Origin of the sequence: Synechococcus sp. Tobar12-5m-g, assembly GCF_024345415.1 — a bacterium.
Taxonomy (GTDB): domain Bacteria; phylum Cyanobacteriota; class Cyanobacteriia; order PCC-6307; family Cyanobiaceae; genus Regnicoccus.
In genome coordinates this window covers 1-55,423 of record NZ_JAGQBB010000008.1, presented here as the reverse complement: position 1 = coordinate 55,423, position 55,423 = coordinate 1, and the positions used below count along the sequence as shown (strand labels likewise).

General features: G+C 64.6%; 57 protein-coding genes, 1 tRNA gene and 1 pseudogene (1 of these 59 cut by a window edge). 26 read left to right on the top strand and 33 right to left on the bottom strand.

The features are described 5' to 3' along the window. Positions 1-678, bottom strand: partial view of a tetratricopeptide repeat-containing protein gene (locus KBY66_RS06795; RefSeq protein WP_255088518.1) — the 5' portion only. The gene continues 1,320 nt to the left of window position 1, outside the view; 678 of the gene's 1,998 nt are visible here — the first part of the coding sequence; the start codon lies at positions 676-678; its stop codon lies off the left edge, out of view. 268 nt (positions 679-946) lie between these two features. On the opposite strand from KBY66_RS06795, the gene KBY66_RS06790 reads away from it, so the two are divergent. The 5 genes and pseudogenes from KBY66_RS06790 to KBY66_RS15855 all read left to right on the top strand — a co-directional run bounded on the left by KBY66_RS06790 (position 947) and on the right by KBY66_RS15855 (position 9,732). Next, positions 947-1,267 (top strand): hypothetical protein, encoded by a 321-nt coding sequence (locus KBY66_RS06790; RefSeq protein WP_255088517.1) that lies wholly within the window; start codon positions 947-949, stop codon positions 1,265-1,267. Positions 1,268-1,303: 36 nt separating this feature from the next. Then, entirely contained in the window at positions 1,304-2,518 is a 1,215-nt protein-coding gene (locus KBY66_RS06785; protein ID WP_255088516.1) for a tRNA-dependent cyclodipeptide synthase, read from the top strand. Continuing rightward, positions 2,499-4,091, top strand: a complete 1,593-nt coding sequence (locus KBY66_RS06780) for a toll/interleukin-1 receptor domain-containing protein (protein ID WP_255088515.1) — start codon at positions 2,499-2,501, stop codon at positions 4,089-4,091. The genes KBY66_RS06785 and KBY66_RS06780 overlap by 20 nt, the downstream gene beginning before the upstream one ends. A 53-nt stretch (positions 4,092-4,144) precedes the next feature. Continuing rightward, entirely contained in the window at positions 4,145-7,390 is a 3,246-nt protein-coding gene (locus KBY66_RS06775; RefSeq protein WP_255088514.1) for a hypothetical protein, read from the top strand. A gap of 783 nt (positions 7,391-8,173) precedes the next feature. Next, positions 8,174-9,732, top strand: a pseudogene (locus KBY66_RS15855) (IS5 family transposase). A 192-nt stretch (positions 9,733-9,924) separates the two neighbouring features. Here the strand turns inward: KBY66_RS15855 and KBY66_RS06760 are convergent. Both KBY66_RS06760 and fabI read right to left on the bottom strand, forming a co-directional pair. Then, positions 9,925-10,143 (bottom strand): hypothetical protein, encoded by a 219-nt coding sequence (locus KBY66_RS06760; protein ID WP_255088511.1) that lies wholly within the window; start codon positions 10,141-10,143, stop codon positions 9,925-9,927. A gap of 498 nt (positions 10,144-10,641) precedes the next feature. Then, a complete protein-coding gene (gene fabI, locus KBY66_RS06755; RefSeq protein ID WP_255088510.1) occupies positions 10,642-11,424 on the bottom strand; it encodes an enoyl-ACP reductase FabI in 783 nt (260 codons plus the stop codon). A gap of 45 nt (positions 11,425-11,469) precedes the next feature. On the opposite strand from fabI, the gene KBY66_RS15720 reads away from it, so the two are divergent. Beyond that, positions 11,470-12,153 (top strand): 4'-phosphopantetheinyl transferase family protein, encoded by a 684-nt coding sequence (locus KBY66_RS15720; protein ID WP_255088509.1) that lies wholly within the window; start codon positions 11,470-11,472, stop codon positions 12,151-12,153. 27 nt (positions 12,154-12,180) lie between these two features. On the opposite strand, the gene KBY66_RS06745 is transcribed toward KBY66_RS15720, so the two are convergent. Continuing rightward, positions 12,181-12,723, bottom strand: coding sequence for a hypothetical protein (locus KBY66_RS06745; protein ID WP_255088508.1), 543 nt, complete (start codon positions 12,721-12,723; stop codon positions 12,181-12,183). A gap of 81 nt (positions 12,724-12,804) precedes the next feature. Here KBY66_RS06745 and KBY66_RS06740 point away from each other — a divergent pair, with 81 nt between their 5' ends. Beyond that, positions 12,805-14,031, top strand: coding sequence for a DegT/DnrJ/EryC1/StrS family aminotransferase (locus tag KBY66_RS06740; protein WP_255088507.1), 1,227 nt, complete (start codon positions 12,805-12,807; stop codon positions 14,029-14,031). A gap of 6 nt (positions 14,032-14,037) precedes the next feature. Here the strand turns inward: KBY66_RS06740 and KBY66_RS06735 are convergent, their stop codons facing one another. The 3 genes from KBY66_RS06735 to folK are packed head-to-tail and all read right to left on the bottom strand — an operon-like array spanning position 14,038 to position 16,724. Beyond that, positions 14,038-15,477 (bottom strand): FAD-binding domain-containing protein, encoded by a 1,440-nt coding sequence (locus tag KBY66_RS06735; protein ID WP_255088506.1) that lies wholly within the window; start codon positions 15,475-15,477, stop codon positions 14,038-14,040. A 31-nt stretch (positions 15,478-15,508) separates the two neighbouring features. Further along, complete coding sequence (locus KBY66_RS06730; RefSeq protein WP_255088505.1) at positions 15,509-16,069, bottom strand: NUDIX hydrolase; 561 nt, start codon at positions 16,067-16,069, stop codon at positions 15,509-15,511. After that, on the bottom strand, positions 16,047-16,724 hold the full coding sequence (gene folK, locus KBY66_RS06725; RefSeq protein WP_255088504.1) for a 2-amino-4-hydroxy-6-hydroxymethyldihydropteridine diphosphokinase: 678 nt from the start codon (positions 16,722-16,724) through the stop codon (positions 16,047-16,049). The genes KBY66_RS06730 and folK overlap by 23 nt, the downstream gene beginning before the upstream one ends. Positions 16,725-16,744: 20 nt before the next feature. Between folK and bchD the strand changes: the two genes are divergently transcribed. Then, positions 16,745-18,817 (top strand): magnesium chelatase ATPase subunit D, encoded by a 2,073-nt coding sequence (gene bchD, locus KBY66_RS06720; RefSeq protein WP_399224990.1) that lies wholly within the window; start codon positions 16,745-16,747, stop codon positions 18,815-18,817. A gap of 18 nt (positions 18,818-18,835) precedes the next feature. Here bchD and KBY66_RS06715 read toward each other — a convergent pair whose 3' ends face one another. Beyond that, positions 18,836-19,720 carry an MlaD family protein gene (locus KBY66_RS06715; protein WP_315855488.1) on the bottom strand — a complete coding sequence of 295 codons (885 nt, stop codon included), beginning with the start codon at positions 19,718-19,720 and terminating at the stop codon, positions 18,836-18,838. 45 nt (positions 19,721-19,765) lie between these two features. Then, complete coding sequence (locus tag KBY66_RS06710; RefSeq protein ID WP_255088584.1) at positions 19,766-20,509, bottom strand: ABC transporter ATP-binding protein; 744 nt, start codon at positions 20,507-20,509, stop codon at positions 19,766-19,768. Positions 20,510-20,733: 224 nt separating this feature from the next. Here KBY66_RS06710 and yvcK point away from each other — a divergent pair, with 224 nt between their 5' ends. Next, the gene (gene yvcK, locus KBY66_RS06705) at positions 20,734-22,068 is read left to right on the top strand and encodes a uridine diphosphate-N-acetylglucosamine-binding protein YvcK (protein WP_255088501.1); all 1,335 of its coding nucleotides are present in this window, start codon (positions 20,734-20,736) and stop codon (positions 22,066-22,068) included. 37 nt (positions 22,069-22,105) lie between these two features. Here the strand turns inward: yvcK and KBY66_RS06700 are convergent, their stop codons facing one another. From KBY66_RS06700 to KBY66_RS06690, 3 genes are read right to left on the bottom strand one after another with little or no spacing between them, the layout of a single operon-like run. Beyond that, entirely contained in the window at positions 22,106-22,663 is a 558-nt protein-coding gene (locus KBY66_RS06700; RefSeq protein WP_255088500.1) for an NAD(P)H-quinone oxidoreductase subunit J, read from the bottom strand. Then, entirely contained in the window at positions 22,656-23,450 is a 795-nt protein-coding gene (locus KBY66_RS06695) for an NADH dehydrogenase subunit K (RefSeq protein ID WP_255088499.1), read from the bottom strand. The genes KBY66_RS06700 and KBY66_RS06695 overlap by 8 nt, the downstream gene beginning before the upstream one ends. 13 nt (positions 23,451-23,463) lie before the next feature. Further along, complete coding sequence (locus KBY66_RS06690; RefSeq protein ID WP_255088498.1) at positions 23,464-23,826, bottom strand: NAD(P)H-quinone oxidoreductase subunit 3; 363 nt, start codon at positions 23,824-23,826, stop codon at positions 23,464-23,466. A gap of 187 nt (positions 23,827-24,013) precedes the next feature. Between KBY66_RS06690 and KBY66_RS06685 the strand changes: the two genes are divergently transcribed. From KBY66_RS06685 to KBY66_RS06660, 6 genes are all read left to right on the top strand, one after another. Then, positions 24,014-24,367, top strand: a complete 354-nt coding sequence (locus tag KBY66_RS06685) for a rubredoxin (RefSeq protein WP_255088497.1) — start codon at positions 24,014-24,016, stop codon at positions 24,365-24,367. Between the two features lie 5 nt (positions 24,368-24,372). Further along, positions 24,373-25,368 carry a photosynthesis system II assembly factor Ycf48 gene (locus KBY66_RS06680; protein ID WP_255088495.1) on the top strand — a complete coding sequence of 332 codons (996 nt, stop codon included), beginning with the start codon at positions 24,373-24,375 and terminating at the stop codon, positions 25,366-25,368. An 88-nt stretch (positions 25,369-25,456) separates the two neighbouring features. After that, positions 25,457-25,705, top strand: a complete 249-nt coding sequence (gene psbE / locus KBY66_RS06675) for a cytochrome b559 subunit alpha (RefSeq protein ID WP_255088494.1) — start codon at positions 25,457-25,459, stop codon at positions 25,703-25,705. A 5-nt stretch (positions 25,706-25,710) separates the two neighbouring features. Next, positions 25,711-25,848 carry a cytochrome b559 subunit beta gene (psbF, locus tag KBY66_RS06670; protein ID WP_255088491.1) on the top strand — a complete coding sequence of 46 codons (138 nt, stop codon included), beginning with the start codon at positions 25,711-25,713 and terminating at the stop codon, positions 25,846-25,848. A 10-nt stretch (positions 25,849-25,858) separates the two neighbouring features. Beyond that, positions 25,859-25,978 carry a photosystem II reaction center protein L gene (locus tag KBY66_RS06665; RefSeq protein ID WP_071800396.1) on the top strand — a complete coding sequence of 40 codons (120 nt, stop codon included), beginning with the start codon at positions 25,859-25,861 and terminating at the stop codon, positions 25,976-25,978. A gap of 15 nt (positions 25,979-25,993) precedes the next feature. Continuing rightward, positions 25,994-26,194 (top strand): photosystem II reaction center protein J, encoded by a 201-nt coding sequence (locus KBY66_RS06660; protein WP_255088490.1) that lies wholly within the window; start codon positions 25,994-25,996, stop codon positions 26,192-26,194. Here the strand turns inward: KBY66_RS06660 and KBY66_RS06655 are convergent. The 10 genes from KBY66_RS06655 to gcvT form a co-directional block, all read right to left on the bottom strand. Further along, positions 26,170-27,192 carry an NAD-dependent epimerase gene (locus KBY66_RS06655; RefSeq protein ID WP_255088489.1) on the bottom strand — a complete coding sequence of 341 codons (1,023 nt, stop codon included), beginning with the start codon at positions 27,190-27,192 and terminating at the stop codon, positions 26,170-26,172. The genes KBY66_RS06660 and KBY66_RS06655 overlap by 25 nt on opposite strands. Next, entirely contained in the window at positions 27,192-28,628 is a 1,437-nt protein-coding gene (locus KBY66_RS06650) for a nucleotide sugar dehydrogenase (RefSeq protein ID WP_255088488.1), read from the bottom strand. The genes KBY66_RS06655 and KBY66_RS06650 overlap by 1 nt, the downstream gene beginning before the upstream one ends. Next, positions 28,628-29,929 carry a histidine--tRNA ligase gene (gene hisS / locus KBY66_RS06645; RefSeq protein ID WP_255088486.1) on the bottom strand — a complete coding sequence of 434 codons (1,302 nt, stop codon included), beginning with the start codon at positions 29,927-29,929 and terminating at the stop codon, positions 28,628-28,630. Before hisS ends, KBY66_RS06650 begins: the two co-directional genes overlap by 1 nt. A 44-nt stretch (positions 29,930-29,973) precedes the next feature. Further along, a complete protein-coding gene (locus KBY66_RS06640; RefSeq protein WP_255088485.1) occupies positions 29,974-30,918 on the bottom strand; it encodes a UDP-glucuronic acid decarboxylase family protein in 945 nt (314 codons plus the stop codon). 60 nt (positions 30,919-30,978) lie between these two features. Then, complete coding sequence (locus tag KBY66_RS06635; protein ID WP_255088484.1) at positions 30,979-31,641, bottom strand: 7-carboxy-7-deazaguanine synthase QueE; 663 nt, start codon at positions 31,639-31,641, stop codon at positions 30,979-30,981. Continuing rightward, entirely contained in the window at positions 31,642-33,315 is a 1,674-nt protein-coding gene (locus KBY66_RS06630; protein ID WP_255088483.1) for a CTP synthase, read from the bottom strand. A 306-nt stretch (positions 33,316-33,621) separates the two neighbouring features. Then, a complete protein-coding gene (locus KBY66_RS06625; protein WP_255088481.1) occupies positions 33,622-34,110 on the bottom strand; it encodes a Dps family protein in 489 nt (162 codons plus the stop codon). Positions 34,111-34,203: 93 nt separating this feature from the next. Then, a complete protein-coding gene (locus KBY66_RS06620; RefSeq protein WP_255088480.1) occupies positions 34,204-35,481 on the bottom strand; it encodes a mannosyltransferase family protein in 1,278 nt (425 codons plus the stop codon). 6 nt (positions 35,482-35,487) lie between these two features. After that, positions 35,488-37,305, bottom strand: a complete 1,818-nt coding sequence (aspS, locus tag KBY66_RS06615; protein ID WP_255088479.1) for an aspartate--tRNA ligase — start codon at positions 37,303-37,305, stop codon at positions 35,488-35,490. A 56-nt stretch (positions 37,306-37,361) separates the two neighbouring features. After that, positions 37,362-38,519: a glycine cleavage system aminomethyltransferase GcvT gene (gcvT, locus tag KBY66_RS06610; protein ID WP_255088478.1), complete on the bottom strand. Its 1,158-nt coding sequence runs from the start codon at positions 38,517-38,519 to the stop codon at positions 37,362-37,364. A gap of 178 nt (positions 38,520-38,697) precedes the next feature. Between gcvT and KBY66_RS06605 the strand changes: the two genes are divergently transcribed. Both KBY66_RS06605 and KBY66_RS06600 read left to right on the top strand, forming a co-directional pair. Next, complete coding sequence (locus KBY66_RS06605; protein WP_255088477.1) at positions 38,698-38,949, top strand: hypothetical protein; 252 nt, start codon at positions 38,698-38,700, stop codon at positions 38,947-38,949. A 192-nt stretch (positions 38,950-39,141) separates the two neighbouring features. Next, positions 39,142-39,501: a Crp/Fnr family transcriptional regulator gene (locus KBY66_RS06600; RefSeq protein WP_255088476.1), complete on the top strand. Its 360-nt coding sequence runs from the start codon at positions 39,142-39,144 to the stop codon at positions 39,499-39,501. Here the strand turns inward: KBY66_RS06600 and speB are convergent. Continuing rightward, entirely contained in the window at positions 39,495-40,430 is a 936-nt protein-coding gene (gene speB / locus KBY66_RS06595; protein WP_255088475.1) for an agmatinase, read from the bottom strand. The two genes, KBY66_RS06600 and speB, sit on opposite strands and share 7 nt — an antisense overlap. Before the next feature lie 4 nt (positions 40,431-40,434). Further along, on the bottom strand, positions 40,435-41,328 hold the full coding sequence (speE, locus tag KBY66_RS06590) for a polyamine aminopropyltransferase (protein WP_255088583.1): 894 nt from the start codon (positions 41,326-41,328) through the stop codon (positions 40,435-40,437). An 81-nt stretch (positions 41,329-41,409) separates the two neighbouring features. Between speE and arfB the strand changes: the two genes are divergently transcribed. Next, positions 41,410-41,844 (top strand): alternative ribosome rescue aminoacyl-tRNA hydrolase ArfB, encoded by a 435-nt coding sequence (gene arfB, locus KBY66_RS06585; protein ID WP_255088474.1) that lies wholly within the window; start codon positions 41,410-41,412, stop codon positions 41,842-41,844. Here the strand turns inward: arfB and mazG are convergent. Both mazG and KBY66_RS06575 read right to left on the bottom strand, forming a co-directional pair. Next, on the bottom strand, positions 41,823-42,710 hold the full coding sequence (gene mazG, locus KBY66_RS06580) for a nucleoside triphosphate pyrophosphohydrolase (protein ID WP_255088473.1): 888 nt from the start codon (positions 42,708-42,710) through the stop codon (positions 41,823-41,825). The two genes, arfB and mazG, sit on opposite strands and share 22 nt — an antisense overlap. A 42-nt stretch (positions 42,711-42,752) precedes the next feature. After that, positions 42,753-43,280: a DUF2227 family putative metal-binding protein gene (locus KBY66_RS06575; RefSeq protein ID WP_255088472.1), complete on the bottom strand. Its 528-nt coding sequence runs from the start codon at positions 43,278-43,280 to the stop codon at positions 42,753-42,755. 60 nt (positions 43,281-43,340) lie between these two features. Between KBY66_RS06575 and KBY66_RS06570 the strand changes: the two genes are divergently transcribed. From KBY66_RS06570 to KBY66_RS06555, 4 genes are all read left to right on the top strand, one after another. Further along, positions 43,341-43,412, top strand: a tRNA-Val gene (locus KBY66_RS06570). 821 nt (positions 43,413-44,233) lie between these two features. Further along, on the top strand, positions 44,234-44,446 hold the full coding sequence (locus KBY66_RS06565) for a hypothetical protein (protein ID WP_255088471.1): 213 nt from the start codon (positions 44,234-44,236) through the stop codon (positions 44,444-44,446). After that, entirely contained in the window at positions 44,428-44,583 is a 156-nt protein-coding gene (locus KBY66_RS06560; RefSeq protein ID WP_255088470.1) for a hypothetical protein, read from the top strand. The genes KBY66_RS06565 and KBY66_RS06560 overlap by 19 nt, the downstream gene beginning before the upstream one ends. Further along, a complete protein-coding gene (locus KBY66_RS06555; protein WP_255088469.1) occupies positions 44,564-44,749 on the top strand; it encodes a hypothetical protein in 186 nt (61 codons plus the stop codon). Before KBY66_RS06560 ends, KBY66_RS06555 begins: the two co-directional genes overlap by 20 nt. Here the strand turns inward: KBY66_RS06555 and KBY66_RS06550 are convergent. From KBY66_RS06550 to KBY66_RS06540, 3 genes are read right to left on the bottom strand one after another with little or no spacing between them, the layout of a single operon-like run. Then, positions 44,746-45,696: an RluA family pseudouridine synthase gene (locus KBY66_RS06550; protein WP_255088468.1), complete on the bottom strand. Its 951-nt coding sequence runs from the start codon at positions 45,694-45,696 to the stop codon at positions 44,746-44,748. The genes KBY66_RS06555 and KBY66_RS06550 overlap by 4 nt on opposite strands. Further along, positions 45,693-46,664 (bottom strand): ribosome biogenesis GTPase YlqF, encoded by a 972-nt coding sequence (ylqF, locus tag KBY66_RS06545; RefSeq protein WP_255088466.1) that lies wholly within the window; start codon positions 46,662-46,664, stop codon positions 45,693-45,695. Before ylqF ends, KBY66_RS06550 begins: the two co-directional genes overlap by 4 nt. Then, on the bottom strand, positions 46,664-47,047 hold the full coding sequence (locus tag KBY66_RS06540; protein ID WP_255088465.1) for a universal stress protein: 384 nt from the start codon (positions 47,045-47,047) through the stop codon (positions 46,664-46,666). Before KBY66_RS06540 ends, ylqF begins: the two co-directional genes overlap by 1 nt. A gap of 102 nt (positions 47,048-47,149) precedes the next feature. Here KBY66_RS06540 and KBY66_RS06535 point away from each other — a divergent pair, with 102 nt between their 5' ends. After that, positions 47,150-48,355, top strand: coding sequence for a phosphoglycerate kinase (locus KBY66_RS06535; RefSeq protein WP_255088464.1), 1,206 nt, complete (start codon positions 47,150-47,152; stop codon positions 48,353-48,355). Between the two features lie 13 nt (positions 48,356-48,368). Here KBY66_RS06535 and KBY66_RS06530 read toward each other — a convergent pair whose 3' ends face one another. Next, positions 48,369-48,797: a hypothetical protein gene (locus KBY66_RS06530; protein ID WP_255088463.1), complete on the bottom strand. Its 429-nt coding sequence runs from the start codon at positions 48,795-48,797 to the stop codon at positions 48,369-48,371. A gap of 91 nt (positions 48,798-48,888) precedes the next feature. After that, the gene (locus KBY66_RS06525) at positions 48,889-49,638 is read right to left on the bottom strand and encodes a hypothetical protein (protein ID WP_255088462.1); all 750 of its coding nucleotides are present in this window, start codon (positions 49,636-49,638) and stop codon (positions 48,889-48,891) included. A 71-nt stretch (positions 49,639-49,709) separates the two neighbouring features. Between KBY66_RS06525 and KBY66_RS06520 the strand changes: the two genes are divergently transcribed. Then, positions 49,710-50,783 (top strand): UDP-N-acetylglucosamine--N-acetylmuramyl-(pentapeptide) pyrophosphoryl-undecaprenol N-acetylglucosamine transferase, encoded by a 1,074-nt coding sequence (locus KBY66_RS06520; protein ID WP_255088461.1) that lies wholly within the window; start codon positions 49,710-49,712, stop codon positions 50,781-50,783. 54 nt (positions 50,784-50,837) lie between these two features. On the opposite strand, the gene KBY66_RS06515 is transcribed toward KBY66_RS06520, so the two are convergent. After that, a complete protein-coding gene (locus KBY66_RS06515) occupies positions 50,838-51,965 on the bottom strand; it encodes a pyridoxal phosphate-dependent aminotransferase (protein ID WP_255088460.1) in 1,128 nt (375 codons plus the stop codon). Between the two features lie 27 nt (positions 51,966-51,992). On the opposite strand from KBY66_RS06515, the gene KBY66_RS06510 reads away from it, so the two are divergent. Next, positions 51,993-52,136, top strand: coding sequence for a hypothetical protein (locus tag KBY66_RS06510; protein WP_255088459.1), 144 nt, complete (start codon positions 51,993-51,995; stop codon positions 52,134-52,136). Between the two features lie 29 nt (positions 52,137-52,165). Beyond that, positions 52,166-52,993: a pentapeptide repeat-containing protein gene (locus tag KBY66_RS06505; protein WP_315855489.1), complete on the top strand. Its 828-nt coding sequence runs from the start codon at positions 52,166-52,168 to the stop codon at positions 52,991-52,993. Positions 52,994-53,014: 21 nt separating this feature from the next. Here KBY66_RS06505 and KBY66_RS06500 read toward each other — a convergent pair whose 3' ends face one another. Beyond that, positions 53,015-55,210, bottom strand: a complete 2,196-nt coding sequence (locus KBY66_RS06500) for a type II secretion system protein GspD (RefSeq protein WP_255088457.1) — start codon at positions 55,208-55,210, stop codon at positions 53,015-53,017. Positions 55,211-55,423 lie beyond the last annotated feature (213 nt).

Below are 55,423 nucleotides of genomic sequence, written 5' to 3'. Positions count from 1 at the left end.
AGCGGTGCCGGCAGCAATCCAGGCTTCAGCACGGAACGCGGCCACGGGGCCCTCGTCGGCGAGCACGAGCATGTCGCCGATGTCGTTGGCACGGCGGGCGCGCTCGATCCGCTCCAGCCAGGCGTCATGTTGCTCCCAGAATTCGCATACGCCCCCAACGCGCAAGCTTCTCCAGTCGGGCTCCTGAAGATTGGGCAACAGGGCATACACGGGGCTGATGCGTCGGCCCTGCCAGCTCTCCATGGTGGCCCGCACCATGTCCGCCAGGTTCTCGATATCGCTGGGCAGGGTGGTGGGATCGGGAACACCATCAAGCAGGCCGTAGCGCAGTTTTCGGTCGGGTTGGAGATCAAAGGCGGTGGGGACCCTGCCGCCGCAGATCAGCACCACGCCCCGGGCGCTCAGAGCGTGGCGGACCCCGAGCTCATACCAGACATTGGGATTGTCAATGGTGAGGTCGGCCACCACCAGATCGGCGAGCAGCAGTTCCTGGAACATGTCGCTGTGGATGTTGCCGGCACGCTGCTCCTCGTCGGCACGGAAAGGCTCCAGGCCAGCCTTCTTCAGGGCCGGATGAATGAAGTTGGAGTAGATGCGATTGAAATCAATCGGCACCCCATCGCCTCCAGGCTTGCGGCCGAAGGGCATCACCACAAACGCATGGGGCAGGACTGGCATGGGGAGTTGCGCATTCAGGCACTGAAGCAACCTTAGCCAACATCAAAGATCGGGCTGATTTGTTTGAAGGATTTCACAACGCTGGATCGATCTGAACGCTTTGTGGGCTGATGGAGCGGCTAACGGCCAACAAATCTCTTGACGCTCAGGCATGCCTTGCCTACTGTTGGATCAAAATGGTGATCGCGTGTGAGACCGTTATCTTCAGTTCGACGACGTCGCTCCCAAGCCGAAGATCTTCATTCTGAGCTTCTGGGGCCTTGGCGAAATGCCTGAATCTCTGGAGCGATTCTGGGAAGACCTGCTGCTCTTTGTGGAGGAGGGCAAGGTGATTCCAGTGATCGGCCCAGAGCTGGTGACTGTTGAAGAGGATGGAACTTCGATTCCTTTGTATCACTGGCTTGCTCGAAGCCTGGCGGAACGAATCGACTTGCCCTTTTCCGATCTTCCTGATCCGTTTGACCTCAACGATGTTGTTGCTCAGAGTATCCACCTCGGTCGTTCAGTTCGGGCTCAGGCTCACTCTCTCAGGAAGCCCTATCCAGTCCTTACGCAGGCATTGACAATCTACCTTTATGTGCTTAAATAGCAGTTAGCTTCTAATTGCCCTGAAATTGAGAAACTAATGTTAGCTCTTAAAGACTTTCTTGACGGCAATCAGGTCAAATATACAATAACAAGTTATTCAAATTCTTGCAGCATGGAAGAAATACAAGACCAGCAAGCCATGCTTGGGATGGAATTTGTTGATTCTTGCTTACTGGAAATTGATGGTCATCAAATTGTAATAGCTGTTATCTCCCATTGCAAGCAAATTGACTTGGTTGATTTGCAAAATAGGCTTAAGGCTAGTAAAATCACAGTGTTAACCGCTGATGATATTAAATTAATACTGCCGAATCATTCATTGGGTATCATCGCACCCATAGGCAGGCTTTATGGTCTCAATGTACTTTTTGCGCCTGAATTAAAACAGTTTGGAGAGATAAGCTTCCTGGGTGATTCCCCAAGGAATGTATTTTCTATGGCCTACGTTGATATGGTGTCATTAAGTGATATGAAAGAGGACATTGAAATCCCCACAAAACCAAAATACCATGTCTTTGTAAATGAAGTTGCTCCTGAGATTGCGAGAGGGAAGCTTGCGTCATATGATAGTTGTTATTTGGGAGTAAGCCTAGACAATCCCAGCTTCTCAACGGCAAAACTAATCGCCATGACTGACTGGATAGCTAAGCGTTTTCGCAGCTGTAGGGTATTGCTGGGCGATAGTCTATACCGCCTGAGTTTACTAATAGACAATCACGGCTTGACAGAAAGACAAGCATTTGTCCAAGCGCTCCATGCGGGTGGAAAATACATTAATGCTGAATTACCCGTATTTGATCGCTACTTGAATTCTTGTCCATTTGAATTTGTTTATTGCTCAGATATCCAGCAGACAGACAGTTACAGAGAATATTATGATATAATTGAGGATTTAATGAAGAATGATACCAGACTTGTCAACGCAGTTAATACTTTCTCTTTCCAATTCGTGCAACGCCACCTCGCTGTAGATGCAACCAGTATCTCGGGAAATGACTTTCTCCAGATTTGCCAACAATATTTGATTGAGGAATTGGCAATCTTTTCTTGCCTCTTTGATTCCAACTTGTATCCGATTCTCTATCCTGGCTCCCTATCTATATTTGAGGAGATTGCCAATGGAGAACATCCAAATCTCCCAGATTCTCTAAGAGATATGATATACATCTCTTTGCGATTTAAGAGACGCAAAGGATTTCACGATTTAACTACAATCAAAAAGGAAGAGTCCCATGCCAGCATCACAAACTAAGGCTAGTTCTAAACAACTAAACAGCCACTACAAAGTGGTTATTGATGCAATCAAACAGGGAATAATCATTCCTTTCTTGAGTTCTGATGTTAACCTCTGTGGCCGCCCCAAAAAACAAAATGGAGAACCGGTAGACTGGCAGGATGGCAACTACCCTCCCAGTAGTTATGAACTGGCAATTCATTTGGCCAAGGAAAATGACTGGGGCTATGTCAATACTTGCCCTCTTTGCAACACGACTGATAATCATTTACCACCAGAGTGTCCGTTAATCAACAAGGATACAATTACTAAATTAGCATTAGCCAATGTAGCCCAATACCTATCTCTGTGCGATTCAGATACCCTTGAAGCTATGCTCAGAGAAATCTTAGAATCAAAGTATTCACCCAATCCAGTTCACCAATTCTTGGCTAGATTGCCCAGCCTTCTTAAAGACAATGATTATGCGCCTCCCTATCCCTTAATTGTCACAACTTGTTTAGATAGTGTCTTAGAGCAGGCTTTTCAGCAGGCAAACCAGGATTTTGATGTCGTGGCATTTATTGGAAATGAAATGGGGGGACGGTTTCTGCATACCCCCTTTAACGAAAAACCCATTCTAATTGAAGACCCTCAAGATTATGAAATCTCCCTCAAGCAGCGCCCAGTTATTCTCAAGCTTTATGGAGGAGTTGAGAAAGCTGATAGTGGACAATTTACTATTGCTGAAGACGACTTTATTGATTACTTAACTCAGAGAAGTATCAAAGAATTACTTCCTCCAAGTCTTTTGGTAGCGCTTCAAGAAAAAAATCGACGGCTTTGGTTTCTCGAATACAGCCCCAGCCATTGGAATCTGCGACTTATTCTCTCTCGTATTTGGCGAGAACAACTTTATAAAACTGACAAAAGATGGTGGGCAATTCAAGAGCATCCAGAACGTTTGGATGAAAAGTTCTGGGATAAATACGGTGTCAATAACCTTGCAATTGATTCTTTAGAAGCCTACATTATTGAACTAGAAAAACAGTTAAAATCTCAACTTACTACCGTGAAAAAACCAGTCACCAACATCTCTAAAGTGAATGTTCCTGCTCCTGAAATACCTCAGCGAAGTAGAATATTTATTAGCTATAGCCATAAAGATAGCAAATGGCTAGAGAAGTTCAAAGACATGTACGGTAGAAGTACAATCGATGAAGGTGACTTATGGTGGGATGACACCTATATCAAAACAGGAATGAAATGGGGAGAAGAAATCAAAAGAGCGCTTGCCTCAACTAAAGTTGCTGTCTTGCTAGTCAGTTCAAATTTCTTAAACTCAGAGTTTATTACCAAGAACGAACTGCCACCTCTACTAGAAGCTGCTGAAGAAGAAGGATTGACCATATTCTGGTTTTGTCTGACAAGTTGTAGGTATACACGAACTGATCTTGGTAAAATAATTGCTAACTACCAAGCAGCTTACGATGTAAATAAACCATTAGATAAGCTTGATCCTCAGCAAACACTTGATTCTTCTGAGTTAAATGACGCATTAGTGGAGATTTGCAACAAACTGGACGCTTTAATAAATCCAGAAGATAATTAAGTGCGTCTAGAATGTGTTGACTCGATGAATGATAGCAAACGAGGTAGAGACTAATGTCAAGTCCAACCTGTCCCTACAAAGGATTAGCCGCTTTTGACGAAGCAGATGCCGATATTTTCTTTGGCAGAGATAAAGAGAAAAAGCAACTTATTGATTACCTAAAAAGTTGCCGACTGACCGTCCTCTATGGTAAGCATAGCGTAGGACAAACCTCATTGTTGCAAGCGGGGGTGGTTCATGAACTCCACCGGCTAGCACAGCAAAATATTGAGAATTTCAGTTTTCCTCAGTTGGCTGTTATCATCTTTAAGGATTGGCAAGAACCTAATCCTCTGATGAGCTTAGTCAAGCAAGTAAGGAATGAAATTGAAGAGTTAATTCCTGGGCATTCATTGCCGCCAAGATCAATAGAACCTGATAGCTTTGAGGACATTTTAGTAGATTATAGCAAAGCCCTCGACCGCGGCGACGATCAGGGTATGATATATATCATTCTTGATGAATTTGAAGAATACTTTCTCTACCATCCTCAACCAGAGATGGCAGAGAACAGCTTTGAAGCAGAGTTTCCTAATGCGGTCAACCATCTGGGACTGAACGTCAACTTTCTCATTGCCGTTGATGAAGACTTTCTTTCAAAACTCGATCGCTTCAAGGGAGCAATCCCTGATATAATTCGCAACCGACTGCCACTATTACCTCTTGACGAAGATGCTATCTACGAAGCAATTGTCAACCCTATATTTAAGAAATATAATTCCGAGAATCCAAATGAGAAAGTTGGAATTGCACCAGACTTAATAGACGAGATAATCAAAGACTTAGTAGAAGTTAACTTTGATACTGCCTGCTTGCAGTTAGTCATGCAGTGCCTTTGGGCAAAAGAGAGAAATAATAAATCCGATCTCCTGCGTCTTGTGACATTCCAAGACCTAGGTAGGCGCGAGAAGATTATAAAATACTATTTCAATGAGCAAATAAAACAGCTGGCTGAGTCTGCCAAACCGAATGCCGTCAAAGTTCTAGCAAAAATCGTTGGCTACCTCATTACTCCCGGGGGCACAAAAATTGCCTACCCCGTTGAAGATTTGGCAAAACAAGCAGGTATGGGAGAAGCTGAACTGCGAACTATCTTAAAGGCACTACAACGTCAAAACCTTCTAAACCCTGTCAGTTGTCCGACAAATCCCAGCCAAATCTGCTACGAAATCTCCCACAGCATCCTTGCTGAAGCAATTTTAGAGTGGCACAACCATTATTGGATGCAATACAATCGAGCCAAGTATAAGGCACAATTAACTCTCGATACGGTAGTTCCTAAAGCTCTGGAACAGTTTGCCGAATCCTCCCAACTCAATGCTTTGCGGACAATCGCAAATGCGGGTGAAACTCTACAAAATGCAATTAAAGAAGACTTGCTTCCGCGAGGCTATTCTTCAGATTCCTTGAGGTCAGTACTGGAACATATCTTAGACAACATTCAAGAAATCCTAGAGCTGTCAGGTCATAAAGGAGCCGCTTGCAGCGTTATTTTTGCTCCTGATGGCAAGAGACTAGCCAGCAGTTCAGAAGACGGCACCGTTCGGTTGTGGAACCGGCAGGGAACACTGTTGAAAATCTTTAAAGAGCCTCGCAATTGGATCTGGGGCATTGATTTTAGCCCTGACGGCCGCTATCTCGTTTCTGCCTGCGATGACGGGACGGCTCGCCTCTGGGACTTGCACTCGCAAGGCAATCCCCTAGTGTTAATTCCCTATCCCGCGCCCATCCGCGATGTCGCCTTCAGTCCTGACGGAAAATTGGTGGCTATTGCTGGCACGGATGGTAAAGTTCGCCTCTGCGACTTAGAAGGCAATGAACGCCTCCAGTTTTTAGCCGCCCAGGGTCCTATCTGGTGCATCAGTTTCAGTCCCCATGGCAATTATTTCGCCACTGGCTCAAACAGCGGCAGCATCAGCCTCTGGGATTTAGCAGGAATGAAACTGCGGGACTGGGAGGCTCACGATGCAGCCATCTGGAGCGTGAATTTTAACAAGGAAGGGACGATGCTTGCCTCTGGTAGTTCCGATAACAGCGTCAAACTCTGGAACCCAGAAACCGGTAAAAAATATAAAACCCTAAGAGGTCATAAAGGCTGGGTGTTTAGTGTCCGCTTCCACCCCCAAAACTTATACCTAGCCAGTGCTTCGGAAGACTGTACCGTGCGCATTTGGGATTTTGACGGTAGCGAGCTGGCTAAACTGGTTCATGCCGCGCCGGTTCAGGGGATTGGCTTCAGCCCCGAAGGTGAGTTGTTGGCTTCTGCCTGCGGCGATCGCAAGATTCACCTCTGGAACTTACAGCGGCTGCCCCAGGTCAAGAGACAGGAAGGGTCTTTGTTGAGTTCCAGCTTCAGTCATGATGGTCAATACCTGGCAACTGCTTCCTCAGGTGGTACTGTCTGTCTCTGGGATGTCCAGCGTTGGGATGTGGACAACAGGCCGCTCAAGCAGATTAATGTCCACGCAAGCTGGGTCAAGCAAGTCAGTTTCAGCCCGACAGCATTCCATTTCGCTACCGCCTCTGCCGATGGCACTGCTTCTCTGTGGGATGTGGAGGGCAATCGCCTCCAATCATTTAAGGGACATCAAAATTCTGTCTGGAGTATCAACTTCAGTCCCGACGGGCAATTGCTGGTTACTGGTTCGGCGGACAAGACAATTCGTCTCTGGAACCTGCAGGGGCAGCAGCAGTGCGAGTGGCTTGGGGCTAAGGGTCCGATTTGGAGTGTGAGCTTCAGTCCTGACGATAAATTCCTTGCCAGTGGCGCAGACGACGGCAGCGTCTGCTTGTGGGATCTTCAGGGAAAGAAGGTATGTGGGTTTTCCGGAGGAAAAAGCCCGATCTTGAGTGTCAATTTTAGCCCTGATTGCAAGTATCTCGTGGGCAGTTCTTCGGCTGGTAAACTCTATGTCTGGAACTGGAAAACCCGCAAGTTATTCACGGATTTTACCCACGATCCTGCCATTCCTATTTGGAGTGCCTGTTTCAGTCCCTGCAGCCGTTATTTAGTTAGCGGTTCCCTGGATCGGAATGCTTATTTATGGGATTTAGAGTGTAAATCTACTGCTCATGCTGCTGTGCCGACTAGACTATTTAGGGGGCACAAAGGGCCTGTCAGGGCTGTCAGTTTCAGTCCAGACGGACTTTTCGTAGTAACTGCTTCCTCAGACGGGACAGTGAGGAAGTGGTCAGCCACACTGCAGGAGTTCGATATGTTGCTAAATAGGGCGCGGGAATGGCTCAGCTTTACACCCTGATGACTTGGCGATCACTTGTCAATCAGAATCATTCTAGTGTTATAAGAATGTCTTCAACTGCGGCGTACACCGCTGCACCTTCATGTGTTTCCATCGATTCGACAGGCACCTCGCCAAAGGTTCTGACAGCGGCAATTCCTATTGCCGCTGGGTATGGCAATGGTTGCTGATGAAGCGCGCGGTGACGGTGGATAAAGATTGCTTTTCGGCCTGTAAACCAGCTTACCGACTTGCCCCCCCCCCGCTTTCAGGAAAGTTACACCCCACTCAATTTCTGACCAACTGTTCATAAAGCCACGCAATGTCAGCAGGGCTGCCCATGCCAAGAGGAATGAGGTTCAGCGAGAGGATGTCAATCTAATGCTGCCCGGCAGTTCGAGGCCCCCTGCTGCGCAAGCCCTTATGGACAAGCTACCCTGATCAGCGGGAATGAAGAGAGGGGACGAGGAACGGGACCTAGTGTTGGCGTACCTAGGGCATCCTGTGGTTAGCCAGACCGACTGCAGCGCAGTGGATCTAAGCATCTTTCTCCGGTAAGATGCACTTAGAGACTCCTATAAGCTCCTACACCACATCGCCCCGCAACTGACATCTGAGGAGGGCTTACGCAGGCCATGACATCGTCTATGCGGTGACTGGCCAATCGTTCCATCTTTCGTCGGTAATTGGGGACTCCTGAAAATGCCAGATCGACTGCGGCGCAACTTGTTTCAGTGATCGAGACCCGATTAACTGGCCTCGAACAGGGCAATTGACGATTGCTACAACTGCTGAACGCTGCAGATGTACCGAAAACACCATAACGGGCAGCTCTCAATCGTCGAGTTCCATGTGCCTTTTGGCGGCACGTTGGACCCGGAGAACCGCTGGGTTCTTTTCGCCTCGCTGATGCCATCTGACGAGATAGAAGAAGCATATGCCCCTCAGTTCAACCCCACGACTGGGGTGCCTGCACGCCTGGCGTTTGGCGCGCTGTTCATCAAGCAGCGGCTTGGCTTGACCGATGAGGAGACCGTCGAGCAGATCCGAGAAAATGCTTACATGCAGTTTTTCCTTGGCTTTGCCGGCTATTCCAGCAAGGTGCCGTTTGATCCATCAATGATGGTTCATTTCCGCAACCGATTCTCGGAGGAGGATCTCAAGCGGATAAGCGAACTGATTGCCGAACCCCGTAAGGCCATGGTAATCGAGGCTGTGTCGTCACTCCCAGATGACGACGACTCTGATGCTCCAGGCGCTGATGCTGGAACCCAGCTATCACTCGACGATTTCGTGAAGCCTGCAGATTGGCCAGAGGGCAAGAACTGGGGAACACTCACCATCGATGCCTCTTGCACGCCAGCGGACATCACCTATCCGACTGATCTGAAGTTGCTGAACGAGGCAAGGGAGTCGACTGAACGAATCATTGATGATCTGTGCGATCGGCAATCAGACTTTCGAAACACAAGCCCCAATATGATCGTGGCAGGGCACGTGCTGTTTTCCTAAATGTCGCCAAACAGAAGAAGCCACGCCGTCGATAAATAAAAGCCGCAATACGACGCCAACTCGACTACCTGCAGCGTAATCTTGATGCTATCGATGCCTTGATCGCTTCTGGGGCAAGCCTTTCGGGCCTGAAGACGCATTGGTGGCACAAACTTCTCGTGATCAGCGAGCTGCACCGCCTACAAAGCATCCTGCTGTACGCCACGACGCGCAGCATCCCCGACCGCATCGTCAACTTGATTCAGCGGCAGGTTCGTCCCATTGTTCGCGGCAAGGCAAGAGCTGCTGTTGAGTTTGGCGCCAAAGTTAGTGTCTCTGTGCGAAATGGCTTTGCCTTTCTGCACAGGATCAGCTGGGATCCATACAATGAGGCCGAGGACCTGATTCCACAAGCCAAGAGATATAAGCAGGAACTCGGCTGTTACCCCGAGCGAATCTGCGCTGATCGCATCTACATCAACACCAAGAATAGAAACTTCTGCACGAGGAATAACATACGGCTATCTGGTAAGCGATTAGGGAGGCCACCAAAGGATCCAGAGATCAATGCTGCCCACAAGCAGCAGCTCAGCGCAGACCAGAGGAGGCGAAATGAGGTGGAAGGTTGCTTTGGAACAGGGAAGCGAAAGTATTCTCTTGAATTGATTATGGCTCGGCTGGACAAAGGCGCAGAGACCTCGATTGCCATGGCATTTCTGGTGATGTGCGCAGAGAAGAGCATGAGGCTTCTCCGCCTCTTTTTTGTCACTATCTTTGCTTGGTTTCACACCTTGCAACGGCCAGGCTTGCTCTGGGTGGCGCTTAGGACCATCTGCCTGCTTGAGACAGCCGATTCGCTGGTCACTGCATAACCTAGTTTTCGAGCTGCCTACCCCCCTGGTCATTGGCTGAACTCGAGCCGGCGTGCAATTTGTTGTTCAGGAGTCTCTAATTGGGATGCGATAGATTACTTTGCTATAGGTTTTAAGCACGCTTGATTTTCTGTCTCCGATCCCGTGCAGTCTTGGAGCAGAGCTGTCTACATCTCTCGGTCGTGTCCGATTTCATTCATGTTCGTCCAGTGGCTCGATGCGGCCACCGTCGAAGTCGCGGATCGCTTCAGCCGCCAGAATTTCCAGCACGCTTTGGGATCCTGCGACTCGATCTCTCCAGCATTCCTCCGCCGAGGCGATTTCCTCCCAAAGTATCGAAGCGAGCACGTCCTGTTCCTCCCGTGGCAGCTTGAAAGCCGTGGCTATCGCAGCGGAGAGGGCTTGCGTCATTGATCGGTCCTTGGGCAGGATGCCCAGGTAAATCCCACTGGAATGACTTCATTTGCTTTGGCCTCCATCCAGCATGTTCACCATCGGAGCCAGCTGGGCGGAAGGGGGGCGGGACATGGTGGGGCCATCCAGAAGCCCAGGCCAAACTTAAAGTTGGAATGAGAAGTCTCCCGAATAGCCTCGATCCCAGCTCGCATGCGCTCTTCCGCGGGCTGATTCGCCACACACCCGTCCCCGCGTAGTTCTGCTCAAAGGAGGAGACAATCGGAGTTTCCAGCTCAGGCTGGATGGCGACCCTCAGCAGACGAGCGGCGTGGACGTCATCCAAGCTCTCCACGGCGAGCCAGTCGAAAGCTGCAGTTTGCGTTCCAGAAGAAAAGATCTTTTGAGCCACTGTGTCTGGAGACCTGTTCTGAGACCATCCCCATTCCGCGACCCCTGCCGGCCGCCGCAAAACCAAACTCGGCAGGCCTGCCCCAGCCTGCTACCCATCCGCCGTCACATCCCGGCGATGCAGTACCCCGCGTCCACGTAGATCACCTGGCCGGTGATGCCGGAAGCGAGGGGGCTGGCCAGGAACGCCGCTGTGCTGCCCACCTCCTCCTGGGTGACGGTCCGCTGCAGCGGCGCCTTCGCCTCCACGTTGTGGATCATCTCGAGGATGCCGCCGATGGCGGAGCTGGCCAGGGTGCGGATCGGACCGGCGCTGATCGCATTGACCCGCACCTGATTGTGGGGGCCCAGCTCGGCGGCCAGATAACGCACCGAGGCCTCCAGGGCCGCCTTGGCCACCCCCATCACGTTGTAGTTGGGGATGGCCCGCTCGGCCCCCAGGTAGGTGAGGGTGATCACGCTGGCCCCGGGATTGAACAGGGGCTTGGCATGGCGGCACAGCGGCGCCAGGGAGTAGGCGCTCACCTCCAGGGCCCGGCCGAAACCTTCGGGGCTGATGGCGGAATAGTCGCCGATCAGCTCCTCCTTGCCGGCGAAGGCCAGGCAGTGCACCAGCACATCAAGGCTGCCCCACTGCTGGGCGATGGCGGCGAACACCGCCTCAATCTGGGCCGGGTCCTGAACGTTCAGCGGCTGGAACAGGGTGGGGTTCAGCGGCGCGGTGAGCTCGCGCACTTTGGCCTCGAAGCGGCCCCGCTCATCCGGCAGATAGGTGATGCCTAACTCGCAACCGGCGGCGGCGAGCTGCTGGGCGATGCCCCAGGCGATCGAGCGGTTGTTGGCAATGCCGGTGACGAGGGCCTTCTTGCCGCGCAGATCGAGGAGCATGGGCCGGGATCAGGAGAATGGGATTCTCCCGCAGCGTCCGCCAGCGTGCCCCTTCAGCCCCGGTCCTGGCCGCCGGAGGGTCCCTGGAGCGCCCTGGATCCCTCGCCGGAAGCCCCTCCCGCCCTCTGGTTGATCGACCGCCGCCAGGACGGGTTGAGCGGCCGGCGTCCAACCCTGCTGGGCCTGCTCTCCGCCGAGGAGCAGGCCCGGTTGGAGCGGCTGCGGCGGGCCGATGACCGCGATCGCTTCCTGCTCGGTCGCGGTGTGCTGCGGCTGTTGCTGGGGACATTGTGTGGCGAGGATCCGGCCGGGCTGGAGCTGGCGACGGGTCCCTACGGCAAGCCCCGTCTGGCCGATCGCGACGGGGCTCGGTTACCAATCAAGCCCCCCGAGTTCAACATCGCCCACTCGGGCGATCTGGTGCTGCTGGGATTCCACGCCAGCCGGCCCGTGGGGGTGGATGTGGAGTGGCACCGTCCTGGCCTGGCCTGGGCGCCGATCGCCCGGCGGTGCCTGGCGCCCGACCTCTGCGAGTCCATCGAGGCCCAGCCTGCCGCTGCCAGGCTGCCGGTCTTCCTGCGGCACTGGTGCCGGCTCGAAGCGCAGCTGAAGGCGCGGGGAACTGGCTTTGGCGCTTCGCTTGAGCCAAACCCGTCCTCCTCAGCGGAGGTCGTGCTGCACGATCTGGAGTTGCCCCAGGGCTACAGCGGCGCCGCTGCCCTGGTCTGAACTGAAGCCATCTGGACAGCGCCCGCCTCAGCGGGGCGGTTCCTCCTGGGGGGGGATCGGCGCCAGGGCGTCTTCCTGCTGCCGCACCTTTTTCGGATCGCTGAGCAGGTCCTTTTCCTCCAGCAACGGCAACCGCTCTGCCTTCACCTCGTCTTCTCGGCGGGGGGGTTCGCGCCATTCCCAGCGGCTGCGGGGAGCCCGCACCCCACACAGGGCCTCCAGTTCCCGTCGCAGGGCGTCCCGCACGTCACGTCGGTCCATCGCGGCGAAGAATTCCGGCCGTGTCGCCAGGCCGGAGCTGAAGGGGACGGAGCCATTGCCGTTGAACAGGCGGGTCGCATCGGGCAGCCAGCGGGGCCGGCAGACGCCCCGCTTGCGGGTGTCGGTCTCCAGCCAGATGTGAAGGCCGTAGCCATCGGGCTGATTCACCACCGCCAGTCCGTCATGGGGTTGGTGGCGCTGCAGCGGGAAGATGCGCCAGCTGGCCCGCTGGTGGGCGGGGGTGCAAGCGCTCAACAGCAGAAGGGCCGCCAACGCGGAGATCGGGAACCCACGCAGGAGCCGCGGCAAGGACGGAGGTCGGAATCGATGCCGATCCTGCCGGAGACAGCCTGCTGCGCAAGCCCAGCGGAGGGGTTTATGGTGCCCCCCATGCAGGTGCCCCCCTTCGATCTCACCGAGCAGCTTCATCAACTCGGTGAAGAGCTTGAGGATGCCGTTCTGCAGGTGTTGCGCAGCGGGCAATACATCGGGGGCGCCACGATTGCCCGCTTCGAGCAACAGTTCGCCGCCGCCATGGGCTCCCCCCACGCGATCGGTTGCAACAGTGGCACCGATTCCCTGGTGCTGGCCCTGCGGGGGCTGGGCATCGGCCCCGGCGACGAGGTGATCACCTCCGCGTTCAGCTTCTTCGCCACCGCCGAAGCGATCAGCGCCGTCGGGGCCACCCCGGTGTTCGTCGATGTCGAGGAGAGCTCCTATCTGATCGATCTGGATCGGATCGAGGCCGCCATCACCCCCGCCACCCGGGCCCTGCTGCCCGTCCACCTGTTCGGCCGGCCCGTCGACATGGAGCGGCTTGGCGTCATCGCCAGCGCCCACCACCTCCGGGTGATCGAAGACTGTGCCCAGGCCACTGGCGCCAGCTGGGCAGGGCGGCCGCTGGGCAGCTGGGGGGATGCGGGCTGCTTCAGTTTCTTTCCCACCAAGAACCTGGGCGGCGCCGGCGACGGCGGCGCCGTCACCTGCCGGGATCCGGAGCTGGCGCAACGCATCCGCGAGCTTGCCGTCCATGGCATGCCGCGCCGCTACCTCCACACCTCCCTGGGCTACAACAGCCGGCTCGATGCGATCCAGGCCGCCGTTCTCAGCGTCAAGCTGCCCCATCTGCAGGGGTGGATCGAGCGCCGTCGCCAGCTGGCCGGCATCTACCGCCGGGGCCTGGAGGGCACCCCAGGACTGCAGTTGCCCGATGCGGGTCCCGAGGGAACCAGCTGGAACCAGTTCGTGGTGCGGGTGCCCCGCTGCCCTCAGGGCCAGGCCCGATGCGGCCGCTCCTGCTCCCCCTCGCCTGAGAGCGCCGAGCACGGTCTGCCGGAGAGCTCCTGCCGTGACTGGTTGAAGCAGGAGCTGGCTGCCGCCGGCGTGAACACGATCATCTACTACCCGATTCCGATTCACCGCCAGCCGGCCTACAACCATCTGGGCCATGGCCCAGGCAGCCTGCCCATCACCGAGCGGCTCACCTCAGAAGTGCTCAGCCTGCCGATCTTCCCTGAACTGACCGGCGCCCAACAGGGTCGGGTCCTGGAGATGGTGCGCCGGATCTGCGCCGTGGCACTCGCAGCACCGGCACGCCCCGCTTCCGTCGCCGCCTGAAGCCGGTCAGCGCAGCGTGGCGTGCAGGGCCTTGAAATGGGCCTGCTGCTCCTTGTGGCTGACGATCGGCTCGGGGTAGCCCCGTCGCTCCAGGGGCGCGATCGCGCCGCTGATCAGATCCGCTGTGGCCACGTGGGCGAGCTCCGGCAACCAGCGACGGATGTACACGGCCTCGGGGTCGAAGCGGGCCGCCTGGGTGTAAGGGTTGAAGATGCGCAGCGGTTTCGGATCCATGCCGCTGCTGGCGCTCCATTGCCAGCCCCCGTTGTTGGCGGCCAGATCGCCGTCCACCAGCCGCTCCATGAAAGCGCGCTCGCCCCAGCGCCAATCACAGATCAGATCCTTGACCAGAAAGGAGGCCACGATCATGCGGCAGCGGTTGTGCATCCAGCCCGATTCATTCAGCTGGCGCATGGCGGCATCCACGATCGGCACACCCGTGAGCCCGTCAGACCAGGCCGAGAAACGGCGTTCATCGTTCTCCCAGGGGAAGTGGCGCCACTGGAGGCGGTAGGGACCCTCGGCCAGCTCCGGAAACTGGAACAGGGCCTGCTGGTAGAACTCGCGCCAGGCCAGCTCCTGCTCCCACACCGTGATCGCCTGCTCCTGCTCGTGGCTGCCGGCGGCCGCTCGCATCGTCTGGGCGGTGGCCCAGGCCTGGCGGGGGCTGAGCGTGCCGAAGCGGAGCGCGGCGCTGAGTACCGAGGTGCCCGCTTCGCCGGGCCGGTTGCGGCCTGGCTCGTAACCCAGCAGGGCACTGTGGGCGAAGGCCGCCAACTGCGCCGCGGCCGCCGCCTCCCCGGGGCGGCAGGGGCAGATCGCGGCGCCGCGGAACGCCTTCCCCCGCTCCGCCAGTCGCTCCAGCGTGGCCTCAGGACCGTCATGGCCCAGGGGGGTGGGCTCGAGGTCGAGCAGGCCGGTGGGAGCGGACAGGGGGGTCAGGTCGGCGGCCGGCAGGGAGCCCAGCCGCTTGCGCCAGCTGCGCCAGAACGGCCCGTACACCCGGTAGGGATCGCCGCCGCCTGTCCGCAGGGTCCCGGGGGGCACCAGCAGGTGGTCCCAATCCACAAGCACCCTGGCTCCGCCGGCCTGCAGGGCGGCGGCCACCTGTCGGTCCCGGTCCCGCTCGGCGGGCTCCACCCCCCGGTTCCAGGCCACCACCTCGGCGCCGGTCGCCTGCGCCAAGCTGGGCAGCAGCGCCACCGGATCCCCTTCCAGCAGCAGCAGGTGGCTGCCGGCGGCTCGCCAGCGCTGCTCCAACTCCCGCAGGCTCTCGGCGAGGAACCAGAGCTGGGCGGGCGAAGGAGTCCCCGCCGAGGGATCTGGAGGCTCCACCACGAACACCCCGGTCACGGCGGGGGTGGCGCGGCAGGCGGCGGCCAGGCCGAGGTTGTCGGCCAGCCGCAGATCACGACGGTGCCAGAACAGCCAGCGGGGAACACTCATGGCGGCGTTGACGTCAATCTGGTTCGGGGCTTCAGAGCCCCAGCAGCTGGCGGGCCCTGAACCAGGCCGTGACGCTCTTGCCATCAAGGGCCTCATCGCCGCTGGCCAGGGCGGCGTCCAGTTCGGAGGGCTGCAGCAGCAGCACCTCGAGATCCTCGTCCTCGTCGCCGGCGGGCCGCTCCACCAGGGGGGTGAGCTCCCGGGCGAGAAAGAGATGGATCACCTCGTCGGAGTAGCCGGGGCAGGGCAGCATCAGGCCCAGGTCGTCCCAGCGGGCGGCGCCGTAGCCCGCCTCTTCCCCCAGCTCCCGTGCCATCGAGTCGCGGGGATCCTCACCGGCTTCCAGGGTTCCAGCAGGAAACTCCAGGATGCGGCGCTCCACGGCGAAGCGGTACTGGCGCAGGATCACCACCCGGCCGTCATCGAGCACGGGCACCGCCAGGGAGGCGCCGGGGTGGCGGATGATCCCGAACGTGCCCTCGATCCCCAGCGGCAGCACGATGCGGTTGAGCTCGAAGCGCAGCTTGCGGGCCTGCAGCACCGCCTCGGTGGTCAGGTGCCGCGAGGGCTCAGGGGGCGGCAGGGGCGCCATGGGGGTCGGTGTTGGGGGCCCAGTCTGACCGCTGCTCCGGCCAGCCGCTTCGGCCTGGCAGGGCCATGGGGGGAATCTCGCCGGGACGGCCGAGCAGGGCGGCCAGCAGCGGGGCGGCTGCGGTTGAAGCCCCCGGCGGAACCAGGTTCGGATCGATGGCGGCCAGCGGCGCCAGCACGAAGCCCCGCTCCAGCAGCCGCGGATGGGGCAGCTCCAGCCCGGGGGTCCGGCAGTAGACCGCACCGCACCAGAGCAGATCCAGGTCGAGGTGGCGTGGCCCCCAGCGTTCATGGCGCTGACGCCCGAAGCGGTGCTCCAGCGCTTGCAACCGTCCCAGCAGGGCCAGGGGATCCAGGCCGCCCAGCGGGGATCGCGGGTCGGCAGGGGCGGCCACCAGGACGGCGTTGAGGTAGGGCGGTTGGGCCGGGGGGCCGCCGACCGGGGCGGTGCGGAACAGGGGGGACCATCGGCAGCGCAGGTGATCGGCCGGCAGCCCCGCGGCCCGGACCGTTTCCGCCACGATCCGTTCAAGCAGGGGACGCACCGCCAGCAGGGTGGCGAGCGGATCGCCCAGGTTCGCCCCCAGGGCGATCGCCAGGCTGCTGGAGGTGCCGTCGCTCCCGGCCAAAAGCTGATCGGCCAGACTTGCGCCCACCTCAACCGGTCCTTTACCCCATGGTCGCAAGCGGCGTGCAGCCAGCCCCAGGGGCCCCCTCAGGCACGGTTCGTCAGCCCATGGACGGGGCTTTCCCGCTGGCGGCGATCACGGGCCACGGCACGCTCAAGCTGGCCCTGCTGCTGGCCGCTGTCGATCCCGGCCTGGGCGGTGTGGTGATCGCCGGTGGCCGTGGCACCGGCAAATCGGTTCTGGCCCGCGGGCTCCACGCCCTGCTCCCCCCGATCGATGTGGTGGAGGGCAGCCTCAATGCCGATCCCCAACGGCCCGAGGAGTGGGATCCCAGCGCTGCCGACCCCAGCGCCCTGCCGGCCACCCGGGTGATCCCGGCGCCCTTCATCCAGGTTCCGCTGGGCATCACCGAAGACCGGCTGATCGGTTCGGTGGACGTCACCGCCTCCCTCGCCTCCGGCACCAGCGTCTTCCAGCCGGGCCTGCTGGCGGAGGCCCACCGGGGGGTCCTGTACGTCGATGAACTGAACCTGCTGGACGACGGCATCACCAACCTCCTGCTGGCGGCGGTGGGCTCGGGGGAAAACCGGATCGAGCGCGAGGGGCTGAGCCTCTCCCACCCCTGCCGTTGCCTGCTGATCGCCACCTACAACCCGGAGGAGGGGGCGGTGCGCGACCACCTGCTCGATCGCTTCGCGATGGCCCTCTCCGCCAACCAGCTGATCAGCACCGAGCAGCGGGTGGAGATCACCCGCTCGGCCCTGCGGCACGGGGAGGCCGGTGAGGCCTTCGTGCGGCGATGGCAGGAGGAAACCGACGCCCTGGCCACCCAATTGCTGTTGGCCCGCCAGTGGTTGCCGGACGTACAGATCGAGCGGGAGCAGATCCTCTATCTGGTGAACGAGGCGATCCGCGGTGGCGTGGAGGGCCATCGGGCCGAGCTCTATGCGGTGCGGGTAGCCCGGGCCCATGCCGCCCTCAGCGGCCGCGATCGGGTGGATGCCGACGACCTGCAGGTGGCGGTGCGGCTGGTGATCGCGCCGCGGGCTCTGCAGCTCCCTCCCCCCGATCCCGACCAGCCGCTGGAGCCGCCGCCACCACCCCAGGCCGACCAGCCTCCGGAGCCACCACCGCCGCAGGGCGAAGCGGAGGAGCCTGATGCACCCGAGGAGCCGGACCCCGAAGCGGAGGACGACGACAGTCCCAAGGATCAGGCGCCACCGTCGATTCCCGAGGAGTTCCTGCTCGACCCAGAGGCCACCGTCATCGATCCCGATCTGTTGCTGTTTGCGGCGGCGAAGACCAAACGCGGGAGCAGCGGCAGCCGATCGGTCGTGCTCAGTGACAGCCGGGGCCGCTACGTCAAACCGATGCTGCCCCGCGGGCCGGTGCGGCGCATCGCAGTTGATGCCACCCTGCGGGCCGCCGCCCCCCATCAGAAGGCGCGGCGCCAGCGCGAACCGCACCGCCGCGTGATCGTCGAGGAGGGTGACCTGCGGGCCAAGCGATTGCAACGCAAGGCGGGCGCCCTGGTGATCTTCCTGGTCGATGCGAGCGGCTCGATGGCGCTCAACCGCATGCAGAGCGCCAAGGGGGCCGTGATCCGCCTGCTCACGGAGGCCTATGAGAACCGCGACCAGGTGGCCCTGATTCCCTTCCGGGGTGAACAGGCTGAGGTGCTGCTGCCCCCCACCCGCTCGATCACGGCGGCGCGGCGGCGGCTGGAATCCATGGCCTGCGGGGGTGGCTCCCCCCTCGCCCACGGCCTCACCCAGGCGGCCCGGGTGGGGGCCAATGCCCTGGCCAGCGGCGATCTCGGCCAGGTGGTGGTGGTGGCGATCACCGATGGGCGCGGCAACGTGCCCCTGAGCCGATCGCTTGGCCAACCGGAGCTGGAGGGGGAGCAGTCGGTTGATCTCAAGGAAGAGCTGCGCCTCGTGGCCGGCCGTTACCGCGGTCTGGGGCTCAAGCTGCTGGTGATCGACACCGAGCGCAAGTTCATCGGCAGCGGCATGGGCAAGGAGTTGGCCGAGGCGGCCGGAGGCCGCTACGTGCAGCTGCCCAAGGCCAGCGACCAGGCGATCGCGGCGATCGCCCTGGAGGCCCTCAACGGAACCTGACGCCCCGCCGTACGGCGCCTACTCCCCCCCCTTGGCCTTGCCTGCTTTGGTCTGGGCCGGGTAGAGCTCGTCGAACAGTTGGCCCAGCCCGATCGCGACGCTGCGCACGCCATCCATGAACACGGGGTCGCTGGTGAGCTTGCTGACATCCCCCCCCACCGCATCGACCCGGGCGGTGAGGCGCTGGGCGTTGCCCACGGTGGTCTTGAGCTCGGCGAGGGTCTTGGGGTTGTCCAGGGTGGCGGTGAGGTTGCGGACGTGGCGGCCGGCGGCAACGGCTTCGGCGCTGGCGGCATTGAGGTTGGCCAGGATCGGATCCGCTTTGCCCACCGCCGCGTTCAGGTCCTTGACCAGCCGCTGGGCTTCCTTGATGAAGATCTGGGCCTCCCGGGAGGTGGCATCGAAGCTGCGGGTGGTGGAGGCCAGCTGCGGCAGGATTTTTTCGCGCTCGGCCTGGGCGAGGAGCTCCTGCATCAGTTCGGTGACACTTTGCAAGTTGGCGGCGGCAACACCGTTGAGCTCGTTGCCGGCGCACACCATCAGGGCCTTGTCGCAGTCCTTGTCGCGGGGATTCGGGCTGGAGGCGGGTAGGGGGTGGCCGGTGCTGATCAGGGCCACCTGGGCATCGCCCCCCAGCAGGGAGCCGGTCTGCACCTGGGCGATGGCCGGACGGGCCAGCCGCAGCCTGGGGTCGCTGATCTCCAGTTCCGCCAGCACCGCCTCCGAGGTGGTTTGGATCCGCTTGACACTGCCCACCTGAACGCCGCGATAGATCACCGGTGAGCGATCGGCGAGGCCGGCGGCATCCTCGAAGCGCGCCCTGACGATCCAGTTGTTCTGACTGAGCGAGATCCCGCGCAGCCAGAGCCACAACCCGAAGCTTCCCGCGATGGCGCCGAGCAAGGAAAATCCAACCAGAGCCTCTCGCACGCTTCGCCGCATGACGACTCAGAGCTCCGCAGGTTGCATCGGGCCCTGCAGACTACCGCTTCGAAACTGAGCCACATACGGATTATCCGTGGTGGTGAAATCTGCGATGGCGCCACACCATTGCAGATGGCCGTCGTAGAGCATCGCCACCCGCTCGGCCGAGCGCAGGATCGTGCTCATCACATGGCTCACCACCACCGAGCACCCCCCCGCCAGCCGGCTGCTGGTGACGATCAGATCCTCGATGCGGGTGCAGGCCACCGGATCCAGGCCGGCGGTGGGTTCGTCGAACAGAAGCACGGGGTGCTGGCCCGTGGAGCGGCTGGGATCCTCGATCAGCGCCCGGGCGAAGCTCACCCGCTTCTGCATGCCACCGCTGAGCTCTCCTGGCAGTTGGTCCTCGATCCCCAGCAGCCCGACCGCCTCCAGCGCCCTGTGCACCCGGCTACGGATCTCCTGCTCCTTCAGGCCACTGTGCTGATACAGCAGGAATCCAACGTTCTCCCCCACCGTCAGGGAGGCCAGCAGGGCCGGGTTCTGGAAGACCAGCCGTACATCGGGGGGATGGGGCTGGTCAATGCGCAGGTAGCTCTGGGGGACGCCGTTGATGCGCAGCTCCCCGTCGGTGGGCAGCAGCAGCCCGGCCAGGATGCGCAGCACGGTGGATTTGCCGGTTCCCGAGGGTCCCACCACGGCCAGCCGCTCCCCTTCCTGGAGGGCCAGGCTGATTCCGTCGAGCACCGTGTTCTCCCCCCAGCGCATGCTCAGACCCTCCAGTTCCACCACCGGCTGCTCCACGCCGGAGCGGGATGGATGCGGTGGGCGTTCCTTGGCGTTCATTCGTACAGTTCCAACGACTCCGTGCTGTGGCGTGACGCCCCATCGGTTTGAACCCCCAGCGCCCCCATTTGCCCCGACGCCTGAGCGGCAGGCCGGTTCGCCGTCCCGGCTGGATCGGGCGGGGGGATCAGCGTCAACAGGATCTGATGAGCCGCTCCAGGCGGGCGGTCCGCTGGCTGCAGCCGGGCCTGGTGGTCAAGCGGTGGGTGTTCACCTCCGGTCTGGGGCTGGTCCTTGCCCTGCTGGGGGCCGCCATCCTCGCCGATCTCAAGCCGATCTACTGGTCGCTGGAATCGCTCAACTGGCTGCTGTCCCAGCTCACCCAGGTGCTGCCCCGAGGGATCACCGGCCCCTTGGTGCTGCTGGCCGGGGCGGCCCTGGTGATCTGGGGACAGAGCCGCAGCTTCGACTCGATCCAGCAGGCCCTGGCTCCTGAGAAGGGCACTGTGCTGGTGGATGCCCTGCTGGCCCAGCGGCGGCTGAACCGGGGCCCCAGCGTGGTGGCGATCGGCGGTGGCACCGGCCTGGCCACCCTGCTCAGTGGGCTGAAGCGCTACAGCAGCAACATCACCGCGATCGTCACCGTGGCCGACGACGGCGGCAGCAGCGGTGTGCTGCGGCGTGAACTGGGGGTGCAGCCCCCCGGCGACATCCGCAACTGCCTGGCCGCCCTGGCCCGCGAGGAGCCCCTGCTCACCCGGTTGTTTCAATACCGCTTCCAGGCCGGTAGTGGCCTGGAAGGCCACAGCTTCGGCAATCTTTTCCTCACCGCCCTCACGGCGATCACCGGCAGCCTGGAGTCAGCGATCACCGCCAGCAGCCGCGTGCTGGCGGTGCAGGGCCAGGTGGTGCCCGCCACCACGGCCGATGTGCGCCTCTGGGCTGAGCTGGAGAACGGCGAGCGCATCGAAGGAGAATCAAGCATCGGCCAAGCCACCAGCCCGATCGTGAGGCTCGGCTGCATTCCAGAGCGTCCACCGGCCCTGCCGCGGGCCCTCGAAGCCATCGCCAACGCCGAACTGATCGTGCTCGGCCCAGGCAGCCTCTACACCTCGCTGCTGCCCAACCTGCTGGTGCCCCAGCTCGTTGAGGCGATCAGCCGCAGCAAGGCCCCCCGCCTCTACATCTGCAATCTGATGACCCAGCCCGGTGAAACCGATCGACTGGATGTCGAGGGCCATCTGCGGGCGATCGAAGCCCAGTTGGCCAGCCTTGGAGTGGAAGAACGGCTGTTCACGGCTGTGCTGGCCCAGGAGAGCCTCCGGGACAACAGGTTGATTCACCACTACCGATCCCGGGGCGCCGAGCCGGTTCTCTGCGACGCGCCCAAGCTGCGGAGCCAGGGCTACGAGGTGATGCAGGCCGCCTTGCAAGGAACCCAACCCACGGCCAGCCTGCGGCACGACCCGCGCAGCCTCGCCCAGGCGGTGATGCGCTTCTACCGCAAGATCAAGGGGAACAAGGCGCTTGATTTAAGCTGAACCGAGTCACCCCAGGCTGCCGGCTGGTTTGCCATCCTCAGTAAGCGTCCTGAAGCTCGTAGAAATCGGGCTGCACATAATCCTTGCGGAGCGGGTAGCCCTTCCAGTCTTCGGGCATCAGCAAGCGCTTCGGGTGGGGGTGGCCCTCGAATTCAATGCCGTACATGTCGAAGGTTTCCCGTTCCTGCCAGTCCGCACCACGGAAAAGGCCATAAAGGCTGGGGATCGTGAGGGCGCCATCCCGGGGCAGGAACACCTTCAAGCGCACTTCCTCGGGCCGGCTGCCAGGGGCAGGTTCGGCCGCCACCCCCAGTTTCACGAGGTGATAGAAGCTCACCAGGTTTCCTCCGGCGCCTTCGTCGTAGCCGCCCTGGCACTGCAGGTAGTCGAAACCTGCGGCTTTGAGGGCCGAGGCCAGGGCCGGCAGAAACAGGGGCTCGACGCCGATCAGCTCGACGCCGACATGGTCGGTTCCGAGCGGTTGGTGATCGAAGCCCTGGCCGCTGAGCCAGTCGCTGATCGGACCGGAAGCGGGGGCGGCCAGCTCGGCGGCGGGCTCAGCTGAGAGAGCGGGATCGGCAGAGGGATCAGGCATTGGAGGTGGCGCTGCTGGCAGGAATCGGCTCGGGGGTCTGGGCTGATTCGCCCGATGCCGCCATCGGCAGACCAGCCGCTTCGGCAAGGGCAGCCTGCTGGGTTTCAGCCTTCAGGTAAGCCCCGGTGACGATCGGGGCAACGGCCTTGAGCTGGTGCTCGATCGTGAGATAGCGGTGGGTGGGCAGGAGGTTGCCCCGTTCGGCCAGGGCTTCGTTGCCCACTTTCTTGCGGAGCTTGATCACGGCGTCGAAGATCGCCTCGGGTCGCGGCGGGCAACCGGGGATGTACAAATCCACCGGAATCAGCTTGTCAACGCCGCGAACGGCCGTGGTGGAGTCGGCGCTGAACATGCCGCCGGTGATCGTGCAAGCGCCCATGGCGATCACGTACTTGGGCTCGGGCATCTGTTCGTAGAGGCGCACCAGGGCCGGGGCCATCTTCATCGTCACCGTGCCGGCGGTGATCAACAGGTCGGCCTGGCGCGGGCTGGAGCGGGGCACCAGCCCGAAACGGTCGAAGTCGAAACGGGAACCCAGCAGGGCGGCGAACTCAATGAAGCAGCAGGCGGTTCCATACAGCAGGGGCCAGAGGCTGCTCAGCCGGGCCCAGTTGTGCAGATCATCGAGGCTGGTGAGGATCACGTTCTCGGAGAGATCCGAGGTGACCGTGGGCGCTCCGACCGGGTTGCAGGTGGCGGCCCGCAGATCGCGCAGGGCATCGATTGATGGGGCGGCTCCGGTGGCCTGCACCGCGGTTGGGTTGGTTGGGGAAGGGGTGATCGTCATCTTGGGAATCCAGTTAGCTCCATTCCAGGGCGCCCTTGCGCCAGGCGTAGGCCAGGGCGACGACCAGGATCGAGATGAAAATCAGGGCCTCGATGAAGGCCAGCAGGCCGAGGCGGTGGAAGGCCACGGCCCAGGGGTAGAGGAACACCGTTTCCACATCGAAGATCACGAAGACCAACGCGAACATGTAATAGCGGATGTTGAACTGGATCCAGGCACCGCCAATCGGCTCCATGCCCGATTCGTAGGTGAGCCGCCGCTCACCGCTCCGGGATTGCGGAGCGAGCAGCTTGTTGGTGACCAGCGCCAGCACCGGGACCGCCGCCGAGATCAGCAGAAAGCCCAGGAAGGCGTCATAGCCGGGGAGAACGAACATCGGCCGATCGAACCTGGCCGGAAGTCTGGCACCCAGGGACAGAAATTGAAGGGTTCGCCCCACGGTCCATCCCTCGCCCCCATCCATCCCCCCAGTGGGCCTCGATAGAGTTCCGGCTGACGGCAGGGGTTCCATCGCCATGACCCAGGGTCAGGACAACGGACCAGAGCCGGCTCAGCCCGTTGGGATGGCTGCTCCCGAACCGGTGGCGGTGGAGGGATCGAACCCCGACACCCATCGCTTCGAATGCCGCAGCTGCGGGTTCGTCTACGACCCCGACGAGGGCATCCGCAAGCTCTCCATCGCCGCCGGCACCCCCTTCAGCGCCCTGGACCCGGTGGGGTTCCGCTGTCCGGTTTGCCGCAGCCGGGTCGGCGCCTTCCGGGACATCGGCCCGCGCAGCCAGGCGAGCGGCTTTGAAGAGAACCTCAACTTCGGCCTGGGCGTCAACAGGCTCACCCCGGGCCAGAAGAACGTGTTGATCTTCGGAGGTTTCGCGCTGGCCTTCGCCTTTTTCCTTTCCCTTTATTCCCTTCGTTGAGCCCCGTGAACCGTCTGCTCCCTTCCCTGCTCGGCCTGCTGCTGGCCCTCGGTCTCAGTCTTGGGCTGAGTGGCTGTGTCACCTCCGGCCTGGCCCTGGCTGCCACCAGCCCTTGGCAACCCGTGGAGCTCAACACCAACGCCAGCCCCCTTGATCTGGCCTTCAGCGACGGGCGGCACGGCTTCCTGGTGGGCAGCAACCGCCTGATCCTTGAAACCGAGGACGGCGGTGCCCATTGGCAGGAGCGGGCCCTGGCCCTGCCGGATGGCGACAACTACCGGCTGATCAGTGTCGACTTCACCGGGAAGGAGGGCTGGATCGCCGGGCAGCCCGGCCTGCTGCTGCACAGCACCGATGCCGGCCAGAACTGGGAGCGCCTGCTGCTCGACACGAAGCTGCCAGGCGAGCCCTACCTGATCACCGCCCTCGGGCCAAGCCAGGCGGAGCTGGCGACCACGGTGGGCGCGATCTACCGCAGCGACGACGGCGGCGCCAGCTGGCAGGCGGAGGTGAGTGACGCGGCCGGCGCCGTCCGGGACCTGCGACGCTCACCGGAAGGTCATTACGTCAGTGTGTCCAGCCTGGGGAACTTCTTCGCCACCTGGCAGCCTGGCCAGCAGATCTGGCAGCCCCATCAGCGGATCAGCAGCCAGCGGGTCCAGAGCATGGGCTTCCAGCCTGAGGGGAACCTCTGGATGGTGACCCGGGGCGCCCAGCTCCGCTTCAACGCCGATGCCGCCGATCTCGATGCCTGGAGCAAGCCGGTCATCCCGATCACCAATGGCTTCGGTTACCTCGACATGGCTTGGGACCCCAGCGGGTCGATCTGGACCGGGGGTGGCAACGGCACCCTTCTGGTCAGCCGGGATGGGGGCGCCAGCTGGCAGCGCGATCCTGTGGGAGCGGAGCAGCCCACCAACTTCACCCGCCTCGCGTTCACGCCCGATGGCAAGGGCTTCGTGCTGGGGGAACGCGGCAATCTGCTGCGCTGGGTGGGCTGATCGACGCCCCTGTGTAACCAACCACCCGATTCCCTCCCGTTGCTCCCGGGCCGACCCTTAAGATTCATCAGTTGAATTGCCCGCTGCCATGGCTGCCGGCTCCACCGGGGAACGCCCCTTTTTCGAGATCATCACCAGCATCCGTTACTGGGTGATCCACGCGGTGACCCTGCCCGCGATCTTCCTGGCTGGTTTTCTGTTTGTGTCCACAGGCCTCGCCTACGACGCCTTCGGCACTCCACGGCCGGATGCCTATTTTCAGGCCCAAGAAGCCAAGGCGCCCGTGGTGAGCCAGCGCTACGAAGGCAAGAGCCAGCTTGATCTGCGCCTGAAGTAACCCCCATGAGCCAATCCCCCACCGCCACCACGCCGCGCAATTACCCGATCTTCACGGTGCGCTGGCTCTCGGTTCATGCTCTGGGCATTCCCACGGTGTTTTTCCTGGGTGCCCTTGCTGCCATGCAGTTCGTCCGTCGCTGAATTCAGAACCATGGAGCGCAACCCGAATCCGAACAACCTGCCGGTTGAGTTGAACCGCACCAGCCTCTATCTGGGCCTGCTGTTGGTCTTTGTGATCGGCGTGTTGTTCACCAGCTACTTCTTCAACTGACCTGGAGATCTCGCCATGAGCGGTAAGAAATCAGCCCAGCCCGATGGCCGCATTCCCGACCGTCTTCCGGATGGTCGGCCAGCCGTGGCTTGGCGCAGTCGTTGGACGGAAGGAGCCCTCCCCCTCTGGTTGGTGGCCACGGCCGGCGGTATTGCCGTGATCTTCGTGGTCGGTCTGTTCTTCTACGGCTCCTACGTGGCCGTGGGTTCTGCCTGATCCCAGCTTCGATACCAGGCGGCAAAGCGCTCCACCCCCTCCTCCAGGGGCGTGTGGGGTGCGAATCCCACCCACTGCTCCAGGGCTGAGGTGTCTGCCGCGGTTGAGGCCACGTCACCCTGTTGCATGGGCTCCAGGTGTTGCAAGGCCTTCTTGCCCAGGGCCTGCTCCAGCAGGCTGATGAACTCCAGCAGGCCAACCGGCTGGCTGTTGCCGATGTTGAACAGCCGATGGGGCACCGCCGCCGTGGCCGGATCCGGAGCCTGCGGGTCGAAGTTCGCAGCGGCTGTTGCTGGCTTGTTCAGGCAGCGCACCACCCCCTCGACGATGTCGTCGATGTAGGTGAAGTCACGCTCCATCCGGCCTTGGTTGAACACCCGGATCGGCTCCCCGGCCAGGATCGCGCGGGCGAACAGCATCGGCGCCATGTCCGGCCGACCCCAGGGTCCGTACACGGTGAAAAAGCGCAGGCCTGTGGCAGGCAGGCCGTAGAGGTGGCTGTAGGTGTGGGCCATCAGCTCGTTGGCTTTCTTGGTGGCCGCATAGAGGCTCACCGGATGGTTCACCGCGTGTTGCTCGGAGAACGGCAGGCGGCGGTTGCCGCCATACACCGAGCTGCTCGACGCATACACCAGGTGCTTGATGCCGTGGTGGCGGCACCCCTCCAGGATTGAGAGGAAGCCCACCACGTTGCTGTTCACGTAGGCCAGCGGGTTCTCCAGCGAATAGCGCACCCCCGGCTGGGCGGCTAGGTGCACCACCCGGCTGGGCCGCTGGGCGGCGAACAGCTGCGCGATCGCCGTGCCGTTCTCCAGATCCAGCTGGTGGAACTGGAACCCAAGGTGCCGCTGCAACCGCTCCAGCCGGGCTTGCTTCAGGGCCGGATCGTAGTAGCTGTTGAGGTTGTCGAGGCCGATCACCCGCTCCCCCCGCTCCAGCAGCCGCTCCGCCACCGCGGCGCCGATGAAGCCGGCCGCTCCGGTGACCAGAACGGTCATCAATCGCCTTCGCCCACCCGCCAGACCTGGAGCCCCGCCGCCCGGGCCGCTGCGGCATCGGTGATGGCGCGGGCATCGAACAGCCAGGACGGCGAGCGCATCACTGCCGCGATCGCCCGCCAGTCGAGCTGGCGGAAGGCGCTCCACTCGGTGAGCACCACCACCGCATCGGCGCCGGCGGCCGCGTCCATCACGCTGGCACTGCCCTCCCAGCTGCCCTCCCCGCCAAGACCAGCCAGGGCCCCACCCACCGTTTCCGGACAGCCCAGGTCGGTGCTGATCTGGCTGCCACCCACCTTGGGGTCGTGGATCGCCAGGTGGGCGCCCTCCTCAAGCAGGTCGCGGCAGATGCGGATCGCCGGGGCTTCCCGGGTGTCGTTGGTGTCGGCCTTGAACGCGAAGCCCAGCACGGCGATGCGCTTGCCGCTCACTGTGCCGAACAGCCGGCTCACCACCAGCCGCGCAATCCGTTGCTGCTGCCAGCTGTTGAGTTCCACCACCTGCTGCCAGTAGCGGGCCACCTCCTCGAGCCGGTAGTGGCGGCAGAGGTAGACCAGGTTGAGGATGTCCTTCTGGAAGCAGCTGCCGCCAAAGCCTGGCCCCGCCGCCAGAAATCGCTTGCCGATGCGGGAATCCGTGCCGATCGCCCGCCCCACCTCGCCCACATCGGCGCCGGTGGCCTCACAGAGGGCGGCAATGGCGTTGATCGAGGAGATTCGCTGGGCCAGGAACGCATTGGCGGTGAGCTTGGAGAGCTCGCTGCTCCAGAGGTTGGTGCGCAGGATCCGCTCCGGGCTCACCCAGTGGCCATAGATCGAGGCCAGGGCCTCGATCGCGGCGGGTTCATCGCCGCCGATCAGCACCCGGTCCGGGTTCTCCAGATCCGGGATCGCCGTGCCTTCCGCCAGGAATTCCGGGTTGGAGAGCACCGCAAAGGTTTTGGCGGGTTCCGTTGAGCCCTCGCTGGGCTGATTCTGGGCCGCGCTGAGGATCGCCTTGACGGTTTCGGCGGTGCGTACCGGCAGCGTGCTCTTCTCCACCACGATTGTGTGGCCCTGGGCCACGGCGGCCACCTGACGGGCCGAGGCCTCGATCCAGCGCAGATCGGAAGCCTCGCCGGCGCCGATCCCCCGGGTCTTCGTGGGGGTATTAACAGAAAGAAACACCATGTCGGCGGCGGCGATCGCCCCATTCACCTCGGTGGTGAAGTGCAGGTTGCGGCCGCGGCAGCGTTCCACCACCGCCGCCAGGCCCGGCTCGTAGACGGGCAGCCGGCTGGTGTCGGCATCGTTCCAGGCAGCGATCCTGGCCGCGTTCAGATCCACCACCGTGACCTGGATCCCCGGGCAACGATCGGCGATCACCGCCATCGTGGGCCCTCCTACGTAGCCGGCTCCGATGCAGCAGATGGTGCGGATCTCCGGGGTGGCGCTCATCAGGTCTGTGGGTGCAAAGACTGTGGCCCAGCATCGCAGAGCTCAGCCAGCAGCATCTTCACAGCCCCTTGCGGATCCAGCCGCTGTTCGCCCGAGTGACGCAGATTCTTGAGGATCACCACCCCTTGGTCGATTTCGCCATCGCCGATCAACAGGGCCCAGGGCGCGCCGGATCGATCGGCCCGTTTGAGCTGCTTGGCAAAGGCGGCACCGGAGAGATCCAGGTCGACGGCGCAACCGCCCCGGCGGAGCTGCTGGGCCAGGGCCAGGGCCTGCAGCTCCGCCGCCTCACCCCGGCTGACGAGGTACACATCCGGACGGGGCCCCTGGACCAAGCCATCGGAGGTCTTCGTTGTGCTGAGCAGAAGCACCAGCCGCTCCAGACCGATTGCCCAGCCCACAGCAGGGGTGGGCGCCCCACCCAGCTGCTCCACAAGGCCGTCGTAACGGCCGCCGCCACAGACGGTGGCCTGGGCGCCGAGCTCAGCACTGGTGATTTCAAAGGCCGTGTGGGTGTAGTAGTCCAGGCCCCGCACCAACCGGGGGTTGAGCTGGTAGGGAATCCCCAGTTGATCCAGGGCCTGCCGCACCCTGTTGAAGCGTTGGCGGCTCGCCTCGCTCAGGCTGTCTGCGAGCAAGGGCGCCTCGGCCAGCACAGCCTGGGTGTCCGTTGACTTGCTATCGAGGATGCGCAGGGGATTCGTGCTGATCCGCGCCTGGGCTTCGGGATCGAGCTGGTGGCGGCGCGCTTCCAGCCACTGCACCAGCTCTTCTCGGTAGAGGGCCCGGTCGGCGGCATCACCCAGGGAGTTGAGTTCCAGTGACAGGGACCCGATTCCCAGGGCCATGAGCAGATCCCAGGCGATCGCGATCGCTTCGGCGTCGCTGCGGGGATCGCCGAAGCCAAGCAGCTCCACGCCCAGCTGGTGGAACTGGCGTTGGCGCCCCGCCTGGGGACGCTCGTAGCGAAACATCGGTCCGCCGTACCAGAGCCGCTGCGGCCCCTGGCTGAGCAGGCCGTGCTGGAGCACGGCGCGAACCACCGAGGCGGTTCCTTCCGGCCGGAGCGTGCAGCTGCGCTGGCTCCGGTCTTCAAAGGTGTACATCTCCTTGCCCACCACATCGGTGGCGGCGCCGATGCCCCGGGCGAACAGCTCGGTGGTCTCGAGAATGGGCGTGCGGATCTCGGCCAGGGCGGCCCGGCGGAACTGCTGGCGGGCACAGGCTTCCACCTGCTGCCAGAGGGCCGTCTGCTCCGGCAGCAGGTCGACCATGCCCCGCAGGGACTGCAGTTTCTCCACACCAGGGCTCAGCACTGCTGCCCAGTTTGCGGGGCCGCAGGTTCTCAGGCCGCCAGGCGGCGGCGGAAATCGGCGATGGTGCGATCGAGCCCATCGCTCAGGGCCACGGTGGGCTGCCAACCGAGCTCCCGCTCGGCCAGGGTGATCACCGGTTGCCGTTGCATCGGATCATCCTGGGGCAGCGGCAGGGTGATCAGGGGAAGGGAGGGGTCGATGCGATCGCGCACCAGTTCCGCCAGCTCGCGAATCGTGAATTCGCCGGGATTGCCGATGTTGATCGGGCCGGGGTGGTTGCCGTTCATCAGCCGGATCAGGCCCTCCACCAGATCGTCCACAAAGCAGAAGCTGCGGGTCTGGCTGCCGTCGCCGTAGAGGGTGAGCGACTCGCCCCGCAGGGCCTGGACGATGAAATTGCTCACCACCCGGCCGTCATCCGGCAGCATGCGAGGCCCGTAGGTGTTGAAGATCCGGGCGATGCGGATTTCCGTGCCGTGCATACGGTGGTAGTCGTAGCAGAGGGTTTCCGCCACCCGCTTACCCTCGTCGTAGCAGGCTCGGATGCCGTGAGTGTTGACGCAGCCCCGGTAGCTCTCCGGCTGGGGGTGCACATCGGGATCGCCGTACACCTCGCTGGTGCTTGCCATTAGCAGCCTGGCCCCGACCCGACGGGCCAGGCCGAGCATGTTGTAGGTGCCGAGGAAACTTGTTTTGGCGGTCTTGATCGGGTTGTGCTGGTAATGCACCGGTGAGGCGGGACAGGCCAGGTGCCAGACCCGGTCCACCTCCAGCCGGATCGGTTCGGTGACGTCGTGGCGGACCAGCTCAAAACGCGGATGGCCGATCCAGCCGGTGATGTTGACTTTGCGACCGGTGAAGTAGTTATCGAGGCAGATCACCTCCTCGCCCGCCTCCATCAGCCGGTCGACCAGATGGGAGCCCACGAAGCCGGCCCCACCGGTGACGAGATTGCGCTTTGGGGTCGTGCTCACCGGTCCTGCTCACAGTCCGTCAGAGTGTATTGCCGCTGGCGTGACCGCACGCCTGGCCGCTCAACGAACACCGAGCCATTTGTGGGTCTGCAGACTGAGTCGCCAGCCTGGCTGCTGGCGCACGAAGGCGATCGCCAGGTCTCGTCCAGCTGGGCACTCCCAACCGGGCTGGAGCAGGAGCACGGGAGGGGCTGCCGTTCGCTGGGCGTAACGGCGGTGGCGGGCCTCGATCGCCGCGGTGGCCATCCGCTCGGCGAAGGGGAGATCGGCCGACCCCTGCACCACCACCTTGAGCTCGTCGCATTGGCCCAGGGCTTCCTCGCTGGGGGGGCGATGGGGCTTGGGGGAGAGCGTGATCCAGTCGAAGCGCCCGGAGAGCGGATCCACCCCGCTGGTTTCCAGGTGGAGCGTCAGGGGGTGAAGGGCCTCGCACAGGGCATCGAGGTTGTGGTGGAGAGGCTCCCCGCCGGTGATCACCACAAAGCCGGCTCCGGCCCTCGTCGCCGCCACCGCCCTGGCGGCCAACTCCGTGATCGCGGTCTGCGGGTGCACTCCGGCGGGCCAGGAGTGCTTGGTGTCGCACCAGGAACAGCCCACCGTGCAACCGCCCAGCCGGATGAAGAAGGCGCTGCGGCCGGCATGGGCCCCTTCCCCCTGCAGGGAGTGAAAGGTTTCCACCACCGGCAAGAACCCTGCGGCGTTGCCGGCGGTTGGCTCAGCCATTCAGCTTGAGACCGGCACCCCACAGGCCTGGCGCGGGATCGCCTCCAGGGAGTTGGGTACTTCCGCCGGGGTCGCTGGCAGCCGGTGCTGAGCCGCCCCTATCAGGCCCTGGAACAGGGGATGGGGGCGGCCGGGCCGGGAGAGGAATTCCGGGTGGAACTGGCAGGCGACAAAAAAAGGATGGTCGCCCAGCTCGATCAGTTCCACCAGGCGACCATCGGGGGAGGTGCCGCTGATCGTGAAGCCCGATTCAAGAAAAAGGCTGCGGTAGGCGTTGTTGAACTCGTAGCGGTGCCGGTGCCGTTCATAGACCACCTGCTCGCCATAGAGGGTGGAGGCCAGGGTGCCTGAGGCCAGGCGGCAGGGGTAAACCCCCAGCCGCATCGTGCCGCCCAGATCCACCACATCCTGCTGCTCCGGCAGCAGGTGGATCACCGGGTGGGCGGCCTCGGGATCGAGTTCGGCACTTGTCGCCCCGGCGAGTGCGGCCAGGTTGCGGGCCCACTCGATCACGGCGCACTGCATGCCCAGGCACAGGCCGAGGAAGGGCACCCGCTGCTCCCGTGCCCAGCGGATCGCTGTCACCTTGCCATCCACGCCGCGGTTGCCGAAGCCTCCCGGTACCACCACCGCATCCATGCCCTCCAGCAGAGCATCGGCTCCCTCCGTTTCGATCTGCTCGGCGCAGACCCAATGCAGGTCGAGGGAGGCGTCGCGATCGATGCAGGCGTGGCGCAGGGCCTCCACCACCGACAGGTAGGCATCGTTGAGGGTCACGTACTTGCCGACCAAGGCCACCTTCACAGCCGGGCCCGGGTTGCGCAGCTTGCGCACCAATTCGGCCCAGCGGGCCATGTCACTTTCGTGGTCTTCCAGGTCGAGCACGTCGAGCACCTCGCGGCAGAGGCCCTCGCGCTCCAGGGTGATCGGCACCGCGTAGATGCTGTCGGCATCGAGGGCGGGGATCACCGCCTTGGTGGAGACCCCACAGAAGCCACCGATCTTGGCCTTGAGTTCGTCGCTGATCGGCCGGTCGCTGCGGCACACCAACAGGTCGGGCTGGATTCCGATCGAGCGCAACTCCTTCACCGAGTGCTGGGTGGGTTTGGTCTTGATCTCCCCGGACGTACCGATGAAGGGCAGCAGGGTGACGTGCACATAGGCCAGGTCGCGGCGGCCCACGTCGCCGCGGAACTCCCGGATCGCTTCGAGGAACGGCAGGGATTCGATGTCGCCCACGGTGCCGCCGATCTCGGTGATCACGACGTCGGCGCCACTGTCGGCGGCGACGCGGTGGATGCGCTCCCGGATCTCGCGGGTGATGTGGGGAATCACTTGGACGGTGCCGCCGTTGAAGTCGCCCCGGCGCTCCTTGTTGATCACGGCCTGGTAGATCGAACCGGTGGTCACGCTGTTCAGGCGCGACATGGCGGTGTCGGTGAAGCGCTCGTAGTGGCCCAGATCCAGATCGGTCTCGGCGCCGTCCTGGGTGACGAACACCTCACCGTGCTGGTAAGGGCTCATCGTGCCCGGATCCACGTTGAGGTAGGGATCGAGCTTGAGGATCGAAACGCTGTAACCGCGGGATTTGAGCAGCCGCCCCAGGCTGGCCGCCACGATCCCCTTGCCGATGCTTGACACCACCCCCCCGGTCACGAACACGAACTTCGCCATGGACGCTGGGGCCTCGGGCACTGGCGGACTCTTCAATCTACCGACCTTGACCAGTTCTTCCGCTCTACGGGGTCTGCCCTGCGGCGGCCACCAGCGCCGCGCGCTGGAATGCCGCCTGCGGGCAGACCCCGTAGAGCGGAGGGGGCGCAGGGAGGGGGAAGAAGACGGGCGCTGGGGGTGGGCGTTTGCGGGGAGAGCGGTCCGGCTCGGACGCAGCCGGAGTCTGAACAGCCGGCGCGTCTGGGCGCGAGGCGGCCCGTTACGTTCTGGCTGTTGCCCTTCCCCACCTACATGCGCCTGCGGGGGTCAGGCCTCCAGCAGGCTCCTCAACATCCAGGCGGTTTTCTCATGGATCTGCAACCGCTGGGTGAGCAGATCGGCGGTGGGCTGATCGTCGGCCGCGGCCACCAGGGGGAACAGGCCGCGGGCGGTGCGGGCCACGGCTTCGTGGCCCAGCACCAGCTCGCGCACCATCGCGAGGGCACCGGGACGGCCCTCACTTTCGGGAATCGAGGCAAGGGCAGCGAAGTGCGCTCCGCCGTAGGGGGCTGGGAAACCCAGGGCGCGGATCCGCTCGGCGATCACGTCGAGCGCGGTCCAGAGCTCCGTGTACTGATCCATGAACATCAGATGGAGCGTGTTGAACATCGGTCCAGTCACGTTCCAGTGGAAGCCGTGGGTTTTGCCGTAGAGCACGTAGCTGTCCGCCAGGAACCGGCCCAGCCCCTCGGCGATCTCACGGCGCTGGGTTTCCGGGATGCCGATGTCGATGAGGGGGGCTTCGGCGATGCTCATGCCACTCGTACGCTGTGATCTTGTTGTAGCCGGGGAAACCCCCCAGGGGGGTCTCTGGTTGAAAATCGTTGGACCTGCAGCCTCAGGGCTGGCTCAGCCAACCCAGGCGCCGCGGGACAAGCGCAGCGAAAAGGTCACCGCAAGAAGGCTGCCAAAGGCAATCAGCCAGCGCGCCCAGCGGAGGTGGGTGCTGCCCCACAGCCCAGCCAGCAGCAGGATGGGAACGGTGGCATAGAGATGGCGCTCCAGGCTGATGGTGCTTTGCTTGAGCAGATAGCTGAACAGACTCAGCCAGCCGAACAGGCTGAAGGGCCATGGAATCCGTCCCCATCCCCAGATCAGCAGGCCAACGCTGGCGGCGATCACAGATCCATTCAAAAAGGGGGCGCCGCCCACAATCCAGCCGGCAACGATGGCGAAGGCTCCCATGGAAAAGCTGAGAGTGGGACGGCGCAGCCGTTGCTGAAACGACACAACGCCGAGCCCCAGCAGCAGGGCCATTGCTGCGGGGTACCACAGGTCGGTCACTGCCCCACGGGCTGTGTTTCCTGGCCCCAGCAGGATCTGGCCAAGCAGGCGCCCCCAGGAGGGCAAGCCGCTCAGGTTCAGGCCGGGGGTGAGACCCCATCCCTTCTGGGCCGCCTGAAAAGCCAATGGATTGCCGCTGGCTCTCCAGCAGAGGCCCATGACGGAGAACAGGCCCAGGCTCGTGAGTCCTGCCGCCAGCACTCCCTGCCAGGGGCGCCTCCTGGCAAGACCAGCGATCAACAGGGCAGGCGCCAGCACAATTCCGGTCGGGCGCGTGGCTGCGGCGAGTGCTCCCAGGCCGCCGGAGCCGATCAGCCCCCATCCCGCCGGAGACCTGAGCTGAGAGAGCCAGAGCGAAGCAGCCGTCAGGAGGAGATACAGCGATTCGGTGTAGGGAATGCTGCAAAAGATGCTGAATGGATTGAAGCAACTGATCAGCACGGTCCAGCTGGCGGCACGGCCACCCCAGAGCTGTTTGGCTTGCCGATGCAATACGAACAGGGCCAACAGGAAGGCTCCGTTCGCCAAAGCCAGGCCCAGCCAGAGGAGCTGGCTCTCGCTCCTGTCGCCCAGGGCCTGCAGCAACCAGGGAAACAGGGGGAAAAAGGCCAGCAGCTCGCCAGTGGCGCCCTCCTGGGCGATGGTGATGTAATGAACCGTGTCCCAGATCAGGAGAAGCTGGGGGAAGGGTTTCACCTCGCCTCGACCGGCCGCAAGCGCCAGGGGGCCCAGGATGAACAGGCGGCTGAGGGCCCAGCTGCCGAGGACGAACAGACTCTCCTTCACGACTGAATCGGCTGGGGTGACTTGGAGCCTGCCGGAGTTGGGGTTGGCCTGGCCCATCGGGACTCAGTCGTCGCTCCAGGTGCTGGCCACGTGCAGCTCCTCCAACTGTTGAGCGCTTACGTCGGCCGGCGCCCGGGTGAGCAGGCAGCGGGCCTGCTGGGTTTTCGGGAAGGCGATCGTGTCGCGGATCGATTCCTCGCCGGCCAGGAGCATCACCATGCGGTCGAGGCCGAAGGCGATGCCGCCATGGGGGGGCGCCCCCAGATCGAGGGCTTCGAGCAGGAAGCCGAACTGGCGGTCCGCCTCCTCGGGGGGCAGGCCGATGGTCTTCAGCACCTGCCGTTGCAGGGCCGAATCGTGGATGCGCAGGGAGCCGCCCCCCAGCTCCAGGCCATTGAGCACCAGGTCGTAGGCCTGGGCCCTCGCCGTGGGCAGCCGCTCGCCCCAGGCGGCAGGATCGGCGCCGAGATCATCCGGGTTGGGGGCACAGAAGGGGTGGTGCAGGGCTTCGAGGCGGTCCTCGTCGGCGTTGAACCCAAACATCGGAAAGTCCACCACCCAGAGAAAGTTCCAGCGGTCGTTGGCCCGATCGTCTGGCACCAGGCCCAGCTCCCTGGCCAGGAACTGACGCACCCGGTCGAGGGCCTTGTTCACCGTGGCGGTGTCGCCGGCGCCGAAGAGCAGCAGGGTGCCGGGCAGGGCTCCTGTGCGGCTGAGCAGCTCGGCCGTCCTCTGGGCCGAGAGGTTGTCCTTGATCGCGCCGATCGAATCGATCGTGCCGCCCTCCCGCACCCGGATGAAGGCCAGTCCGCCGGCCCCGGCCGTCTGGGCCTCGGCGAACACATCGCCGCCGGGCTTGATTCGCACATTGCTGATCGCCTCGTTGCCACCGGGAATGGCGATCACCTTCACCGCCCCGCCGCTGGCCACGGCACCAGCAAACACCTTGAAGCCCATACCTGCCACGATGTCGCTGACGTCCACCAGCTCCAGGCCGTAGCGGGTGTCGGGCCGGTCGGTGCCGTAGCGCTCCATCGCTTCGGACCAGGGGAGCCGGGGGAAAGGCAGGGGAAGCTCGATCCCTTTCACGGCCTTCCAGATCGCGGCGATCATCCGCTCGTTCAGGGCCAGGATCTGCTCTTCCTCCAGGAAGCTCATTTCCATGTCCAGCTGGGTGAATTCCGGCTGGCGGTCGGCCCGCAGGTCCTCGTCGCGGAAGCAGCGGGCCACCTGGTAGTAGCGCTCGATGCCTCCCACCATCAGCAGCTGCTTGAACAGCTGGGGGGACTGGGGCAGGGCGAACCATTCACCCCCATTCACCCGCGAGGGCACCAGATAGTCGCGGGCCCCTTCCGGGGTGGAGCGCGTCAGGATCGGCGTTTCCACCTCGATGAAGCCTTCGTCTTCGAGGAAGCGGCGGGCCGCCTGGATCGTGCGGTGGCGCAGGCGAAGGTTGCGCCCCATGCGTTCACGCCGCAGATCGAGATACCGGTGACGCAGGCGCAGCTCCTCGCGCACGCTCTCGTCGTCGTGCACCGACACCTGGAAGGGGAGATTGCCCTTCACTCCGTTGAGCACCGTGATGGTGCTCGCCAACACTTCGATGGCGCCGGTGGCGAGCCGGTCGTTGCTGGACGCCGCTGGCCGGGGCCTCACCCGGCCCTCCACCCGCAGCACCGTTTCGTTGCGCAGGTGCTCGGCCAGCGCGAAGGCCTCGGCACCAAGGTCTGGGTCCACAGTGATCTGGACCGTGCCGCTGCGGTCGCGCAGGTCGACAAAGATCACCCCACCGTGGTCGCGGCGCCGGTCGACCCAGCCGCAGAGTTGGACGCTCTGGCCGATGACCTCACGGCGCAGGTCGCCGCATCCGTGGCTGCGCATCGCGAGAAAACAGGAGAGTCAGGGAGTTTCCCACAGGGGGCAGATCGCCGATCAGCTCAACGCCGGTAGAAGGGGCGCTTCACCACCACCGCAGGTTGCCGGCGGCCGCGGATCTCGACATCCAGTTCGGTGCCCAGCCTGGCGGCCGTGGCCGGCACGCTGGCCAGGGCGATCGCCTCCTGCAGGGTGGGGGACCAGGTGCCGCTGGTGATTACCCCCACCACTTCGTCGCCTTGCAGCACCGGATAGCCATGGCGGGCGATCGCCCGGCCCTGCAGCTTCAGCCCGACCAGCCGCCGGCCCACCCCGTCGGCGGTCTGGCGTTCGAGGGCGCCGCGGCCGATGAAGTCGGCGGGCATCTCCAGGTGGACCAGCCAGCCCAGGGAGGCTTCCAGGGGGGTGGTGGTGGCGTCCATGTCCTGGCCGTAGAGGTGCATGGCCGCCTCCAGGCGCAGGGTGTCACGGGCGCCAAGGCCGCAGGGGGCGACCCCTTCGGCGAGCAACTGCTGCCAGAGCGCCCGGCCCCCCTGCCGATCCAGCAGCAGTTCAAAGCCATCTTCGCCGGTGTACCCCGTGCGGGCCACGAACACGGAGGCCCCGGCCGCGGCTCCATCAGCCCGGCCGTTCAGATGCACGGAGCGGTGGCCGAAACGGGGCAAGCCCGCCAGGCTCTCGCCGGTCAGGGCCTCCAGCAGGGCGGGCGCTTCAGGGCCCTGCAAGGCGAGCAGCACGCCGTCGGCCTTGCGGTCGTTGATCTGCACCGCATGCCCAGCCAGCTGAGCGCGGATCCAGGCGGTGTCGGCCTCGGCGCAGCCGGCATTGATCACGAGCACCAGGGCGTCGGTGGGGCCTGCAGACCCGTCGACGCGGCCCTGGTCGTAGATGATCAGGTCGTCAAGAATGCCGCCGGCGTCGTTGAGGAGCACGGTGTAGAGGGCTTCACCGGGTCCGATGCGATCCAGGTCGCTGGGCACGAGCCGTTGCAGGGCCTCCTTCACCCCATCGCCCTGCAACGACAGCACCCCCATGTGGGAGATGTCAAAGACACCGCAGTGCTCCCGCACGGCCCGGTGTTCCTCCACCAAGCCCTTGAACTGGACCGCCATGTCCCAGCCCTCGAACGGCACCATGCGCCCTCCGGCTCCCTGGCAGAGGTCGGCCAGGGGAGTCCGCCTGAGCGGATGGATCGCCGCGGGAATGGGATGAGGGTCCATGGAAGCCAAGCGATCAGGGGGGATCAACGGGATCCTATGGAGGCCGATGGGCTGGTCGGACGACCGGTTGGCAGAAGCGCCAATCCGGAAGACTTCCGGGAGGTTCGGTTCTACCCCTGCTTGACAGTCTTCGGTCTCTGTACCTTGGGACCCTTGAATCCAAGACGTTCACCTGCTCATGGGCCAGCGCCCCAGCTGTCGGAGTTGCAGCCACTGCATCACCCCCCAGGGCGGTGCACCGGGCTGGTGCATGCTCAGGAGGCTGGCCATCCATCCGGACTGGAGTGGTGAACTCTCCTGTCATCACTGGACGCCCCCAGGGGCACGCTCCAGCGGGAAGCCCTTCCAGGCGTTTTCTCTGGAGCCCCAGGTCAGCTCCGATCAGCAGCTTTCCATCGCCGGCCTGCTGGAGCCGGCCTTGGTGTCCTGAAAGTCGCCGAAAACGCTGAAGCTCCGCTAGAAGTGGGGATTGGCGCCTTTGTCGCCAGGCACACCAGATTCCTGGAGTTGGCCTGGTTTGCTGGAGTTGGCCTGATCGATTCAGGCGAACGACTTCGTTGATCTCGCCCTGTAAGGAGGTAGATGGTTGGTCCAACCCGCGAAGGCTCTTCCGGTAGATCTGTTGGCCTCCCAGGTGGATGGCGAAACGTTCACTCTGCCCACCGGCACCCGCATCTTTCGCCAGGGTGAGCCTGTGAACGCCATCTATGGGCTGCGTAAGGGCATCGTCGAGCTGATCGACAAATCAGGAGAGCGGGTCTGCTACAGGCCCGGTGAGCTGTTCAGCTACCTGGACATCGTCTGGAGGGGCGGCGCGTTCAGGATGGATGCCCTGGCCCGCACGCCGGTCGAAGTGGTGAAGCTTGGCAGGCTGAGTTTTCTGAACCTCCTTCACAACCATCCCACCCTGGCGGTGTTGCTGATCGCTCAGCAGCACCGGCGCCTGAGGGAGCAGCGCTCCAGCGGCTCCTACTGCTACTGACCCCGTCTACTCACCCCTGCTCCTGAACCCTGCGAACGGGCAAAGCCGAGCAGGAGCAGCAGGCTGCGGGTCACCTTGGCCGCCAGCACGGCGCTGCAACCGGTGGGATCGAGCATCGGCGCCAGTTCCACCACATCCGCCGCCACCAGGTTGTGGTGGCGAAGTTCCTCCACCAGGCCGCTGAAGTGGCCCCAGAGAAAGCCCCCCGGCTCCGGCGTGCCTGTGCCCGCCATCACCGCGGGATCGAACCAGTCGAGGTCCACGGTGAGGTAGAGGGGCCGGCCGCGGTGGGCCGCCAGGGCCGCCTCCAGATCCGCATGCAACCGCTCGGGATGCAGGGAGAGCCCAGGGCCTGGCCCCACCAGGCGCCCGCTGCTGCGCAGTTCGCTGAATTCCGCCCGGGTGCCACTGCGGATGGCGATCTGCAGCAACTCACCGCTGGGGAGCACCTCCAGGCAGCGGCGCATGGCGCAGGCATGGTTGTGGCGGGAGCCCAGCCAGCTGTCCCGCAGGTCGGCGTGGGCATCGAGCTGCACCAGCACCAGATCCGGGTGGCGGGCGGCCACAGCCGCCACCGCACCGCTGCTGATCGAGTGCTCGCCGCCCAGCATCAGAGGGCGCAGGCCCATCCCCAGCACCGCTTCGGTGGCCCGGCGCACCGCGGCCACCACCGGTTCGGGCGCTCCGAACGGGATGGCCACGGCACCGAGGTCGGCGAAGGGCAGATCCTCGAGATCCAGATCCAGCTGGGGGTCATGGGTTTCCAGGCCGTTGCTCACCTCCCGGATCGCCGCTGGCCCGAAGCGGGCGCCCGGCCGGAAGGAGGTGGTGCCGTCGTAGGGCACGCCGTAGAGGCCCACCCGGCAACCGGCCGGATCGCGGCGGGCCGCCATGAACAGGGCCCCATCGGTCTCGAACAGATCGCCCATCGGTTCAGCCCGCCAGCTCCCGCTCGATTCCGGCGGGCACGGCCTCGAAGGCTCCACCCTGCCAGCGGGGGCTCCAGATCTGGCAGCCGGGCGCCACGGAGGCGGCCCGCTCCGGGTCGGGATGGCGGTAGCGGGGGCCATCGGTGGCGGCGAAGGTCCAGCTCCACCAGCCACTGGGATACATCGGCACCCAGCCGTAGAGGGGATCGGCGTGGCCGAACACCTGCCGCAGCAGCCGCACCGTCTCGAGGTGCACGCCGCGGAAGGCCTCCGGCGATTCGCTCTGGGTGGCGAACACGCCCCCCGGCCGCAGCAGGCGGCGGCAGTGCTCGAAGAAGGCCCGGTTAAACAGTCCTTCGGCTGGCCCGGCCGGATCGGAACCGTCCACGATCACCACGTCGTAGCTGGCGGTTGCGGCGCCCGCCACCCAGGCGATCCCATCGCCGACGGTGAGGTGGAAGCGGGGGTCGCTCCAGGCGCTGGCGCCCAGAGAGGGCAGATGCTCCCGGCACAGGTCCACCACCAGACCGTCGATCTCCACCAGGTCGAGGTGGTCCACACCGTCGTGGCGCAGGCATTCGCGGGCCGTGCCGCCATCGCCGCCGCCGATCACCAGCACCTGCTCGATCCGCTCGGCACCGCAGAGGGCCGGATGCACCAGGGGTTCGTGGTAGTGGCGCTCCTGGCGCTCGGCCGTCATCCAGCAGCCATCGAGCAGCAATCCCTTGCCGTAGCGGGCGCTCTCGATCACCGTGACCCGCTGGAAGGGGCTGTGGCGCTCCACCAGCACGGTGGCCTCCAGGCCATAGCGCACACCCTCGTGGATCTCATCGACCCAGCCGGGGGTCGGTGTCGGCGATGGCGTCGGGGTTTGGGGGGAGGCGGCGGCAGGCGGCATGCGGATGGCTTGCAAGGCCTCCAGCTAAGCGTTTCACGCCGGTGTCCGGCAGCACGGCGCCAGGCCTGGCAGCCTGGCTCCATGGCGGACGATCTGACGGTGACGGACGCGCTGAAGATCCCCGCCACCGAGCTGGGCTGGCGTTTCTCGCGATCCGGCGGGCCCGGGGGCCAGGGGGTGAACACCACCGACTCCCGCGTGGAGCTGGTGTTTCCGCTCGCCACCTCCCCCTCGCTGCCGCCGCTGTTGCGGGAGCGGGCCCTGCGTCGGCTCGGCGGCACGCTGGTGGAGGGGGCCGTGGTGATCGCCGCCTCCGAACACCGCTCCCAGTGGCTCAATCGCCAGGCGGCCCTGCGGCGGCTGGCGGCGCTACTGGCTGAAGCAGTCGCCCCACCGCCACCGCCGCGCCGGCCCACCCGGCCCACGCGCGGCTCGGTGCAGCGCCGGCTGGCCTCCAAGCGGCTGCGCAGCCAGGCCAAGCAGCAGCGGCGCGATCAGGGCAGCAGCGATGACTGAGCGCCGTCCGGTTCCCTCGCCTGCTCGGCGCGGATCTGGGCCTTGGCCTGGCGCCAGAGCCTTTCAAGGCGCTCGATGCTCTGGCCACTGAGATTGCCGCCAAGGGCGGCTTCCACCCGGGAGAAGCGATCCAGGAAGCGGTGGTTGGTGCCGGCCAGCCCCTCCTCCGGATCAAGGCCGCACCAGCGGGCCACGTTCACCACGGTGAACAGCACATCTCCCAGCTCCTGCTGGGCATGGGCCCGATCGCCGCTGGCCACCGCCTCGCGCAGCTCGGCCAGCTCCTCGTCCAGCTTCGCCCAGACGCCCTCAAGGCTGTCCCACTCGAATCCGGCGGCAGCCGCCTGGCACGAGATGACCCCGGCGCCGGTCAGGGCCGGCTGGCCGCGCACCTGGCGCCCCAGCCGCCCGCTGAGGCTGCTGTCGCCGGCCGCCTCGCCGCGGACGTCCCGCTCCTCGGCCTTGATCGCCTCCCAGCTGGGATGGATGGCGGATCGATCGCCGAACACATGGGGATGGCGACGCACCAGCTTGGCGGTGAGGCCGCGGGCGATCGCTTCGAGATCGAAGCGCTCCTGTTCTGCGGCGATCTGGGCGTGGAGCACCACCTGCAGGAGCAGATCGCCCAGCTCTTCGGCGAGGTGGGCGTCGTCGCCATGGCGGATCGCATCGGCCATTTCATGGGCCTCCTCCAGCAGATAGGGGATCAGGGAGGCATGGGTCTGCCGCAGGTCCCAGGGGCAGCCGCCATCCGGATCCCGCAACCGGTCCACCACGCTGAGCAACTCGGCAAGGGCGTTGGTGGCCCCGTAGGTGGCGGCGGAACCCGTCTCTGCAGTCGTGCCAGGGGAATCGGGCGGGGTCATGGTGAGGGGCTTCCTGCGGGGAGGACCGAAGCTCGATCGCGCTCACCGTCCCATCCGCTTTCGGTGGCGGCGCAGCAGGCGGCGGCGCATCAACCGGGGACGGCGTGGCAGTGGATCCCCATCCTGGATCAGGTGCAGCCAGCTGCTCGCCTCCAGCCCAAGCAGCGCTGCCAGCAGGAGGGGCCGCTGCTGGCGCCAGAGTCCGGTGGCAAGGGCCAGCAACCGCGGTGGCGAGGGGATGATTCCCAGCGGCTGCAGGACGAGGCTCAGACCAAGGGTGATCGCGGCCAGATAGGCTAGCCGACCGGCCGTGCCGAGGCCAGGACTGTGGGAGAGGAGCGAGCGGTGGCGCAGCAGTCGGCGGTAGGGCAGCCACAGCACGGCCAGCACCCCCCAGCGCCGCGTCGGGTTGGAGGGGGTGTCGAGATCGGGGGAAAGCCACAGCCCGCCTACCAGAAAGCCGGCCGCACCGCTGCCCAGCCCCGCCATCCCCAGCCACGGCCACCACAGCAGCCCGAACGGCAGGCAAAGCAGCCAGGTGGCGCGATCGTGGGCGCGGCCGTTGGCCATCGATGCAACAAGGGTCAACCCAGCCTGCATGGTGATGGCCAGGCCTCAGAATGGCTCCAGGGGCGATTAGCTCAGCGGTAGAGCGCCTGCCTTACAAGCAGGATGTCGCTGGTTCGAAACCGGCATCGCCCATCCCCTCAAAACCCAATGCAGCACAGGGCTCTCAGCAAAACGAGCCCAGGAGCTGCTGAGGCGCTGCTGGGCTCGTTACCGCAAAAATGCGCTTTCTTCTGAGCTATCTGCGCCCATCCAGCGCAGGACAGCCTTGATCCGGGTCAGGGAGGGCATTGAGCCAGCTGCCACCGCCGGTGGGCAGCGCTTGATGCGGTAACGGGGGTTAGTCACCCGGCCCCAGGCCCGCACCAGCTCCCAGGGGGGCTAGTCCTTGGGCTTCAACTACCGCCAGCAGATCGGAATAGCGGCGAGCGAATTGGCAACCAAGGCCATCGACGAATGACAGGAATTGGTGAATGTGTTGATGGCCTGATCCACATAAGTCGCCAAGCTCATGATAGCGGACTGAGGACGGAATGAGCCCTGACCTTGTCAGGCGAGGCTTAAGTGCCTCCCTATCCGATCCCCTGCTTCCGGATGGCTCGACTGGCCAGAGATCCTCGCTGGCGAGGAGAAGGGATCGGCGCGTTGCTGGTAGGTCTTGCCGTTGAGCGCTGCCTGCAGGTCGCCAGACTGCGCTGGGCGAACACCCCCTCTGGCCCAGGTGCAGGAGAGGCAGGCGCTCTTGTGAAAGAGGGTCTGCCAGAGCAGGGGCCCTGGGGGGGGAGAGGGTGGCCTTGGCCCAGCTGGCGATCGCCTGGGTGGCGGGACCAGAAGGGGAGATGGAGTCGGGGGGGCGAATCCGGCTGAGACTTCGTCGCCCATGGCCGCGACGAACAGAACGAGATAAAACCAAGGATCTTCTCCCGTGATCTGTCGGCTTTGCTGACCCCCACCCCGTGATCCATCGCTTCCTGCCGAGAGCGCGCTTTCTGATCGTCATTGCCGTTCTCGGTCTGCTGGCCGCGACGGCGGCCACTTACCTGATGGGAGCCCATCTGGTGGTGGACCAGCTGGATGAGGCTTTCTGGGGGGATTTCGAGAAGCTGGGCCACTTCGAGGTGCAGATCCTGCAGGCCATCGGTTTTTCCTGGTGGGCAGCGGCTGCCTGACCCTGGCGATCGGGATGTTTTGCCTGTTCGTGCGAGAACTGAACCTGCCGGAGCCGATCCGGGTACGCAGCTTCCATGAGGGCAAGAGCATGTTCGCCAACTTCCTGATCCCTCTCGATGGCCGTTTCCTTCCTTGAGACCTTCAGCCATCTGGAGAGCTCGATCAAGGATCAGCATTCCAATGGCATCGAGCTGCTGTTCGCCGGAACCGGAACGGTCCTGGTCACTGCCGCCCTGCTGGCCTTCAAGATCTATGGCGGCGAAAACCAGGTCAATCCCGCCAAGGCCGGCGGCGATCCCTAGCTGCGGCTCCTGCGCAGCACCGCCAGCAGCTTCTCGAACACCTCGGGCAGGGGGGCTTCAAAGACCAGCCGCTCGCCGCTGATCGGGTGGTCCAGGCCCAGCTGCACCGCATGCAGGGCCTGGCCGGGCAGGGCCATCGGCAACTTGCGGCAGCGGCCGTAGGTGGCATCCCCCACGATCGGATGGCCCAGGTGGGCGCAGTGCACCCGGATCTGGTGGGTGCGGCCGGTGTCGAGCTGGAAGCGCAGCAGGGAGTAATCGCCGAGCCGCTCGATCAGCCGCCAGCGGGTGGTGGCGTGACGACCTTTCTCGCCGTCCACCACGGCGTACTTCTTGCGATCGATCGGATGGCGGCCTATCGCGGCCTCGATCGTGCCGCTTTCCGTTTTCGGCACCCCGTGGATCACCGCCAGATACGCACGCGAGGCGATCCGCTTCTGGATCTGCACCTGCAGCTTCACCAGCGCCTCCTGGCTTTTGGCCACCACGATGCAGCCGGTGGTGTCCTTGTCGAGGCGGTGCACGATGCCCGGCCGCCGCTCCCCGCCGATGCCCGGCAGGTCGGGGCAGTGGTGCAGCAACCCGTTCACCAGGGTTCCATCCCGGTTGCCGGGAGCCGGATGAACGGTGAGGCCGGCCGGCTTGTTGAGCACGATCAGGTGCTCGTCCTCGAACAGCACATCCAGGGGCATCGCCTGGGGCAGCAGGTAAGGCAGCGGTTCCGGCGGCGGCATCCACAGCTCCACCGCGTCGCCCGGGCGCAGGGGGGTCTTGGCGCGGCCGGTGACCCCGTTCACCTGCACCAGCCCGGCTTCGATCAGTTTCTGGATGCGGGCCCGGCTCTGCTCCGGCCGTTGGGCCACCAGCCAGCGGTCCAGGCGCATCGGCAGGGGCCTGGGATAGACCAGGCTGATCAAGGCGCCATCGCCCGAACCGAAGGCCGTCACGGTGGCGGTGGCAGTGCTGGAGGCAATGGCGATGGCGGCAGCTCCAGGGCGATCGCGCCCAGCAGGGAGCGGCGGAAGTCGTCGAGCAGCCGTTGGGCCATGCGGGCGGTGTCGCCGCTGGTGTGGCGGCCGGCGGCCGCCGCCAGCCAGGCCGCCCCATCCACGGCCGTGCGGGGATCGGCGGAATCGAGCCGGGGCACCGGCACTCCATAGCGGCTCTCCACCAGGGCAAGGCTGAGATCGGCTGCCGGCCGCTTGGCCAGCTCATCGAGCAGGCGAAGGAAGGCCATGGCCACGGCCTCCCCGTCGTAGGCCGCCTGGCCGATGTCATCGCAGAGGGCCAACAGCAGGGCGGCCCGCTGGTCATCGAGCCGTGGTGGCAGCACACCGGGGGCATCGAGCAGATCGAGCTCCTGACCCACCCGCACCCAGCGCAGGGTGCGGGTCACACCGGCCCGGCGGGCGCTGTCCACCACCTTCCGGCGCACCAGGCGGTTGATCAGGGCCGACTTGCCCACGTTGGGGAAGCCCAGCATCAGGGCCCGCACCGGCCGGGGTTGCATGCCGCGACCAGCCCGGCGGGCATTGAGCTGGGCGCCGGCCCGGATCGCCGCCTCCTGCAGCTGCTTGACACCCGTTCCCACCTTGGCGTCACACCACCAGGGGGTCTCCCCCTGGGCCCGCAGCCAGCGGTCCCAGACCAGCCGAGCCGTTTCATTCACCATGTCGCGGCGGTTGATCACCAGCAGGCGCTGCTTGCCCTGCATCCAGCGCTGCAGGCGGGGATGGCCGGTGGCCCGGGGGATGCGGGCATCCCGCACCTCGATCACCAGATCCACCTTGCTGAGCTGATCCTTGAGCTGGCGCTCCGCCTTGGCGATGTGGCCCGGATACCACTGGATCGCCGGGGCAGACGCGCTGAGGCCGTGGCCCGCCGGGGTGGCACCTGCTCTGGCAACAGCCTCCATCAGGGCACCACCAGCACCGGGCAGGGGGCCAACTGGATCACCCGGGAGGCGGTGCTGGGTTCATCGGCCCCGAGCGTGAGGCCGCGGGTGCCCATCACGATCACATCGGCGTTGATCTCGTCGGCGACATCGCCGATCACGAAGGCCGGCTTGCCCTCCCGCTCGATCACCTCGCAGGCCATCCCGGCCTGCTCGAAGTGCTGACGGGCCTGCTCCAGCAGTTGGGCCACGGCGGCGGCGTCATGCATGGCGCCCTCCTCGGGCTCCACCACCGAGAGCACCACCAGGCGGCTGGCGTGGCGCTGGGCCAGCTCCAGGGCCACCGCGGCGGTTTCCATCGTCTGGCGGCTTTGGTCGATCGGAAACAGAACAGTGCTGAACATCGTTCACGGTCCTGAGGGGAGAAGGGGCCAGGGGGGCCCAACCCTTGTCCTAGCGCCCAGAGGGCTGCGGGCTAACCTCACCCATCGTTTTTAATTCCCGCCATGCCAAAGCGCACCCTGGCCAGCCTCTCCGCCGCTGACCTCAGCGGCAAGCGTGTTTTGGTGCGGGTCGACTTCAACGTACCTGCCGATGAGGCCGGGGCGATCACCGATGACACCCGCATCCGCGCTGCCCTGCCCACGATCGCCTTCCTGCGGGACCACGGCGCCCGCGTGATCCTGGCGGCCCATTACGGCCGGCCGAAGGGGCAGGTGAACGAGGGCATGCGCCTCACCCAGGTGGCGGCGCGCCTGAGCGAACTGCTGGGGGTGCCGGTGGAGAAAACCGAGAGCTGCATCGGCCCCGATGCCGAAGCCAAGGTGGCGGCCCTGGCCGACGGGGGGGTGCTGCTGCTGGAGAACGTGCGCTTCTTCGCCGAAGAGGAGACGAACGATCCAGCCTTCGCCGAGAAGCTGGCGGCCCTGGCCGAGGTGTACGTGAACGACGCCTTCGGCGCCGCCCACCGCGCCCACGCCTCCACCGAAGGGGTGACCAAGTTCCTCAACCCCAGCGTGGCGGGCCAGCTGATGGAGAAGGAGCTGCAGTACCTGCAAGGGGCCATCGACGAGCCGAAGCGCCCCCTGGCGGCGATCGTGGGCGGCTCCAAGGTGAGCAGCAAGATCGGCGTGCTCGAGGCCCTGATCGACAAGTGCGACAAGGTGCTGATCGGCGGCGGCATGATCTTCACCTTCTACAAGGCCCGGGGCCTGGCAGTGGGCAAGAGCCTGGTGGAGGAGGACAAGTTGGAACTGGCCAAGGCACTGGAAGCCAAGGCGGCCGCCAAGGGGGTCCAGCTGCTGCTGCCCACCGACGTGGTGCTGGCCGATGCCTTCTCCCCCGACGCGAACAGCCAGATCACCGCGATCGATGCCATCCCTGACGGCTGGATGGGTCTCGATATCGGCCCTGATTCGATCAAGGCCTTCGAAGCGGCCCTGGCCGACTGCAAGACCGTGATCTGGAACGGGCCCATGGGGGTGTTCGAGTTCGACAAGTTCGCCGCCGGCACCGATGCCATCGCCCATACCCTGGCGGGCCTGACCGCCACCGGCACCTGCACGATCATCGGCGGCGGGGATTCGGTGGCGGCGGTGGAGAAGGTGGGCGTGGCCGAGAAGATGAGCCACATCTCCACCGGCGGTGGCGCCAGCCTAGAGCTGCTGGAAGGCAAGGTGCTGCCGGGCGTCGCCGCCCTCAACGAGGCCTGACGCCGGGCCGGGCTCAGGGCTGCGGGTTGCTGCCCCTGCCCCATGGGCCCCGTTTGCCTTCGCCGCGGCCTTCCGGCATCGGGATGCCCAGGCGCTGGGCCAGGGCAGTGGCATCGTTGCGGGTGGTTTCCATCAGCCTGCGGTTGGCCATGCGCTCATCGCCCAGGCAACCACGCAGGGTTTCCAGATCGATGGCGGCCTGGACGCACCGGTCACTCTTCTGGAGGATGGCCATGCGGGCGGCGTTGTCGCGCAGTGCCCAACCGCGCCGAGCCTTGAACAGCTCCAGCTTCTGGCTTTCGGTGAGCTTGGCCCGCTCCTGGCCGGGGGGCTTAGGGGATGGTTGGCTCTGTGCCTGGCTGGCGCCCACCTGCAGCGCCATGGCCAGGGCAGCCGCGACCGGCGGCAGGAGCCAGCGTTGCAGGGTCAAGGAACGGGACATCGGCGGGAGTTCTTCGAACCCACCCACCATCGCCCTCCTCTCCGACTGAGTCCCGACTGGCTCGGCCTCAACTGTGACTGAATGTTCCCGATCAGGGGGTGAGCGCCGCCTTGTCGGCCACAACCCGCACCCGTTTGGTGGTGCTGACGATTCCCTGCGGGTGCACGAGCAGCACCGCCCAGGTCTGGCTGCCGGGCTGCAACGGGGCCTGCACAGTTTTGAACACACCGCCGCCGCCCAGGGCGGCCAGCTCCAGGTCGGGGCTCTGGGAGGCGCTGATCTGGGCTGGTGTGATCGCGGCGATTCCACCAGCCGCCACCGCCCCATCGAGGGGATCGTCGAGCACCACGTCCACGTCGTAACGCTGGCCGGTGAGCACGGCATCGGGGATCAGCACGCTGATCGGCAGCTCGGCGGAACCACTGCGCAGGGTGCTCGATTCACGGATCACTTCCTCACCGCTGAGGCGGCCATCCCGACTGGCCAGGGCGAGCACCTGCTCGGCCTCGAGCCGGTAACGGAAAGGCCCCTCCTCGCGGCTGCCGCTCACCTTGATCTGAACGGTGCTGCGGCCATCCCGCAGGTTGCTGCCAGGGCTCACCTGCCAGCGGGCGTTTGGGAAGCGGCTGCGCAAGGCTCTATAACGCGTTTCGAGTTCGGCCGGATCCAGACCGGGGCCCGCCGTCAGCAGTCCGGCGAGGCTGCCCGTGCCGCCACTGTTGAGGGCGCCTTCCAGGCTCTGGAGCAGGGCCGGACTGGGCGCCGCGGCCCAGGCGGCGGGGGCCAAGCTCAGCGCAGCGGCCGCCAGCAGGGCCGGCAGGCTGGGGCGGGGCAGCGACATCGAAGCGGTCGAAGGTGTTCACATAAGTTAGGCGCGCTCTGGTACGGCGCCTGACGCGCCTGAAACGGCCCATGACCCGGCTCCTGATCGCCGCCAGCGGCACCGGCGGACACCTGTTTCCGGCCCTGGCGGTGGCGCAGGCCCTGCCGCCGGACTGGTCGGTGCAGTGGCTGGGGGTGCCCGATCGGCTGGAGCGGGAGCTGGTGCCGGCGCGCTACCCGCTGCACACGATCCGGGCCGGTGGGCTGCAGGGCCGGGGCCTGCGCAAGCTCTTTCAATTGATCCAGCTGATCGCCGCCAGCGGCAAGGTGCGCCGCCTGATCCGCCGCGAGGCCATCGACGTGGTGTTCAGCACAGGTGGGTACATCGCCGCCCCGACGATCCTGGCGGCGCGCTGGTGCAGCGTTCCGGTGGTGCTGCATGAATCCAATGCCATCCCCGGCAGGGTGACGCGGCTGCTTGGCCGGCTGTGCAGCCGGGTGGCGGTGGGTCTGCCGGCGGCGGCGGCCCTGCTCCCCCGTTGCCACCCGCTGCTGAGCGGCACACCGGTGCGCCAGGAGTTCCTGGAGGCGGCACCGCTGCCCGACTGGGTGCCAACCGGCACGGGCCCGCTGCTGCTGGTGATGGGCGGCAGCCAGGGGGCTGTGGGCCTGAACCGCATGGTGCGGCCCCTGGTTCCCAGGCTGCTGGCGGCGGGCTGCCGGGTGGTGCACCTCACCGGATCGAACGATCCGGAGGCAGGAAGCATGCCGTTGCCGGGTTACGTCGAGCGCCCGTTCAGTGAGGAGCTGGCGGGCCTGTTGCAGCACACCGACCTGGCGATCAGCCGCGCCGGAGCTGGCAGCCTCAGTGAACTGGCCGTGAGCGGCACCCCGGCGGTGCTGGTGCCGTTCCCCCAGGCGGCCGACCGCCACCAGGACGCCAACGCCGCCGCCGCCGCCGACCTGGGCGCCGCCGTGATCGTGACCCAGCACCCGCCGGAGGATCCCGCCCTCGCCCGCACCCTCTGGCGCCTGCTCGGCGCCCGGTTGCGGGGGGGCGCCGCAGGGATTGACCCGCTGTCGCCCCTGCGGGCGGGGATGGGCCGCCTCGCGGTGAGGGATGCGGACCAGCGGCTGGCCCACCTGCTGCAGGAGCTGGCCTGAGGCGTTTGCCGGCGGGGCAGGGGGTTGGGATGGGCCGTGGGCTGGGCAGGGGGCTCAGCGGCCAAGTTCGGTGCGCAGGGCCCGCAGGATCCGGCGGTTGCCCCGCCGGTGCTGGAGGCCGATCCGCAACCACTCCGGGCCGAGGCCGTCGAAGGAGCGGCAATCGCGCAGCAGCACCCGCTGGTTGCGCTCCAGCCGCTGCCGCAGCCCCAGCAGGGAGGTCTCCCCCCGCACCAGCAGAAAATTGGCCGCCGAGGGCAGGGGGGTGAGGCCGGGCAGGCCCGCCAGCTCGCCATGGAACCAGGGCCCCTCCGCCGCCACCCAGCGCCACACCCGCTCCTGCCAGCGGTGATCCCCCACCACCGCCTCTCCCACGGCGGCGGCCAGGCCGTTCACCGGCCAGGGATCCCGCCAGGCCGCCCAACGGCCCAATCGCTCCGGAGCCGCCAGGGCATAGCCCAGCCGGAGGCCGGCGATCGCGAACAGCTTGGTGAGGCTGCGGACCACCACCAGCTGGGGGTGATCCGCCAGCAGCGGAACCATCGATTGGGCCTCACCGCCTGGCACCAGGGGCAGGAAGGCCTCATCGACGATCACCAGGGCGAACCGCGGCAGCAGCGGCTCCAGGAAGGCCCGGCTCCAGAGCTGGCCGGTGGGGTTGTGGGGGTTGGTGATCCAGAGCGCGCCAGCGGGGAGGGCCGAACCGACCGCCGGGAACCCCTCGGCACGGGGAAGGGCAAGATCCAGCGGCAGGGATCGCCAGGACCCGCCCCAGCAGGCCAGGGCGCGGGGGTAGTCGGCGAAGCCGGGGGTGGGCAGCAGGCTCAGGCCCGCCGCCGCCGCATCCCGCGCCGCCCAGGTGAACAGCTCGGCGGCGCCGTTGCCGGGCAACACGGCAAGCGGATCGAGGCCATGGAACGCCGCGATCGCATCCCGCAGGCTGCCGTAGCTCCGATCGGGGTAATCCCGCAGGGGGGAGGGCCGGCCCGCCCGCGCCCGCAGGGCGGCGCGCAGCACCCGCCGCACCGAGGCCGGTGGCCCGAACGGCACCAGGGACGCGCTGGCGTCAAGCAGCTGGCCGGGGCGACAGCCCAAGCGGCGGGCGACGGCCACCAGGTTGCCGCCATGGCGGTGGTTCTCGCCATGGAGACTGTCCCCTCCTGCCGTGGCTTGATCCCTCACCGAATGTCTGCCGAATCGTGATCAACAGTGGACCAGCGAGCCTTGCACCAGCCGGTGCTGGAGCACATCGGCAGGGCGCTGCTGGGCAAGGAGCGCAAGATCCGGCTGGCGATGACCTGTCTGCTGGCTGGCGCCCTGGCGAAGCGCCCTGATCAGCCGGAAACTGGTTAGACCGCACCGCAGAGCCACTTCAGTTGGCCGTGATCCGAGCGCCCCATCCCCTCACCACCCGCCTCCGGCTGCTGGGCCTGGTGGTGCTGGCCGGGCTGATCGCCACGGTGGCACCGGCGGTGCGGGCGGCCGATGGCCAGGCCCTGATCCGCCTGCTGGGCACAAAGCGCTGCAACAACTGCGCTCTGGCCGATGCCGATCTGGTGCAGGCTGACCTGCGCGACGCCGAGCTGAAGGGCGCCCAGCTGCAGCGGGCCAACCTGAGCGGCGCCCGCCTCGATGGTGCCCGCCTGGCCGGCGCCGACCTGAGCTTCACCAGCCTTCAGGGGGCCTCCCTGCGGGGAGCCGACCTGCGCGGAGCACGGCTGCTGGGCACCGACCTGCGCGACGCCAACCTGGGCGGCGCCCTGCTCGATGCCAACGCCCTCGCCAGCAGCCACTGGCAGGGCGTCCGGGGCATCGATCCGGCCCAGCAGAGCTACGCGGAGCTCCACAACGCCGGTGTGGGGGAAGCCCAGCAGGGTCGCTTCCCCCAGGCGGAAGCGTTCTTCAGCGCCGCGATCCTCAAGCGCCCGGAGGGAGCGATCAGCTGGGTGGCGCGCGGCATCAGCCGCAGTGAGCAGGGCAACACCACAGCGGCCGCCCAGGATTTCAACTACGCGGCCACCCTCTTTGAGCAGGAGGGCCGCCCGGACTACAGCCAGCAGCTCAAGGAAGCGGCCAAGAAGCTAGGGGAGGAACCAGCCAAGGACAAGGCTGGCAATGGGCTGGGTCCCCAACTGCTGGGCGGTGCGATGGCAGCGTTGCAGGTCCTGGCGCCCCTGGCAATCAAAGCTTTCGCGCCCATGGCGTTCTGAGCCCTGCTGACCGTTGCTGAACTACTGGGTGTTGCTGGTGAACTGACGCATTTCACGACTGGAGGGCTGGAAGCCATAGCCGAAGCTGCCGCCCTCATCGTCGCGAATGATTCGGGGGGTCACCATGATCACCAGTTCCCGCTTCTGCCGCTGGTTCTTCGATCCCCTGAAGAACTGACCCACCAGGGGCAGATCGCCCAGGATCGGCCACTTCGACACCTCTGCCACGTCGAAGTCGGAGATCACGCCGGTGAGGATCAGGGTCTGCCCTTCCCGCACCCGCAGGGCTCCGGTGTCGAGCCGCCGCACGCTGAGAATGCTGATCTCGGGGGTGCAGGCGGGCGAGCCTGGCACGGTGTCGGTGACGGCAGACACGGAAGGCGAGAGAGAGAAGGTCACGAATCCATTGTCATCGATTTTCTCCACCCGGGCGCCAAGAACCAACCCGGCAGTGGAGAGCTTGAGTTCGCACTGCGTGCCGCCGTTCTGGGTTTCGGTGATCTGAACACTGGTGATCACGTTGGTGCCGACGCGAACCGCCGCTTCATTGGCACGGCTACGGCCGATCGGGGAATCAATCGTGTATTCATCCAAACCACCTGAGGTGCTTGCCGAAGTCGCTGCACCTTGACCGGCGGCTCTCAATTGCGAAGGATTCTCCTGCAAAATCAATGTGGGACTGGCCAGCAACTTCGTGTTACGAGAAACGATCTGTGCCTTCACGAAATCGAAGAAGTGATCCCTTGGGTATTGCAGGCTGGGATTCTGAACTGGCGCTCCCTGGAAGCTCTCCAGCGTCGGAGGGAGGAAGCGGCCAAACGCCCCGAGCAGCTGGCCGTTGTCATTGACGATGAAGTTGTTGCCCCAGCGGAAGGCAAAGCTGTTGGCCACGTCCTGGCTGTTCTCCAGGTTCACATCCAGCAGCCGCACCGCCAGGGCCACCTGGCGCTGGCGCAGATCCAGTTGCTTGAGATAGTTCTCGGCGATCAGAACCAGCGCGGAATCACCCACCAGGGTGATCGTGCCCAGGCGACTGTCTGTCGTGCCGATCAGGCCCAGCAGCGGCCCCTGGCTGGCCCCGAAGGAGTTGATCTGGGTGGTGGTGGCCGTGGTGGCGGTGGAGTTGGCCGTGTTGTTGGCTGGCGTGCCTGTGGAGGACACCTCGCTGGACGTGGAGGTGGTGGTGAAGGTCTTGTTGATCGTGGCGCCGAGGCTGGCGAGGTAGTCGGCGGCTGAAATGGCCGACACCTGGTTGAGCCGATACACCTTCGAGAGCTGGGTGCCGAAGGTTTTGCTCTGCACCTTCGGGCCGGCAATCATCAAGTTGCCCTCCAACTTGCCCTGCAGTCCGGCCGCCAGCAGGATCGAGTTGACGGCCCTGGCGAAGCCCTCGTTGCGAAACGCGATCGACACCAGCTTCTGGGGGGCGGCGGCGTATGGCGTCCCTGGTCCAGCCGCCACGGGTGCAGCCGCACCGGGCGGGGTGTCATCCACATAGACGAAGCCGTAGCCTCCCAACTGGGCCACCGCCATCAGGGCGTCCCGGGCAGGGGCGTTGCGGAGCGTCATCGTCACGCTCGGGCCCCGCACATTCACATAGCTGGGGTTGCGCAGCACCATGCTTCCCACCGCCATGTCCCCCAGCGGTGGGGCAACGGCGCGCGGCTGCAGCGGCGGCACGAAAGCGGCCTGGGGCACCCGGCCCGGCATGGTCAGATCCAGCCGTCCGGTCTGGAACGACGTCTGGGGAACGGAGGGAAAGCTGAGGATCAGGTTGCGGCCGTCGGCGCTCACCACCGGCCGATTCACCGGGCCGTTCGCCAGCGGGGTCACCTGCACCACGAAGCGATTGCCCGCCCCCTCCAGGCTGATCGTCTTGAAGCCGGCGTCCGGCAGCGCCAGTTGCTGGGGGCCCCGCCGCAGGCCGCTCGGCCTCGTCAGGATCAGCTGCCCCTCCCAGCCGGCGCTGTTGGTGAACTGCTGCAACTGGGGCCCGGGCCCCGTGTTCTCGATCACCACCTCCACGGCATCCGGCAGGCGCCGCACCTTGAGCTCCAGCGGACCATCTCCGGGAAGGGCCTCGACCGGAGTAGGCCTGGGCGCCTGGGCCAGGGCCGCTGGGCCATCGATCAGGCTCTCCAGCGGCAGCAGAGCGGCCAGCAGCAGGGCGCCAGACCAGGAAGCAGGAGCATGACCACCCGAGGGCTTCTGGTTCATACGCTGCGGCACCGAATTTTGCCGGGACGTTATCGCCAAGCGGCGCCATTCGCCAGGGTGATTCCCTGTGAATTCAACCACCGTTGGCTAGGGAGACTCTGGAAAACCCCACCACCCTGCGCGAGAATGGCCGTGTGATCGCAGGCGTGAACAGGGTTCATGGGCATCAAGCAGCTCGGCTTTGGTGATTACGAGCAGTCCACGGCCAAAAAG

Bases quoted from the DNA above. Each gene is read 5' to 3' on its own strand.
- KBY66_RS06605 (WP_255088477.1), top strand. From the start codon at position 38,698: ATGGGCCAGCGCCCCAGCTGTCGGAGTTGCAGCCACTGCATCACCCCC.
- arfB (WP_255088474.1), top strand. From the start codon at position 41,410: ATGGCGGACGATCTGACGGTGACGGACGCGCTGAAGATCCCCGCCACC.
- KBY66_RS06625 (WP_255088481.1), bottom strand. From the start codon at position 34,110: ATGAGCATCGCCGAAGCCCCCCTCATCGACATCGGCATCCCGGAAACC.
- KBY66_RS06740 (WP_255088507.1), top strand. From the start codon at position 12,805: ATGCAGGTGCCCCCCTTCGATCTCACCGAGCAGCTTCATCAACTCGGT.
- KBY66_RS06695 (WP_255088499.1), bottom strand. From the start codon at position 23,450: ATGACGATCACCCCTTCCCCAACCAACCCAACCGCGGTGCAGGCCACC.
- KBY66_RS06790 (WP_255088517.1), top strand. From the start codon at position 947: ATGCCTGAATCTCTGGAGCGATTCTGGGAAGACCTGCTGCTCTTTGTG.
- KBY66_RS06635 (WP_255088484.1), bottom strand. From the start codon at position 31,641: ATGGCTGAGCCAACCGCCGGCAACGCCGCAGGGTTCTTGCCGGTGGTG.
- speE (WP_255088583.1), bottom strand. From the start codon at position 41,328: ATGCCGCCTGCCGCCGCCTCCCCCCAAACCCCGACGCCATCGCCGACA.
- psbF (WP_255088491.1), top strand. From the start codon at position 25,711: ATGAGCCAATCCCCCACCGCCACCACGCCGCGCAATTACCCGATCTTC.
- mazG (WP_255088473.1), bottom strand. From the start codon at position 42,710: ATGACCCCGCCCGATTCCCCTGGCACGACTGCAGAGACGGGTTCCGCC.
- KBY66_RS06555 (WP_255088469.1), top strand. From the start codon at position 44,564: ATGGCCGTTTCCTTCCTTGAGACCTTCAGCCATCTGGAGAGCTCGATC.
- KBY66_RS06525 (WP_255088462.1), bottom strand. From the start codon at position 49,638: ATGTCGCTGCCCCGCCCCAGCCTGCCGGCCCTGCTGGCGGCCGCTGCG.
- KBY66_RS06665 (WP_071800396.1), top strand. From the start codon at position 25,859: ATGGAGCGCAACCCGAATCCGAACAACCTGCCGGTTGAGTTGAACCGC.
- KBY66_RS06685 (WP_255088497.1), top strand. From the start codon at position 24,014: ATGGCTGCTCCCGAACCGGTGGCGGTGGAGGGATCGAACCCCGACACC.
- KBY66_RS06730 (WP_255088505.1), bottom strand. From the start codon at position 16,069: ATGGCGCCCCTGCCGCCCCCTGAGCCCTCGCGGCACCTGACCACCGAG.
- KBY66_RS06575 (WP_255088472.1), bottom strand. From the start codon at position 43,280: ATGGCCAACGGCCGCGCCCACGATCGCGCCACCTGGCTGCTTTGCCTG.
- KBY66_RS06660 (WP_255088490.1), top strand. From the start codon at position 25,994: ATGAGCGGTAAGAAATCAGCCCAGCCCGATGGCCGCATTCCCGACCGT.
- KBY66_RS06760 (WP_255088511.1), bottom strand. From the start codon at position 10,143: ATGACGCAAGCCCTCTCCGCTGCGATAGCCACGGCTTTCAAGCTGCCA.
- KBY66_RS06530 (WP_255088463.1), bottom strand. From the start codon at position 48,797: ATGTCCCGTTCCTTGACCCTGCAACGCTGGCTCCTGCCGCCGGTCGCG.
- KBY66_RS06775 (WP_255088514.1), top strand. From the start codon at position 4,145: ATGTCAAGTCCAACCTGTCCCTACAAAGGATTAGCCGCTTTTGACGAA.
- yvcK (WP_255088501.1), top strand. From the start codon at position 20,734: ATGAGCCGCTCCAGGCGGGCGGTCCGCTGGCTGCAGCCGGGCCTGGTG.
- KBY66_RS06540 (WP_255088465.1), bottom strand. From the start codon at position 47,047: ATGTTCAGCACTGTTCTGTTTCCGATCGACCAAAGCCGCCAGACGATG.
- psbE (WP_255088494.1), top strand. From the start codon at position 25,457: ATGGCTGCCGGCTCCACCGGGGAACGCCCCTTTTTCGAGATCATCACC.
- KBY66_RS06630 (WP_255088483.1), bottom strand. From the start codon at position 33,315: ATGGCGAAGTTCGTGTTCGTGACCGGGGGGGTGGTGTCAAGCATCGGC.
- ylqF (WP_255088466.1), bottom strand. From the start codon at position 46,664: ATGGAGGCTGTTGCCAGAGCAGGTGCCACCCCGGCGGGCCACGGCCTC.
- KBY66_RS06735 (WP_255088506.1), bottom strand. From the start codon at position 15,477: ATGAGTGTTCCCCGCTGGCTGTTCTGGCACCGTCGTGATCTGCGGCTG.
- KBY66_RS06500 (WP_255088457.1), bottom strand. From the start codon at position 55,210: ATGAACCAGAAGCCCTCGGGTGGTCATGCTCCTGCTTCCTGGTCTGGC.
- aspS (WP_255088479.1), bottom strand. From the start codon at position 37,305: ATGCGCAGCCACGGATGCGGCGACCTGCGCCGTGAGGTCATCGGCCAG.
- KBY66_RS06620 (WP_255088480.1), bottom strand. From the start codon at position 35,481: ATGGGCCAGGCCAACCCCAACTCCGGCAGGCTCCAAGTCACCCCAGCC.
- KBY66_RS06655 (WP_255088489.1), bottom strand. From the start codon at position 27,192: ATGACCGTTCTGGTCACCGGAGCGGCCGGCTTCATCGGCGCCGCGGTG.
- bchD (WP_399224990.1), top strand. From the start codon at position 16,745: ATGGTCGCAAGCGGCGTGCAGCCAGCCCCAGGGGCCCCCTCAGGCACG.
- gcvT (WP_255088478.1), bottom strand. From the start codon at position 38,519: ATGGACCCTCATCCCATTCCCGCGGCGATCCATCCGCTCAGGCGGACT.
- KBY66_RS06710 (WP_255088584.1), bottom strand. From the start codon at position 20,509: ATGCGCTGGGGGGAGAACACGGTGCTCGACGGAATCAGCCTGGCCCTC.
- KBY66_RS06520 (WP_255088461.1), top strand. From the start codon at position 49,710: ATGACCCGGCTCCTGATCGCCGCCAGCGGCACCGGCGGACACCTGTTT.
- KBY66_RS06650 (WP_255088488.1), bottom strand. From the start codon at position 28,628: ATGAGCGCCACCCCGGAGATCCGCACCATCTGCTGCATCGGAGCCGGC.
- KBY66_RS06780 (WP_255088515.1), top strand. From the start codon at position 2,499: ATGCCAGCATCACAAACTAAGGCTAGTTCTAAACAACTAAACAGCCAC.
- KBY66_RS06535 (WP_255088464.1), top strand. From the start codon at position 47,150: ATGCCAAAGCGCACCCTGGCCAGCCTCTCCGCCGCTGACCTCAGCGGC.
- speB (WP_255088475.1), bottom strand. From the start codon at position 40,430: ATGGGCGATCTGTTCGAGACCGATGGGGCCCTGTTCATGGCGGCCCGC.
- fabI (WP_255088510.1), bottom strand. From the start codon at position 11,424: ATGCTCCTCGATCTGCGCGGCAAGAAGGCCCTCGTCACCGGCATTGCC.
- KBY66_RS06700 (WP_255088500.1), bottom strand. From the start codon at position 22,663: ATGCCTGATCCCTCTGCCGATCCCGCTCTCTCAGCTGAGCCCGCCGCC.
- KBY66_RS06690 (WP_255088498.1), bottom strand. From the start codon at position 23,826: ATGTTCGTTCTCCCCGGCTATGACGCCTTCCTGGGCTTTCTGCTGATC.
- KBY66_RS06785 (WP_255088516.1), top strand. From the start codon at position 1,304: ATGTTAGCTCTTAAAGACTTTCTTGACGGCAATCAGGTCAAATATACA.